This window comes from Thermodesulfovibrio sp. (assembly GCF_049969575.1).
GTDB classification, from domain to species: domain Bacteria; phylum Nitrospirota; class Thermodesulfovibrionia; order Thermodesulfovibrionales; family Thermodesulfovibrionaceae; genus Thermodesulfovibrio; species Thermodesulfovibrio obliviosus.
Genome location: NZ_JBMFOO010000007.1, coordinates 1 through 51,217 on the forward strand (window position 1 = coordinate 1; position 51,217 = coordinate 51,217).

54 protein-coding genes and 1 tRNA gene are annotated in these 51,217 nt (G+C 34.9%); 19 read left to right on the forward strand and 36 right to left on the reverse strand.

The genetic code is table 11. The features are described from left to right. Positions 1-22: 22 nt before the first annotated feature. Complete coding sequence (locus tag ACP5O9_RS02875) at positions 23-214, reverse strand: hypothetical protein (RefSeq protein ID WP_428723400.1); 192 nt, start codon at positions 212-214, stop codon at positions 23-25. Between the two features lie 84 nt (positions 215-298). On the opposite strand from ACP5O9_RS02875, the gene rpmB reads away from it, so the two are divergent. Genes rpmB through ACP5O9_RS02905 form a run of 6 tightly spaced genes read left to right on the forward strand, consistent with a single transcriptional unit; the run spans position 299 to position 2,255 of the window. Further along, the gene (gene rpmB / locus ACP5O9_RS02880) at positions 299-487 is read left to right on the forward strand and encodes a 50S ribosomal protein L28 (protein WP_353686334.1); all 189 of its coding nucleotides are present in this window, start codon (positions 299-301) and stop codon (positions 485-487) included. 2 nt (positions 488-489) lie between these two features. Next, on the forward strand, positions 490-948 hold the full coding sequence (locus ACP5O9_RS02885; protein ID WP_353686333.1) for a DUF721 domain-containing protein: 459 nt from the start codon (positions 490-492) through the stop codon (positions 946-948). A gap of 11 nt (positions 949-959) precedes the next feature. After that, complete coding sequence (locus ACP5O9_RS02890) at positions 960-1,307, forward strand: hypothetical protein (protein WP_353686332.1); 348 nt, start codon at positions 960-962, stop codon at positions 1,305-1,307. Next, the gene (locus ACP5O9_RS02895; RefSeq protein ID WP_353686331.1) at positions 1,300-1,554 is read left to right on the forward strand and encodes a glutaredoxin family protein; all 255 of its coding nucleotides are present in this window, start codon (positions 1,300-1,302) and stop codon (positions 1,552-1,554) included. Before ACP5O9_RS02890 ends, ACP5O9_RS02895 begins: the two co-directional genes overlap by 8 nt. A gap of 1 nt (position 1,555) precedes the next feature. Next, on the forward strand, positions 1,556-1,879 hold the full coding sequence (locus ACP5O9_RS02900; RefSeq protein WP_424905131.1) for a ferredoxin-thioredoxin reductase catalytic domain-containing protein: 324 nt from the start codon (positions 1,556-1,558) through the stop codon (positions 1,877-1,879). 4 nt (positions 1,880-1,883) lie between these two features. Beyond that, positions 1,884-2,255: a DVU0772 family protein gene (locus tag ACP5O9_RS02905; RefSeq protein WP_353686329.1), complete on the forward strand. Its 372-nt coding sequence runs from the start codon at positions 1,884-1,886 to the stop codon at positions 2,253-2,255. Here the strand turns inward: ACP5O9_RS02905 and ACP5O9_RS02910 are convergent. After that, complete coding sequence (locus ACP5O9_RS02910; RefSeq protein WP_424905130.1) at positions 2,250-2,903, reverse strand: HAD-IA family hydrolase; 654 nt, start codon at positions 2,901-2,903, stop codon at positions 2,250-2,252. The genes ACP5O9_RS02905 and ACP5O9_RS02910 overlap by 6 nt on opposite strands. Next, positions 2,890-3,465 carry a hypothetical protein gene (locus ACP5O9_RS02915; RefSeq protein WP_353686327.1) on the reverse strand — a complete coding sequence of 192 codons (576 nt, stop codon included), beginning with the start codon at positions 3,463-3,465 and terminating at the stop codon, positions 2,890-2,892. The genes ACP5O9_RS02910 and ACP5O9_RS02915 overlap by 14 nt, the downstream gene beginning before the upstream one ends. Before the next feature lie 82 nt (positions 3,466-3,547). On the opposite strand from ACP5O9_RS02915, the gene bioD reads away from it, so the two are divergent. Next, entirely contained in the window at positions 3,548-4,270 is a 723-nt protein-coding gene (bioD, locus tag ACP5O9_RS02920) for a dethiobiotin synthase (protein WP_353686326.1), read from the forward strand. On the opposite strand, the gene panD is transcribed toward bioD, so the two are convergent. From panD to ACP5O9_RS03025, 21 genes are all read right to left on the reverse strand, one after another. After that, positions 4,261-4,620: an aspartate 1-decarboxylase gene (gene panD, locus ACP5O9_RS02925; RefSeq protein WP_353686325.1), complete on the reverse strand. Its 360-nt coding sequence runs from the start codon at positions 4,618-4,620 to the stop codon at positions 4,261-4,263. The two genes, bioD and panD, sit on opposite strands and share 10 nt — an antisense overlap. Before the next feature lie 17 nt (positions 4,621-4,637). Continuing rightward, positions 4,638-4,925 carry an Asp-tRNA(Asn)/Glu-tRNA(Gln) amidotransferase subunit GatC gene (gene gatC / locus ACP5O9_RS02930; RefSeq protein ID WP_353686324.1) on the reverse strand — a complete coding sequence of 96 codons (288 nt, stop codon included), beginning with the start codon at positions 4,923-4,925 and terminating at the stop codon, positions 4,638-4,640. Positions 4,926-4,927: 2 nt separating this feature from the next. Then, entirely contained in the window at positions 4,928-7,027 is a 2,100-nt protein-coding gene (locus ACP5O9_RS02935; RefSeq protein WP_353686323.1) for a UvrD-helicase domain-containing protein, read from the reverse strand. 35 nt (positions 7,028-7,062) lie between these two features. Next, positions 7,063-8,904: a glutamine--fructose-6-phosphate transaminase (isomerizing) gene (glmS, locus tag ACP5O9_RS02940; protein WP_428723401.1), complete on the reverse strand. Its 1,842-nt coding sequence runs from the start codon at positions 8,902-8,904 to the stop codon at positions 7,063-7,065. Next, a complete protein-coding gene (gene glmU, locus ACP5O9_RS02945; protein WP_353686321.1) occupies positions 8,904-10,259 on the reverse strand; it encodes a bifunctional UDP-N-acetylglucosamine diphosphorylase/glucosamine-1-phosphate N-acetyltransferase GlmU in 1,356 nt (451 codons plus the stop codon). The genes glmS and glmU overlap by 1 nt, the downstream gene beginning before the upstream one ends. Beyond that, complete coding sequence (locus ACP5O9_RS02950; RefSeq protein WP_353686320.1) at positions 10,259-10,870, reverse strand: DUF502 domain-containing protein; 612 nt, start codon at positions 10,868-10,870, stop codon at positions 10,259-10,261. Before ACP5O9_RS02950 ends, glmU begins: the two co-directional genes overlap by 1 nt. Before the next feature lies 1 nt (position 10,871). Continuing rightward, the gene (locus tag ACP5O9_RS02955) at positions 10,872-11,627 is read right to left on the reverse strand and encodes a YebC/PmpR family DNA-binding transcriptional regulator (protein WP_353686319.1); all 756 of its coding nucleotides are present in this window, start codon (positions 11,625-11,627) and stop codon (positions 10,872-10,874) included. Positions 11,628-11,686: 59 nt separating this feature from the next. After that, positions 11,687-12,436 (reverse strand): hypothetical protein, encoded by a 750-nt coding sequence (locus tag ACP5O9_RS02960; RefSeq protein WP_353686318.1) that lies wholly within the window; start codon positions 12,434-12,436, stop codon positions 11,687-11,689. Next, positions 12,433-13,002, reverse strand: coding sequence for an orotate phosphoribosyltransferase (gene pyrE / locus ACP5O9_RS02965; RefSeq protein ID WP_424905125.1), 570 nt, complete (start codon positions 13,000-13,002; stop codon positions 12,433-12,435). The genes ACP5O9_RS02960 and pyrE overlap by 4 nt, the downstream gene beginning before the upstream one ends. Continuing rightward, a complete protein-coding gene (hepT, locus tag ACP5O9_RS02970) occupies positions 12,983-13,429 on the reverse strand; it encodes a type VII toxin-antitoxin system HepT family RNase toxin (protein ID WP_428723402.1) in 447 nt (148 codons plus the stop codon). The genes pyrE and hepT overlap by 20 nt, the downstream gene beginning before the upstream one ends. Continuing rightward, positions 13,422-13,880, reverse strand: a complete 459-nt coding sequence (gene mntA, locus ACP5O9_RS02975) for a type VII toxin-antitoxin system MntA family adenylyltransferase antitoxin (RefSeq protein WP_428723403.1) — start codon at positions 13,878-13,880, stop codon at positions 13,422-13,424. Before mntA ends, hepT begins: the two co-directional genes overlap by 8 nt. Continuing rightward, positions 13,849-14,280, reverse strand: a complete 432-nt coding sequence (locus ACP5O9_RS02980) for a glycine zipper 2TM domain-containing protein (protein WP_428723404.1) — start codon at positions 14,278-14,280, stop codon at positions 13,849-13,851. Before ACP5O9_RS02980 ends, mntA begins: the two co-directional genes overlap by 32 nt. Before the next feature lie 21 nt (positions 14,281-14,301). Further along, on the reverse strand, positions 14,302-15,150 hold the full coding sequence (locus ACP5O9_RS02985; RefSeq protein ID WP_428723405.1) for a GGDEF domain-containing protein: 849 nt from the start codon (positions 15,148-15,150) through the stop codon (positions 14,302-14,304). 41 nt (positions 15,151-15,191) lie between these two features. Then, positions 15,192-15,899, reverse strand: coding sequence for an orotidine-5'-phosphate decarboxylase (pyrF, locus tag ACP5O9_RS02990; RefSeq protein ID WP_353686315.1), 708 nt, complete (start codon positions 15,897-15,899; stop codon positions 15,192-15,194). Next, positions 15,896-16,444, reverse strand: coding sequence for a dCTP deaminase (gene dcd, locus ACP5O9_RS02995; RefSeq protein ID WP_428723406.1), 549 nt, complete (start codon positions 16,442-16,444; stop codon positions 15,896-15,898). The genes pyrF and dcd overlap by 4 nt, the downstream gene beginning before the upstream one ends. A 5-nt stretch (positions 16,445-16,449) precedes the next feature. Further along, entirely contained in the window at positions 16,450-18,351 is a 1,902-nt protein-coding gene (locus ACP5O9_RS03000; RefSeq protein ID WP_428723407.1) for an ATP-binding protein, read from the reverse strand. A 2-nt stretch (positions 18,352-18,353) separates the two neighbouring features. Further along, the gene (locus ACP5O9_RS03005; protein WP_353686312.1) at positions 18,354-18,575 is read right to left on the reverse strand and encodes a sulfurtransferase TusA family protein; all 222 of its coding nucleotides are present in this window, start codon (positions 18,573-18,575) and stop codon (positions 18,354-18,356) included. Beyond that, a complete protein-coding gene (locus ACP5O9_RS03010; RefSeq protein ID WP_353686311.1) occupies positions 18,557-18,811 on the reverse strand; it encodes a HypC/HybG/HupF family hydrogenase formation chaperone in 255 nt (84 codons plus the stop codon). The genes ACP5O9_RS03005 and ACP5O9_RS03010 overlap by 19 nt, the downstream gene beginning before the upstream one ends. Next, on the reverse strand, positions 18,784-19,272 hold the full coding sequence (locus ACP5O9_RS03015) for a HyaD/HybD family hydrogenase maturation endopeptidase (protein ID WP_353686310.1): 489 nt from the start codon (positions 19,270-19,272) through the stop codon (positions 18,784-18,786). Before ACP5O9_RS03015 ends, ACP5O9_RS03010 begins: the two co-directional genes overlap by 28 nt. Before the next feature lie 68 nt (positions 19,273-19,340). After that, complete coding sequence (locus tag ACP5O9_RS03020; RefSeq protein WP_353686309.1) at positions 19,341-21,011, reverse strand: nickel-dependent hydrogenase large subunit; 1,671 nt, start codon at positions 21,009-21,011, stop codon at positions 19,341-19,343. A gap of 18 nt (positions 21,012-21,029) precedes the next feature. After that, on the reverse strand, positions 21,030-22,037 hold the full coding sequence (locus ACP5O9_RS03025) for a hydrogenase small subunit (RefSeq protein WP_353686308.1): 1,008 nt from the start codon (positions 22,035-22,037) through the stop codon (positions 21,030-21,032). A gap of 337 nt (positions 22,038-22,374) precedes the next feature. Here ACP5O9_RS03025 and ACP5O9_RS03030 point away from each other — a divergent pair, with 337 nt between their 5' ends. Next, positions 22,375-22,560 carry a twin-arginine translocase TatA/TatE family subunit gene (locus tag ACP5O9_RS03030; RefSeq protein ID WP_353686307.1) on the forward strand — a complete coding sequence of 62 codons (186 nt, stop codon included), beginning with the start codon at positions 22,375-22,377 and terminating at the stop codon, positions 22,558-22,560. On the opposite strand, the gene ACP5O9_RS03035 is transcribed toward ACP5O9_RS03030, so the two are convergent. From ACP5O9_RS03035 to ACP5O9_RS03085, 11 genes are all read right to left on the reverse strand, one after another. Further along, complete coding sequence (locus ACP5O9_RS03035; RefSeq protein WP_428723408.1) at positions 22,557-23,162, reverse strand: phosphatase PAP2 family protein; 606 nt, start codon at positions 23,160-23,162, stop codon at positions 22,557-22,559. The two genes, ACP5O9_RS03030 and ACP5O9_RS03035, sit on opposite strands and share 4 nt — an antisense overlap. Continuing rightward, complete coding sequence (locus ACP5O9_RS03040; protein WP_353686305.1) at positions 23,137-24,681, reverse strand: ArnT family glycosyltransferase; 1,545 nt, start codon at positions 24,679-24,681, stop codon at positions 23,137-23,139. Before ACP5O9_RS03040 ends, ACP5O9_RS03035 begins: the two co-directional genes overlap by 26 nt. Further along, positions 24,674-26,578 (reverse strand): 1,4-alpha-glucan-branching protein, encoded by a 1,905-nt coding sequence (glgB, locus tag ACP5O9_RS03045; protein ID WP_428723409.1) that lies wholly within the window; start codon positions 26,576-26,578, stop codon positions 24,674-24,676. Before glgB ends, ACP5O9_RS03040 begins: the two co-directional genes overlap by 8 nt. Then, positions 26,563-27,135, reverse strand: coding sequence for a cation:proton antiporter (locus ACP5O9_RS03050; protein WP_428723410.1), 573 nt, complete (start codon positions 27,133-27,135; stop codon positions 26,563-26,565). Before ACP5O9_RS03050 ends, glgB begins: the two co-directional genes overlap by 16 nt. Further along, complete coding sequence (locus ACP5O9_RS03055) at positions 27,135-28,661, reverse strand: YifB family Mg chelatase-like AAA ATPase (protein ID WP_424905259.1); 1,527 nt, start codon at positions 28,659-28,661, stop codon at positions 27,135-27,137. Before ACP5O9_RS03055 ends, ACP5O9_RS03050 begins: the two co-directional genes overlap by 1 nt. Next, complete coding sequence (locus ACP5O9_RS03060; RefSeq protein WP_428723411.1) at positions 28,606-29,544, reverse strand: TIGR01212 family radical SAM protein; 939 nt, start codon at positions 29,542-29,544, stop codon at positions 28,606-28,608. Before ACP5O9_RS03060 ends, ACP5O9_RS03055 begins: the two co-directional genes overlap by 56 nt. A 70-nt stretch (positions 29,545-29,614) precedes the next feature. Beyond that, positions 29,615-31,453, reverse strand: coding sequence for a putative nucleotidyltransferase substrate binding domain-containing protein (locus ACP5O9_RS03065; RefSeq protein WP_424905257.1), 1,839 nt, complete (start codon positions 31,451-31,453; stop codon positions 29,615-29,617). Between the two features lie 57 nt (positions 31,454-31,510). Beyond that, entirely contained in the window at positions 31,511-32,863 is a 1,353-nt protein-coding gene (locus ACP5O9_RS03070; protein WP_428723412.1) for a sigma-54-dependent transcriptional regulator, read from the reverse strand. Further along, complete coding sequence (locus ACP5O9_RS03075; protein ID WP_353686298.1) at positions 32,860-35,556, reverse strand: bifunctional acetate--CoA ligase family protein/GNAT family N-acetyltransferase; 2,697 nt, start codon at positions 35,554-35,556, stop codon at positions 32,860-32,862. Before ACP5O9_RS03075 ends, ACP5O9_RS03070 begins: the two co-directional genes overlap by 4 nt. Next, positions 35,543-38,017, reverse strand: a complete 2,475-nt coding sequence (gyrA, locus tag ACP5O9_RS03080; RefSeq protein ID WP_353686297.1) for a DNA gyrase subunit A — start codon at positions 38,015-38,017, stop codon at positions 35,543-35,545. The genes ACP5O9_RS03075 and gyrA overlap by 14 nt, the downstream gene beginning before the upstream one ends. A gap of 48 nt (positions 38,018-38,065) precedes the next feature. Then, positions 38,066-38,266 carry an FmdB family zinc ribbon protein gene (locus ACP5O9_RS03085; RefSeq protein WP_353686296.1) on the reverse strand — a complete coding sequence of 67 codons (201 nt, stop codon included), beginning with the start codon at positions 38,264-38,266 and terminating at the stop codon, positions 38,066-38,068. A 110-nt stretch (positions 38,267-38,376) separates the two neighbouring features. Here ACP5O9_RS03085 and ACP5O9_RS03090 point away from each other — a divergent pair, with 110 nt between their 5' ends. The 10 genes from ACP5O9_RS03090 to ispD all read left to right on the forward strand — a co-directional run bounded on the left by ACP5O9_RS03090 (position 38,377) and on the right by ispD (position 50,072). Continuing rightward, positions 38,377-38,967 carry a SurA N-terminal domain-containing protein gene (locus tag ACP5O9_RS03090; RefSeq protein ID WP_428723413.1) on the forward strand — a complete coding sequence of 197 codons (591 nt, stop codon included), beginning with the start codon at positions 38,377-38,379 and terminating at the stop codon, positions 38,965-38,967. A gap of 5 nt (positions 38,968-38,972) precedes the next feature. After that, the gene (gene cdaA, locus ACP5O9_RS03095) at positions 38,973-39,752 is read left to right on the forward strand and encodes a diadenylate cyclase CdaA (protein ID WP_424905253.1); all 780 of its coding nucleotides are present in this window, start codon (positions 38,973-38,975) and stop codon (positions 39,750-39,752) included. Continuing rightward, positions 39,737-40,393 (forward strand): CdaR family protein, encoded by a 657-nt coding sequence (locus ACP5O9_RS03100; protein WP_353686293.1) that lies wholly within the window; start codon positions 39,737-39,739, stop codon positions 40,391-40,393. Before cdaA ends, ACP5O9_RS03100 begins: the two co-directional genes overlap by 16 nt. Continuing rightward, positions 40,390-41,745: a phosphoglucosamine mutase gene (gene glmM / locus ACP5O9_RS03105; protein WP_428723414.1), complete on the forward strand. Its 1,356-nt coding sequence runs from the start codon at positions 40,390-40,392 to the stop codon at positions 41,743-41,745. The genes ACP5O9_RS03100 and glmM overlap by 4 nt, the downstream gene beginning before the upstream one ends. Further along, complete coding sequence (locus tag ACP5O9_RS03110) at positions 41,745-44,000, forward strand: DNA internalization-related competence protein ComEC/Rec2 (RefSeq protein WP_428723415.1); 2,256 nt, start codon at positions 41,745-41,747, stop codon at positions 43,998-44,000. The genes glmM and ACP5O9_RS03110 overlap by 1 nt, the downstream gene beginning before the upstream one ends. A 9-nt stretch (positions 44,001-44,009) precedes the next feature. Continuing rightward, complete coding sequence (gene hisH, locus ACP5O9_RS03115) at positions 44,010-44,621, forward strand: imidazole glycerol phosphate synthase subunit HisH (RefSeq protein WP_353686290.1); 612 nt, start codon at positions 44,010-44,012, stop codon at positions 44,619-44,621. Further along, positions 44,618-46,483 carry a selenocysteine-specific translation elongation factor gene (selB, locus tag ACP5O9_RS03120; RefSeq protein ID WP_424905249.1) on the forward strand — a complete coding sequence of 622 codons (1,866 nt, stop codon included), beginning with the start codon at positions 44,618-44,620 and terminating at the stop codon, positions 46,481-46,483. Before hisH ends, selB begins: the two co-directional genes overlap by 4 nt. Position 46,484: 1 nt before the next feature. Continuing rightward, positions 46,485-47,915 carry a DegQ family serine endoprotease gene (locus tag ACP5O9_RS03125; protein ID WP_353686288.1) on the forward strand — a complete coding sequence of 477 codons (1,431 nt, stop codon included), beginning with the start codon at positions 46,485-46,487 and terminating at the stop codon, positions 47,913-47,915. A gap of 152 nt (positions 47,916-48,067) precedes the next feature. Beyond that, a complete protein-coding gene (locus ACP5O9_RS03130; protein WP_424905247.1) occupies positions 48,068-48,910 on the forward strand; it encodes a PIN/TRAM domain-containing protein in 843 nt (280 codons plus the stop codon). Next, positions 48,900-50,072, forward strand: coding sequence for a 2-C-methyl-D-erythritol 4-phosphate cytidylyltransferase (gene ispD, locus ACP5O9_RS03135; protein ID WP_424905246.1), 1,173 nt, complete (start codon positions 48,900-48,902; stop codon positions 50,070-50,072). The genes ACP5O9_RS03130 and ispD overlap by 11 nt, the downstream gene beginning before the upstream one ends. On the opposite strand, the gene ACP5O9_RS03140 is transcribed toward ispD, so the two are convergent. Beyond that, positions 50,061-51,077, reverse strand: a complete 1,017-nt coding sequence (locus ACP5O9_RS03140) for an alpha-hydroxy-acid oxidizing protein (protein WP_353686285.1) — start codon at positions 51,075-51,077, stop codon at positions 50,061-50,063. The two genes, ispD and ACP5O9_RS03140, sit on opposite strands and share 12 nt — an antisense overlap. A 46-nt stretch (positions 51,078-51,123) precedes the next feature. Here ACP5O9_RS03140 and ACP5O9_RS03145 point away from each other — a divergent pair. Beyond that, positions 51,124-51,196, forward strand: a tRNA-Ala gene (locus ACP5O9_RS03145). The last annotated feature ends 21 nt before the right edge of the window (positions 51,197-51,217 follow it).

Below are 51,217 nucleotides of genomic sequence, written 5' to 3' on the forward strand. Positions count from 1 at the left end.
GCAGGCGTCTGCCATAAAAGCATCAGAGCGGCCGCAACCCACGCGGCGGCCGCCCCTGTTTTATTAAGTCAACTTCCTCTGGTTCTATGTTGATGTTTGTAGTTCTTTTTTTAAACTGGACATTTCTAATTTTTTCAACAAATTTTACAATTTCTGAAGGTTTTACACCAAGCTGTTTAGCTAATTCTATGCTTCTAACTGCTTTATCAGACATAATTTAATTCTTCCCTCCTTGTCTCTAAATCAATAAAATGTTATCATAAATAATTAAGTATATGCAAATTAAGGAGGAGGAAAAATGGCAAGCTGCTATGTATGTGGCAAGAAAAAAGTTGTGGGACACAATGTAAGCCATGCAAATAACAAAACAAAAAGATATTTCTTTCCAAATCTTCAGAGAATGAAAATTGTTACTGAAAAAGGCCCAAGAAGAGTGCATGTATGCACAAGATGTCTTCGTTCAGGTCTAGTCAAAAAAGCGGTTTAGACATGGAGAAAATAGGACAAGTTTTACCTGCTTTACTCAATAATTTTGGTATAGAGGAAGCAGTATCACTAAAATTTTTAAGAAAAAGATGGGACGATCTATTCGGTTGTCCTGTTAAAGAGCATACTTTTCCAAAGGATTTGAAAAATGGTGTTCTTTATGTGGTAGTTAACTCTCATGTATGGCTTTCTCAGCTAATATTGTTAAAAGATGAATTTGTTAAAAAACTTCATATTTATGGAATAAAGGATGTGGAATTCTGTTTTGGAAGAATTTACAGGAATCAAAAAGAAAAGAGTAAGGAGAAAGAAATCACTGGTTTATCTCAAGAACAGCAAGAATGGATGGAAGATATTACGAAAAATATAAAAGATGAGGAGATAAGAACAACTGCTGAAGCTCTTATAAAAAAATATCTTTTTTTTATAAATCAAATTAAATCCAGGCAAAATAAAAATTAAGGAGTTTAATAATGACAGAGTTTAATTTCATTTTTAAGGATTACTCAGAGGAAGAAAGCAAAATTTATGAAGGAGCCATGAAAAAAATAATGCAGAACATAAAGAATGGAATGTCCTTCAGAGATGCTGTTGACAATGTAAAGGTGGATGATAATGAATTAAAAGCTTTGATAGAAGATGATGCATTAAAGATACTTATTGCAGAGCTCTGTTATGTTTCAAAAATTCCCTTTGAAGAGTTGGCGAATATGTTAAAGCTTCCTCTTGAAACAATAAGAAAGGCAAACTTTGAGATGCTTGAAGATGTTCAATTAACTCTCAACAATACTTTTAACAAAAATAGGAGGGGCAATGCATAAAAGGGTTAGATTATATTCATTGAGCACATGCCCTGTATGTAAAAAAGTAAAAGAATTCTTAAAGAATAATTCTGTGGAATATGAGTTAATTGAGGTTGATACTCTTGACAGTGCAGAACAATGGCTTGCAATGAAAGAACTGAAAAAAATCAATCCTCAGGAAACCTTTCCAACAGTTGTTGTTGAGAAAGCTGTAGTAGGCTTTGATGAGGAAATTCTTAGAAAAATTCTGGAACTGAATGCCTGATATGACGCCAGAAAAACTCTATGAAATCTTAGAAAAATATGCCATGTCAAGGGGCTGGGAGCTAAACAGGGATAAAGAGTTTGTATTTGAACTTTTGAAGGGATTGCTTAAAAATGAAGAACGCTATGGTTACAGATCATGCCCGTGTAGACTGGCTTCAGGAGACAGAAAGGCAGATGCTGATATAATCTGTCCTTGCATTTACAGTGCAGAGGATATAAAAGAATATGGAAGATGCTATTGCGGTCTTTATGTAACGAAACAATACAATGAGGGAAAGATAAAACAAAATATTGTCCCTGAAAGAAGAAATAAAGGGAGGTGATTTTATGATTTTTAGTGAATTAATAACACTTAAAGAGTTAAAAGAGGACCCCTATTTTAGAGAAAATATGTTATGGGATGTGGAGCCAGAAGAAGTTATGTCTCCAAGATGTATAAAGGAAGGAGATAAATTAGTTTATAAAGGTCCTATTAAGGGTTATATTCCATATATTGACACTTCAGGTGCAAAGCCTGTTCTGTTCATAATGAGACATACTCAGATGGATTATGGAGAAACCATAGCAAGAATAGATGAAATTCCTGAAGAAATGCTTATTGAAGCTGTGAATGAAAACAGGCACAAAATATGCTTTGGAATGTGTCCCATAAATGAAAAGATAAAACAGTGGCTAAAAAGAGAACTCGGAGCTTTATAAATGAAAAATTTCTTCAAATTTCATTATTGTTAAAAATTGCTTTGATTGTCGTGGAACAGAGCGGGCAGAAGAAACTGCTCTTAAAATAGGTAATTTTATTCCTGCAAGTTTAGCTGTATGGAGAATTTCTTCTGTATCGTCAATAAAGATTGAAGAGTCTGGTTCAAAATAAAGTTTTTCTTTAAGTATTTCCCAGAATTCAATTTTCTCCTTGGGATAGCCAATATCAAAGGCTGTAAACAAATTATGAAAATATTTATCAAAGCCTGTTTTCTTAAGTTTAAGTTCCATTACTTTGTTGTGAGCATTTGTTACAAGATAGATTTTTTTCCCATTGGAGCTTACAACTTTTAAAAATTCTTCAGCATCTGGATGAGGACAAATAAGATGCTCCACTTCCTTTTTAAGCTGGAATATATCAAGACCTGTTTTACCTGACCAGAAATCTATATCTGTCCAGTTAAGAGTTCCTTCTTCTGCTTTGTACATTGAAAAAAGTATTCTTTGAGCTTCCTCAAAGTTTATTCCTTGTTTTTCAGCATATTTTTGAGGCACATAAATCTCCCAAAAGTAATCATCATAATACTTATCCAGTATAGTTCCGTCCATGTCCAGAAGAACTGTTTTTATTTCATTAAAAAGTTTCATCTTCTGCTGAATACCAGGACATATCAATATAAAATCTCATTCTTTCGTAAATGGTGCGTAAGATATTGCTTAATTCAAAAAACATCTCTTCATAAAACTGAAGATCCTTTAATTCTTCTTGAGAAGCTGGATAGGAATAAGCAATTTCATATTTATCTTCCTCCATCAGATCTTTTCCAATGAACTCTTTTTTTACTAAAACCAGATCCAGCTCAGGATGCTCATTAACTATCTCTTCAAAAAGCTCATTTATATTATTATATCCTTCAAGAAATGGAAGGTTTATAACAACTTCAATCTCTACCATGTTTTCAAACTCCTCAGAGTCCTGTTCCTCCTCATCTTCATCATAAAGAAAAGAACTACTTGTCTGAAGGGCATTATAAGAAAATGACACTGCAGCACTTATTGGATAAGGAGGTTTAATTTCCGGCAATGTCATTAAAAGCTTGCTCTCTTTATTTAAGGAATACTGCTCAATGTATGTGGACATATCATACACATCAAGATAATTTTTTGCTGCATCCATTATTCTCATCTGTAATTCTTCAAATCTTATCATAGTTCCTCCATATCGGGTTGCCTTTAGTTTATATAACATTATACCATATAACGATAAAATTCTTTGAAAGGGAGGATTTAGTATGAAGACTGGATACTTTATTACAGGCACAGATACTGGAGTTGGAAAAACTATTGTTGCAGCAGCAATACTGAGGAGTTTTATAAAAAAGGGACTAAAAGTAGGTGCAATGAAAGTTATTGAAACAGGGTGCCTTAACAAAGATGGAATACTGCTACCAAGTGATGGAATGCTTTTAAGAGACATGGCTGAGATGAATGACTCTGTTGATTTAATAACGCCTGTAAAAATGGAGAATCCATTGAGCCCCCTTGTGGCATCAAGGCTTGAAAATAAAGAAGTTGACATTGATAAAATCTTTAAATCCTTTGAGACACTTAAGAAAAAGTATGACTATCTTCTCATTGAAGGTGTAGGTGGATTAATGGTTCCTCTTATCAAAGAAGAAAAAAAGAAAACAAATTTTTATTTTGTCAGGGATTTAATTAAGGATATGGAATTACCTGTGATAATAGTAACGAGACCAACTCTTGGCACAATTAATCATACACTTCTTACACTTGAGGCATTGAAAAATAAAAAAATTTCTGTAAAGGGTTATATTATTAATTTTTCTGAGCCTGCAAAAAATGATATTGCTGAAAAAACAAATCCTCAGGTTTTAAAAGAATTGCTTGATATACCCTGTCTTGGAGTATTTCCATACTTATCTGAACTAAATAAAGACAGAATAGGCGAAACAGCCCTAAAAAGTCTTGATATTGAAGCATTAATTCATGGATAGATTTTTACAGGATTATTATTTTCATCAAGGATTACAATCTTGGGCTTGTGTAAAGGAATTTCATTTTCCGTAAGATAACCATAGGAAAAAATAACAATTCTGTCTCCTACCTGAGCCTTTTTGGCAGCTGGTCCATTAAGTCCTATTATTTTTGAGCCTTTTGGAGCAGGAATAACATAGGTATCGAATCTTTCTCCATTATTCATATTGCTTATCCACACCCTTTCATAAGGCAGTATTCCAGCAATCTCAATCAGCTCAGCATCAATACTTATTGAGCCTTCATAAAATAAATTAGTTTCTGTTACCTTTGCCAAATGCAGTTTTGCTCTTAAAAAACTTCTCAGCATTTGTTTTATTTTATCATTTATTCTATTATTTTGGGGACTTTAAAAAATTTCTCTGTAGCCTGGGGTGCATTTTTTAATGCTTCCTGTCTCGGTAAAGACTCCTTAACAACATCTTCTCTAAATACATTATTAAGCTCAATAACATAGGATGTAGGCTCTATGTTGGTTGTATCAATCTCATTTAATTTTTCAACATACTCAAGAATGCGGCTTAATTGATCCTGATAAAGCTCTATTTCTTTCTCATCAAGTTCAAGCCTGCTTAGCATTGCAATATGCTTTACCTCTTGTTTTGATATTTTCATTTTTACACCCTCTCTAAGTTTACAATTTTTGGAGCTAATTTTTTAACTCCTATACCTGGAAAGTTAACAACCACCTTTAAATCATCTCCCTCTCCATAACAGTCTCTTACAACTCCAACTCCCCATGTGGGATGCTTTACTTTACATCCTATCACAAATGGATGCTTAACCCTGGGTTTGTCTGATTCCTTTTTGTCTGGAGTAAAAGTGGAATAATCCTTTCTGATGCATGTGCAGTATTCAGGCGGAATGTCTTTGATAAAGCTTGAAGGTTCCTGTTTCTGAACTTTTGAATAAAGCTTTCTCTGCCTTACACTTGTAATATATAAAAGATTTTTGGCTCTTGTCATCCCCACATAAAAAAGCCTTCTTTCTTCCTGCAATTCCACCGGATCTTCAAGCGCCTTAAAGTAAGGTAAAACTCCCTCTTCACAGCCTGCGATGAAAACCACTGGAAACTCAAGCCCCTTAGCAGCATGAAGGGTAAGTAGGCTGACTCCGTTTTTCCTGCTTTCCCATGTATCCACGCTTGAAAGAAGAGCAACTTTATCAAGAAACTCTCTTACAGATACTTTTTCAGCAGAGCTGAGAAGTTCTAAAACATTCTGAATTCTATCCTCTTCAATTTCCTCAAGATATCCAGTAAGATTCAATATATCCCTTATCATGGATGCAGCATCCTGATACTCTTTCTCAGAAAGTTTATCTATAATATTGGTAAATGATAAAAGAGTTTCTTTTAAATTATCTGAAACAGTATTGTCTTTTATTATCTTTTTTATCGCTTCATAGTTTGATATCATGTGTTTTTTAGCCTCATTTTCAATTTTTGACAAAGCAGCAGCTCCAATTCCTCTTGGAGGATTATTGATTATTCTCATAAGACTTAAATTGTCTTCTTTGTTTAAAATAAATCGCATATAAGCAAGCACATCTTTTATTTCTTTACGGTGGTAAAAGCTTACTCCACTTATTACCTGATAGGGTATTTCTTCCATTCGCAAAGCTTCTTCCAGTGCTCTTGCCTGAAGAACCAATCTATAAAGAATGGCAAAATCTCTAAATTCGTAATCACCTTTTAAATAAAGCTCTTTTATGTTTTTTGCTATATATTTTGCTTCTTCCTCTTCATTGCTTAATTGACAGTAAAAAATTTTTTCTCCCCAATCTCTTTCTGTCCAGAGAGTTTTTGATTTTCTCATTGGATTTTTTGAAATCATAGCAGTGGAAGCAAGAATTATATGCTTTGTAGAACGATAGTTTTGTTCCAGTTTAACTACTTTTGTCTTTGGAAAGTCTTTTTCAAAGTTAAGGATGTTATAAACATTTGCTCCTCTGAATTTGTAAATACTCTGGTCATCATCTCCAACAGCGCAGATATTTCCATGATACTTGCAAAGAAGTTGTAACAGTTCATATTGAGATTTATTGGTATCCTGAAATTCATCCACAAGTATATATCTGAATTGTTCAGAGTATCGCCTGAGTAAATCTTCATTTTCTCTTAATAACTTTATTACGCAAAGAATTAAATCATCAAAATCCAGAGCATTGCATTTTTGAAGTTCTGTCTGGTATCGCATATATATCCTGCCAAGCCTTTCTTCAAGCTCATAACCTTCAATATTTGAAATGTAATCTTCAGGAGTAACCAGATTTGACTTCAAGTTACTTATTTTGTTTACAACACATTTGCATAAAGCTTCATGCATATTCAGGTCTTTTAAGATTCTCTTTATCAGCCCTGCCTGGTCATCTTCGTCATAAATAATAAAGTCTTTTTTGTAACCAATTCTTTCAATGTGAGCCCGGAGTATCCTTACACACAGAGAATGAAATGTTCCTATCCAGGGATTTTTGAGGGTGCCTTTACAGATTTTAAAGATTCTTTCCTTCATTTCATCAGCTGCCTTGTTAGTAAAAGTTACAGTGAATATGGAAGATGGATGCAGTCCCATAGCTTCTTTAAGATACGCATACTTATAAGTAATCACCCTTGTTTTACCACTTCCTGCTCCTGCAAGAACAAGAAGCGGACCTTCACAGTAAAGAACTGCTTCCTGCTGTGCCGGATTTAATTCCGACAGGGGGAAATCTTTCATGGCTATACCCCTCTTATTTTATTTTTTTTATAAAACTATTCAACGGTAACACTCTTTGCAAGATTTCTCGGTTGATCCACATCACATCCTCTTAAAACTGCCACATGATAAGCAAGTAACTGAAGAGGAATGCTGAAAAGCACTGTGTTGAGATAGGTATGTATTCCCTCCACATAAATAAATCTATCGGACAACTTTTTGAGTTTTTCCTTCTTACTGTCTGAAATAGTAATTATAAAGCCATCTCTTGCCTTTATTTCCTCCATGTTGGACAGGGTCTTGTCAAGATAAAAATCATCTGAAACAATGAAAACTACAGGGAATCCTTCCTCTACAAGGGCAATGGGTCCATGTTTCATCTCGCCAGCAGCATATCCTTCTGCATGAATATAGGATATTTCTTTGAGTTTGAGCGCACCTTCAAGCGCAACAGGATAGCAGAGTCCTCTACCAAGATAGAGAAAATTTGGTTTTCTGTAAACTTCTTTTGCAAGTTGTTGAATCTTATTTTCAAGCTTTAAAGCCTCTTCAGCCATTCGTGGAAGCATGAGAAGATTCCTTAAAAAACTTATGTAACTTTGCTCTACAAGTAATCCCTTTGCCTTTGCCAAAGCAAGAGTAAGAAGATAAAGGGCTACAATCTGAGTGGTAAAAGCCTTTGTTGAGGCAACTCCTATCTCCGGACCTGAGTGGGTATAAAAAACTCCGTCTGCTTCTCTTGATGCTGTGCTTCCTACTACATTGCATATAGCGAGAGTTTTTACTCCTGATTTTTTAGCAAATCTCAAGGCTGCAAGAGTGTCTGCTGTTTCTCCAGACTGGGTTATTGCTATAAATAGAGAGTCTTGCTCAAAGGGAACATTTCTATATCTGAATTCAGAAGCAATATCTGTCTCCACAGGTGTTTTTGCAATATTTTCAATCATATATTTACCAATCAGACAAGCATGGTAGGATGTGCCACAGGCAACAAGATATATTTTTCTTGTAAGAGCAAGCTCTTCAAATCTTATTCCAAGCTCCTTATAAACTACCTCTGAACCATCGGGTAAAACCCTCCCTCTTATTGTATCTGCAATAGCTCTCGGTTGTTCATGTATTTCCTTGAGCATAAAATGCTTGTATCCGCCCTTTTCAGCCATTGAGGCTGTCCATGTAATGGTCTGTATTTTCTTTTTCCTTTCTTTACCATTTATATCAAATACTTCAAAATTATCCTTTCTGAGGACAATCATTTCACCATCATCAAGAAAGATTACTCTGTTACAGTAATTGAGAAATGCCGAGACATCAGAGGCAATGAACTTTTCATTATCCATAATTCCAGCAACAAGAGGGCTTTCCATTCTTACGCCAATTATTTTATCAGGCTCTTTATCTTCAATTATTACAAGAGCATAGGAACCTTTGAGCATTTTAACTGCCTGTTTTACTGCTTCCTCAAGATTAAAATTAGCTCTGTACTTGTTTATGAGATGAGCAATTACTTCTGTATCAGTCTCAGAGATGAATTTATAGCCTTCCCGTTTTAATTCATCTTTCAATGTAGCATAGTTTTCAATAATACCGTTATGAACAAGAGCAATTCCGCCAGAGCAATGGGGATGAGCATTTAAACTTGATGGTTTACCATGAGTTGCCCATCTTGTGTGTCCTATTGCCAGAAAGAGTTGTGAACTCAAAAGTTCAGGATTCTGTGTTTTAATAAGTTGTTCCAGATCTTTAATCTTTCCTTCGCATTTTACAGTTTTAATTCTACTATCAGATAAACAGGCTATTCCAGCTGAGTCATATCCTCTGTATTCAAGCCTTCTTAACCCATCAAGCACTATCTGGACAGCATTTTTATCACCTATATATCCAATAATGCCACACATTATTTTTTCTCCCGCTTTTTCTTTGCCCAGCCTTCAATGTTTCTCTGGGGAGTTCTGCTGATTGCAAGTGAGTCCTCAGGGACATTCTTTGTAATTGTAGAACCTGCACCTATGTATGCACCTTTGCCAACTTTTACAGGAGCTACAAGCTGCGTATCACTTCCTATGAAAACATTGTCTTCAATTATTGTTTTATGCTTCCTTTTACCATCATAATTACATGTTATTGTTCCTGCTCCTATATTTACATTTTCACCAATTTCAGAGTCTCCGAGATAGCTTAAATGTGCTGCTTTTGTTCTATCTCCAATTACTGATTTTTTAACCTCTACAAAGTTGCCAATTCTGCATTCCTTGCCAATAACACTTTCAGGTCTTAGATGGGCAAAAGGACCAATCTTTGAACCTGCTTTTACATGAGAGCTTTCAATCACTGTGCAGTCTTTTATTAGAACATTGTCTTCAATTATGCTGTCACGAATTCTTGTTCCCTGATAAATAACACAGTTTCGTCCAATTGTGGTGTCTCCTTCAAGAAAAACATCTGGGTAAATTATTGTGTCCTGTCCAATTTTTACAGATGGAGAAATCCATACAGAGCCTGGATCATAAAAAGTAACTCCTTCATTCATCCACTCTTTAACAACTCTGTCTCTTAGATATTTCATAGCAAGAGCAAGTTCTTCACGATTGTTTATTCCAATTAATTCATCCTCTTGTGCCAGTGCATAGGCATCAACTTTATATCCTTTAGATATGGCTATTTCCACAATATCTGTTAAATAAAATTCACCTTTGCGAGGATTTATTTTAATCTCTTTAACAAGCTCCAGAACTTCTTTTTTTACCAAATAAACCCCGCTGTTAGCCTCACCTGATTCAGAACCAGTGTAATCTGTAATTTCAACTATTTTTTCAACATCTCCTTTAGAGTTTCTCAAAATTCTTCCATAAGAATGCTCACGGCCTGGATAAAAAGAAAGAATTGCCAAATCCTGAGCTTTCTCGTCAAAAATTTTTAAAAAATTTAAAAGGGTGTCCTTTTTTATCAAAGGGGTATCACCATTAAGAATAAGTATTTTTTCATTTTTTATGTAAGGCAAAGCAGAATATAAAGCATTGGCTGTGCCCTTTGGTTCGTTCTGAAAAACAATTTTAATAGCTTTAGAGTTAAGATATTGTATCACTTCAGTTAAAGATGGATTGACGACGACAAGTATACTTGCAGGTTTTAGACTCTGAGCACATTCTATAACATAATCTATAATTGGTTTATCAAAGATCCTGTGAAGCACTTTTGGCAGCGTGGATTTCATCCTTGTCCCCATTCCTGCTGCCAGAATTACCACATCCATTATTTATCACCTCTTATTATCTGTGGTGCTGCTATTCCACCTGAAAGAATTATCTTTACTCCTTCCTGAACTGGAATATTTGTATGAATTACACTTTCAGGCTCAAAAAGCACAACTTCTCCAAGATAGAGATTATTCGTTGGTATGTAAACTGCGATAAGCTTTTTTTCCATATCCCCTTCTTTTAAAAAACACTCCTTTGTCTGAAATCCGAACATGAAACTGTCCTTTCTTGGATATTCAACAATTACAAACTTCTGAAAAGAAGTTTTATTTTCAGGAGAGAAAGCATCAATTAACTGTTTCAGTGAAGAATAAAGGCTTTTAAAAATGGGAATTTTAAGAAAGAGCAATTTTTCAATCTGGTCTAAAAGCTTTTTCCCAAAAACATTGGTTGATACAACTCCTACAAAAAATACAATTATCAATGCTGTTATAAATCCTAATCCTGCAATGTGTCTGCCAAAAATATAGTCATAGATTGGACCTAAAAGACCATCTATGATTTTAAAAATTTGAATTAAGATAAAGATGCTTATTGCTACAGGAATTGTTACTATTAGACCGGCAATAAATTTTCTTTTAAAAGTAAGTCTAATAGATGGTTCCATGCTATGCTTCTGCCTTGCTCATTGCCTCATCTGGAATATCAAAGTTTGCATAAACATTTTGCACATCGTCATGGTCCTCTAAGGCATCCATGAGTTTCAGCATTTTTTCTGCATCTTCTCCTTCTACAGGAACATAATTTTTAGGTAACATCGTGACCTCTGCCAGAGAGACATTTATACCAGCGTTCTCAAGAGCCTCCTTTACATCTTTTAATTTTTCAGGTGAAACAATAATTTCATAACTGTCCTCTTTTGGATCATTTTTCACATCTTCAACACCTGCCTCCAGTGCAACTGAAAGAAGTGTGTCTTCATCAACTGTGTTTTTATCAACAAGAATGTATCCTTTTTTCTCAAAAATCCATGAGACACATCCTGACTCACCAAGACTTCCACCATGCTTTGAAAGAAGATGTCTTATCTCAGATACAGTCCTGTTTTTATTATCGGTCATTGCTTCAATTAAAAGTGCCACTCCTCCAGGACCATAGCCTTCATATACAACTTCCTCATATGCTGTTCCAGCAAGCTCGCCTGTTCCCTTCATTATTGCTCTTTTGATGTTATCCATAGGCATGTTTACTTCTCTTGCCTTTTCAATGGCTACTCTCAGTCTGGGATTTTTTTCAGGATCTCCACCGCCAAGACGGGCTGCTACTGATATTTCTTTTACAAGCTTTGTAAAAATTTTTCCTTTTCTTGCATCAACCTGAGCTTTTTTATGTTTGATTTGTGCCCATTTGGAATGACCTGCCACAATAACCTCCCCGAGAAGGATGGAATATTTTTAATAATAATAAGATTTTTCCTTTTATGTCAAATTGTTACTTCTTCCAGAACATTCAAAGCATCAATAAATAAAGAATTTTTAATACCTCCAACTGTAAGCTCCTTAATAAATAAACTTCTTTGCGCTTTTATAAATTCAGATTTATCCATTGAAGCAATACGACATATTTCATCAATAAACTCAGGAATAATAGGAACTTCAAAAAAACCATTCTGCGAATGCACGAATTTTTTAAAAAAGAGATTGTCTTCAAATTTCAGGAAAATCCTCTCCATTAGCTCTCTTTGAAAGAGAAAATTTTCAAAATGTTTATAAAAATTTTCTTTCAGTTCCTTATCTACAAATTCACCGTCCCATACTACCATAGCATCTTCATGAAATCCTTTACATGCTTTGAAAGCTCCTCTTCTTCTTTCTGTTATTACAAGATCCTGTAGCTCCTCTGGAAAAGTTACTGAAAATGGAATAACACTGCATTGAAGAGGTTTTGATTTGCCGTGCAGTGAACATAAAGAATTTTTAAGCATTCTACATCTTTTTTTTAGACGATTCCCAGCTATGAAGTCTCCGATTATGTAAGAAGTTTTGTATACAATTGCAAAATTTTTTATATAATTTTCATGAACTGAATTAAAGGGATAGATTTTTCTGAATCCGACTGTAATTGGGAAAAATCTGTAAAACCTGTCAATCTCTCTTAAAGTAACAATGGTTGCTCCTCCACAACAAACAGAGGAGCATTGAATTATGCATTGAAATCTAATCTGTTTTTTCACTTTATGAACTGCATTACATCATCCCTTAATACCACTGCTTCTAAATTTGCAGGAAATCCACATTCTTCAAGAAATTTTAATATATTTTCTCTTCCACCTTCCTGCCTGTCAACAAGAACAACAACCTTTTTTACAAAAATTCCTGCCTCCTTAAGGCGAGTTATTGCCTGAATTGTTGAGCTTCCCGTTGTAATAACATCATCCACAACTACCACGCTATCACCTTCCTTAATATTTCCTTCAATCCATTGCATTGTGCCATGTTCCTTTGCTTTTTTTCTCACAACGAATGCTTCTACTGGGTTACTTCTTAGATAGGATGTATAGGCTACAGCAGTAGCAATTGGGTCAGCTCCAAGAGTAAGGCCTCCGATGCCTTTTACATTCAGATCAGCAATCATGTCATAGATAATGTTGCCTATCAAATACATTCCTTCTGGAGAAAGGGTTACTGCTTTACAGTTAAAGTAATAATTACTCAGTCCTCCAGAGGTAAGCCGAAATATGGGAGTTTTAGAGTATTTAAATGCCTTTTCGTAAATAAGCTTAATGAGTTTTTCTCTCATGATTTTCAGTTTCAGCCTCCAGTAGTTTTATTACGGTTTTTTTAAACTCTCCTATAACTTCCAGATTTTTTGTAAATTCATAAACTTTTTTAAAATCTACCTGTTTATAACGATGTATGAGCAAATTTCTAAAACGAGCCATGCTTGAAAGCGCTTCAGATATGTTTTGGCTGAATATTCCTTTTTCTTTGAGAATTTCAAAACATTCTGCATAGGTTGAAGGAGTAAGTTTAAATTTTTTAACTGCGAAGTGATAACATATATCAATTACAGCTTCTGCAAGAATAATAAAACTTGCATATGCAATGTATCTGTAGTCAGGATTGTTTAAAAATTCTTCTAAATGCATTCTTTTGATTCTTTCAAGCTGTCCTAAAGCTTCATCAATCTCTTTAAAATTCAGCATTATTCTTTCTGGATTAAGCACCTGAAGCTAAGACCTCCTTTAGATGTCTCATCCAGTAAGGATAAAAATCTGCATAGGATTTAAGAGTATAAATTAAAAAATCTTCCCATAATTCTTCATTTTTTACAATTATAAGCTTGCCTTTCACTACATTGTAAGCAAAAATAACATCAGCATCATTTAAAACTTTGCAGTCAACAGGATACTTTATTTTTTTTTCTATCTTATCAGGTAAGGCAATCTCGTAATACTGCCAGTTGCTTTCTTTAAAATTTTCAACATAAACAGCAATATCAATATCTCTGAAAGGAGCATCTTCAACAAAAGAGCCAAATAAATAGGCAAAAGCTATTGTTTCCTCTTTTTCAAGCTCAACTTTTATTAAATCAACTATTTTTACTTTTGCATCCTGACAAAGCGTGTATAATTTTATTTCTTCTCTAATAGGTTCTCTCCTGCTTTTCAGATTCACATATTTCCTTTACTGTATCTTTAACAAGTTTTCCATTTTCCCAGACTTTTTCCGATATTTTTCTGCATTTTGTATAAGGGTCCTTATAGTAGTAATCACTTACTGGCTCTGCTTTGTATAGTCCTCTTCCATCTTCAGTTCTATACTCAACAGGTTTCCCGCTCTGATATGCTTCTTTTGAACCTCTTGTAGAAATATCAGCAATTGTGGCACCAAAAACTGCTCCAAGAGCTGCTCCAATAACACCACCACGCCATGGATTTTTTTTGTCAAGAAGAGCTCCTGCAACTCCACCAACAACAGCACCAGCTCCTGCACCTTCATAGTGCTGTTGCCCGAGTTGCCCGCATGCAACAGTAAAAAGCATCAATGCTGCTAATACCAAAGCCACTGCTTTCATAGTTCAACCTCCTCTTTTCTTTTATTCTACATCAAAATCCTGAAAAATTACTCTATTTCTTCCTTGCTGCTTTGCTTTATAAAGAGCAATATCTGCTTTTTGAATTATTTCATCAATTGAACATCTTTGTTCTGCATAATATGTTGTGAATCCTGTGCTTATTGTTACTTTAATCTTTTCTCCCTTAAATGTATAAAAATCATTTTTTTCAACTGTTTGTCTAAAAGCCTCTAAGATATCCTTTGCAGTCATCTCATCAGTGCTTGGCAGAAGAACGCAGAATTCTTCACCTCCATATCTTCCTATCAATGCCCTTTCAGGCATACTTTGATGAGCAAGATGTATTAGCTCCATTAAAACTTTGTCACCTGTTTGATGCCCGTAGGTATCATTTATTTTTTTAAAAAAGTCTATATCAAACATTGCCACAGTTAAAGGCTCTTTATAAAGATTGCACCAATGAATCTCCTCATTCATTCTTTCTATTAAAAAGCCTCTTTGATAAGCTCCTGTTAATGGATCTCTTGTTAAGAGACTTTTAAACTCTTTTTTAAGTCCCACAATTTCTTCTGCCTTATTTATTTTCATTAAAATCTCGCATTTTAACAATGGCTCTATAACATAATCAAAAATTTCAAAATTGCACAATTTTTCAATAAGTTTTCCTTCTTTTCTCTTAAATATCAAGATTAAAGGAATTTCTCTTAGAGAAGGTGCACGGGTGATTTTTTCTAATAACTTCCAGCATGCTTTTCCGCAAAAATCAATAATAATTATGTCAGGCTCAATTTTGTAAATCCTTTCTACTGTTTCATTGTCAATGGGAGAAATGGAAAGATCTTTAAATTCTTTATTTAAAAAATCAGACAATTTTTTTAATAATTTTTTTCTATTTGAACAAATACACAGCATCATGAGTTTATCATATCAACAATCATTCTCTGAGGAAAATTACTGTGTGTAATGGCTCTTCCAATCACAATGTAGTCTGCACCTTCAGAGAAGGCTTCGTGAGCAGTGGCAACTACTTTTTGATCATGAAAATTAGAATTTTTCAGTCTTATTCCTGGAGTTACAACTATAAAGCCTTGTCCACACACCTGCTTAATTGTTTTTACTGAAGAAACTGCAGAGACAACTCCATCTAATTCTACCTGTTTTGCCTTTAAGGCTAAATTTTTAACTAAGGATTCTCGAGAAATTGGAAAAGATAGAGCTTCAACCAGATCCTTTTCATCAAGACTTGTTAAAACAGTAACTGCCAAAATCTTGGGAGGCGGAATATTTTCTTTGTAAGAGTATTCCTTTACAGCCAGGGCTGCTTTCTTCATCATTTCAGTTCCACCTAAAGCATGAACTGTAAGCATATCAATTTCATATTGAAGCACAGACTGCACAGCTTTGTAAACCGTATTTGGAATGTCATGAAATTTAAGATCAAGAAAAATTTTTTTACCTTTGTTTTTAAGAATTTTTAAAATCTCATGTCCTTCGCTTAGAAAAAGCTCAAGTCCAACTTTATAAAAATTAATGACTCCTTCAAGTTGATCAACTATCCGTAAGGCATCTTCTTTTTTCGAAAAATCAAGAGCAACTATTATACGGGATGGGTCAATCATATCTTTGGTAAAACTATGCCCTGTTGAGCTTGGTACTTACCTTTTCTATCAGAATAGGAGATCTCGCATTCTTCCTCTGCTTTTAAGAATATGAGCTGAGCAATGCCTTCATTTGCATAGATTTTTGCTGGAAGTGGCGTGGTATTTGATATCTCTATTGTTAAGTAACCCTCCCACATCGGCTCAAGAGGAGTCACATTTACGATTATTCCGCATCTTGCATAGGTTGATTTTCCAATGCATATGACGAGCACATCTCTTGGAATCCTAAAATACTCAACAGAACGGGCAAGGGCAAAAGAGTTTGGTGGAATAATGCATACATCACCCTTAAATTCAACAAAACTTTTAGGATCAAAGTTCTTAGGGTCAACCACTGTATTGTTTATGTTGGTAAAAATCTTGAATTCATCAGCAACTCTCATGTCATAACCATAGGAACTCACTCCATAAGATATGACACCTTCTCTTACAAGACCTTCCTCAAAGGGCTCAATCATTCCCTTGCGAGCCATTTCTTTTATCCATTTGTCATTTCTGACCATAGGCTTTACTCCTTTCCATCAAGAATGTTTCTGATTCTAAACAAAATTTCCTCTGGAAAAATTGTTTTTTCCATTGTAATCACATCTTTTAACTGAACAGGATGTCCACTCATTATAATAACCTTTGCATCTGGCTTTATTTTCTTGAGCTGGTTCATAACTTCTATTCCTGAGATTCCTGGCATAACAAGATCTATGAGTGAAAGAGCTATCTGATTTTTATTTTTTTCAAATATTTCCAAAACCTCATCTCCATTTTTAGCTTCATAAACACTGTAACCGTATTCTTTAAGAAAAGAAGAAATAAAACCTCTTGTGTGTTCATCGTCATCAACAACAAGAATTGTCTCTGTTCCTTTTAATGCATTTTTATCAATTAAATGTTTCATTTTTCTTTCTTTTACAGGCAGATATATCTTAAATGTTGTTCCTTTTTTAGGTTCACTGTAAACATGAATGTGTCCATCATACTGCCTTACAAGTCCAAAAACTGTAGAAAGACCTAATCCTGTTCCCTTACCCTTTGGCTTTGTTGTGAAAAATGGTTCAAATATTCTTTGCTTTGTTTGCTCATCCATTCCTATTCCTGTATCTGATACACAAATAACAATATAGTTACCGGGCTTCACAAGAGGATGTGTATATGAATACTCAACATCAACAGAAATCTCTTTTAAACCAATTGAAAGCTCTCCTCCTTCTGGCATAGCATCACGGGCGTTTGTAACAAGATTCATAAGAATTATCTCAAGATGGGAAGGATCTATTTTATAAAAAATTTCTTCTTCTGGAAGATTAAGTTTAAACTCAATGTCTTTTCCAATAATAGTTTTTACAAACTCTGAAAAATCTTTTAGATATTTATTTAAGTTTACTTCCTGAGGCTCTCCGAATTCCTCTTTTCTGCTAAATACAAGCAGTTTCTTTGCCAAATCTCTTGCTCTTTCTCCAGCATCAATAATTTTTTCAACAAAGTTTCTAAGTTGTGGTTCTTCAATTTTTGTATAAAGAAGTCCAGCAAATCCTATTATTCCAGTAAGAATGTTGTTAAACTCATGGGCAACTCTTCCTGAAAGCATTCCTAAAGACTCCATTTTTTGAGAGTGAATAAGTTGTTGCTGTATCTTTTTTCTCTCTGAAATATCAATTATAGAGACTATTGATTTTTTTGTATAAGGAACCATCCCAACATTCACACAAACATCTTTGATCTTTCCATTTCTGTCCTTAAGCTTTGATTCATACTGTCTTGGAGCAAGAGATGGAGAAATTCTTCTTAGTTTGTGATACTCTATCATTTTGTCAAGCATCTCTTCAGAGAAAAATTCTGTCCACTTCATCTTACCTTCAATTTCTTCTTTTTTGTATCCTGTTAAAGCCTCAAACTCAGAATTTGTGTATTCAATTGTCATGTCTTCTTCAACAACTATAATTGCAATCCCAATTGATGAAAGGATAGTTCTTTCCCGTTCATAGAGCTGCAAAATTTCTTCATGTTGCTCTTTAATTTTATTTATGTATTCAACAAATCTGTCTCTCTGTTTATTTATCAGATGTCCGAGCATTCTTAAAATTTCTATTTGATAGTCCTCTGAAGCAGTTGCTGTGAAGTCTCCTTCATATAGTCTTTTTAAAACATCAAAATGCTCACATATTCCAATTGCAAGCTCATGAGTAAGGGAAATCATAGCAGAAACTTCTTCTGAAACTTTATTTATAGAATTAATCAATCTCTGAACAGCATAACGCTCAAACTCTAAATCTATTTTTTGTGATGGATCTCCCTGAGAAATTCTTTCTAAGACATCACTGCAAAGATGAAGAACTTCGCTTAAAGCATATCTATGTTCGCAAAAAGGATTGTCGCATCTGAGATATCCACCATAAGGACAGGGATGCTCTTGCATTATTAAATCCTTATTGTAACCTTTAGTTTGTTTCCGAATTTTTCTATGTTAAGGATTGTTTTACCAAGTTTTAAAGCCCATGCTTTTATATCTTTTTCAAATGTAGGACAGTCTCCTATAACTTCTATAACTTCGCCTTTTTTAAATTCTGGATAAATAGCACTGAGTTTTAGAACAGGAATAGGACATCTTAATCCTGAAAAATCTAAGCTTCTGTCTGCCAATTTTTTTCCTGTTCCTCCATTTCCCTGAATATCTTTTCAAAAATTTTCAATGCTTCTTCTGCCTCTGCTGGCTCCATTTTATTTATTGCAAATCCTGCATGAACAAGAACATATTCACCAATCTTTGGTTCCTCAGGAAGCAACATTAAACTAACTTGCTTTCTTAACCCCATTACATCAACAGTTGCCATATAGCCGTCAATTTCTACTATTTTTGATGGGACTGCAAGACACATTTTATCCCCCAGCTGCCTAAAATTTTTAAAACTTCATCAATTAATTCATTTATTTTACCAGCTAATGTCTCTGAAAGGTCAAGTCCAATATCAATTATCTCAGGCTGGATGCCAACTAACACAACCTCCTCAGGCATAAAATCCATCAATCTTGCAACTTCTAAGAGATCCTGAATACCTACATGATGTAAAGAAAGCTTTGTTTTTAAATAGGGAGGAATTTCTTCTCCCTTTAAAACGCCTATGTATCCAGGTTCTTTATGAAAATCAACTATGTCTATCAGAATAATTTTTTTATATTTTTCAATGTATGGAAGCAGTTCAAGTCCCAGTGTACCACCATCAATGAGCTCAATGTCTGGTTCAAACTTATAATTTTTCCTCAGTATCTCAACAACTTTTGGACCTACTCCCTCATCCATTAAAAGAATATTTCCTACTCCAATTACACCGATATCCATCTTACTGTCCTCAATAAAAAGCCCTCCCCGCAGGGAGGGCTGGTATTTTTTTGGTTAAAAAGCTTTCTCTATTCTTCTTTGATCTCAATCATATGCATACCACATGCCATACATGGATCATAGGAGTGAATTGTTCTTAAAAGTTCAAGTGGAAGCTTTGAATCAGCAACAGGTGTTCCAACAAGGGCTTCTTCCACAGGACCACGCTGGCCTTTGTTATCCCTGGGCGATAAATTCCATGTGGACGGAACAACCATCTGATAATTAGCAATCTTTCCATCTTTTATTACAACAAAGTGAGCAAGAGCTCCACGAGGTGCATCATGGAATCCAACACCTTTGCACTCTTTGGGCCATGTCTTAGGATTCCATTTATCAGTATCAGCAATCTTTGTGTCTCCTTTTTTCATATTAGCAGCAAGCTCCATTATGTAGTCCTTTGTTTTTCTTGCCATTAGAAGTGTCTCAATTCCTCTTGCAGCAGTTCTTCCAAGTGTTGAGAACAATGCTTCAGGCCCTACTCCAAGTTTCTTTAAAACCATATCAACAACTTCTTTTACATCCTTGTGTCCAAGCCCGTAAGCAACGAGCATTCTTGCAAGAGGTCCTACCTCCATTGGAAGATCTTCATATCTGATTGCTTTACCCCAGCTGTATTTTCCTTCAACATTAAGATACTCATAAGGTGGCTTTGGTCCTGTATAGTTTGGAATTGTCTCACCTTCCCATGGATGAAGTCCTGCATTGTCTCCCTTTGAATACTTATACCATGAATGGGTGATGTATTCTTTAAATTTTTTGTGGTCTAATGGTTCAATTTTTGCTAAATTCTTATTTTTTATAACTCCTCCAGGCAGATACATTTTGCCATTTGCATCTGGCCAGTCTCCACAGGCAAGGAAGTTGTTAAATCCTCCGATTGCTGCCCAATCTTTATAGAAAGATGCAATTGCCAGAAGATCGGGGATGTAGACTTGCTCAACAAATTCAAGAGCCATATCAGCATACTTAAGCATAAATGCAATGCTATCAGCATTAAGTGCATTCTGACTTTCTGGATCAACTGGTGTTGACTGTCCACCAACAACAAATGTCTGTGGATGGGGGTTCTTTGAACCAAGAAGTGCGTGAATTTTGATTATCTCTCTTTGTAAATCAAGTGCTTCAAGATAGTGAGCAACTGCCAAAAGATTTGCTTCTGGTGGAAGTTTGTATGCTGGATGTCCCCAGTATCCATTGCTGAAAATTCCAAGCTGACCTGACTCTACAAAAGCCTTGACTTTATCTTGAATTGCCTTAAAATATGTGGCTGAGTTTTTTGGCCATGAAGATATACTCTTTGCAAGCTCTGAAGTTTTTACAGGATCCGCTTTTAATGCTGATACAACATCAACCCAGTCAAGAGCATGAAGATGATAGAAATGAATTATATGGTCATGAACATTTTGGTTTGCCATTATAATATTTCTTAAGATTCTTGCATTTTCCGGAACTTTTGCTCCTATGGCGTCCTCAACTGCTCTTACAGATGCAATTGCATGAACAGTTGTACAAACACCGCATGCTCTCTGTGTATATGCCCATGCATCTCTTGGATCTTTTCCTTTAAGAATGATTTCCATTCCACGCCACATTGTGCATGAAGAATATGCATCTTTTACTTTTCCACCATTCACGGTGGCTTCAACTCTTAAATGTCCCTCAATCCTTGTTACAGGATCAATGACTAACCTTGCCATACATGCCCCCTTTATAATTTATTCTGTTTTTACTTTATTTATTATACCAGCCATTGCAGCAAGACCAACTGCTTTAGCATAGAAGGTATTTTTTTCTGCTTCTGCATAAAGATTATTATCCCAGAACTTTGGCTCTGAACAACCGATACAAGGATGTCCTGCCATAACAGGCCAGCTTACTCCTTCGTTCCACCTTATTGTTGGACAGTTATGATTTGTAAAAGGACCTTTACAGCCCATTTCAAACAAACACCAACCCTGTCTGTGACCTTTGTCTCCCCATGCTTTTACAAACTCACCTGAATCAAAATGTCCTCTTCTTTCACAATTGTCATGAATAAGCTTTCCATAAGCAAAAAGAGGTCTCTTGAGTTTGTCAACAGCTGGCAGTTTTCCGAATGTGAGGAAGTAAACAACAGTGGCTGTAAAGTTTTCCACATTAAGCGGACATCCTGGCAGATTAATAACTGGTTTGTCTTTAATGATATCCATTACTCCTACAGCACCTGTTGGATTTGGCTTTGCTGCTGGAACACCTCCAAAGCATGCACAGTTTCCAACAGCAATTACTGCCATTGCATCTTTGCATACTTCTTTGATAAGATCAATGGCTGATTTTCCACCAATTGTGCAGTAAACTCCACCATCCTTTAATGGAATCGCACCTTCAACTACAACAAGGTATTTACCTTTGTAGTTCTTAATTGCATCATGCAGTGATTTTTCTGCCTGGAATCCTGCTGCAGCCATGATTGTCTCATGATACTCAAGAGAAATCACATCAAGAACAATCTGTCCAATTGTTGGTTTTGAAGCTCTCAAAATGCTTTCAGAACATCCTGCACAGTCCTGATACTCAAGCCATACTACAACGGGTTTTTGTTTCTTCTCGATTGCTTCTGCAATCTTTGGAACAAAGGAAGAGGAAAGACCTAATACTGCTGCAGTAGAAGCACAAAACTTCAGGAAGTCTCTTCTTGAGACCCCTTTACGCACCAATCCTTCATAGATTGTTTCTCTTTCCATACATGCCCCCCGAAAAATTTTTTCTTGTATAAAAGTCTATATATTTTTTTTTAATTTGTCAAGTAGCCGAATTGCCTCATATAAAAATCTATTCAAAAAAGGTAAAAATTCATTTCGAATAGATTTTTATGTGAGGCAATAAGTCTCCTGAAATTATCATCAGGAAATTATTGTGTTGAGCGAAGTTAGAGATTTTTTGGTAATAGTTCTTAACGATGAGTAAGCCAGAGTAAGTTTTTCTATCAGCCATTTCAAGATTTTTATTTTAATTGAAAAATTAAAAATTATAGTTTAAAATTAAAAAAATTCAGGATTAAAAAATTTAGGAGGGCAAAAGATGCTCAGTTATCAAGACATATTTCTATTTTCAATAATTATAATTGTTCTTTTTGGCTCCTCCAAGCTTCCTGAAATAGGTAAAGGACTCGGAGAAGCCATTAGAGGCTTTAAAAAAGCTGTATCCGATGCTGAAGCATCTAAGGAGGAAGAAAAGACAGTTTCAAAGATTGAAAATAAAAGCTAAGTTAAACTATTTTGCCTTGTTTTGGGTGAAAGTTTAAACAAAACAAACTTTCCTACAAAAATACCAAGAAGTGCTCCTGCCAGAACATCAGAGGGAAAATGTGCAAAATCTTCCACTCTTTCAAAGCCAACCCATGTAGCAAATATATAAAAAAGATATCGAACTTTTGGGTAATAATGAGAAAATACTGATGCAAGCATAAAAGCGAAAGTAGTATGCCCTGAAGGGAAAGAAGAGTATAAATAATTTAAAGAAGGACCTGCAAAAAATGGATCAAAACCAAGTTTTGGTCGTGCTCTTCCTATTAAGTGTTTTATTTGGATAACAATTAAAACACCAGCAATACCGTAAGCCAGGGATCTGCCAATTTCTTTCTTTGCCAGTAAACTGTAGATTGTGAAAATGGAAACTACTAAAAAAGCACCTTTATACACAAAATCCATTACAGCATCCAGTTCCTCTAAAAATTGATAAAAGTTGAAATAACTTTGCTGAAAATTTTTTATAAATAACATTATATCCTTATCAAAAAAAAATATAAATAAGGGAATAAGCAAAACAGACAACCAAAGATTTTTAGCCCGACAATGTAAAAATGGCATAATCTCTATCCTCCTTCAACATGTTTAATCCAGTGCTTTTTAAAAATTCTACATCTTTAACTTGAGATATTACAACTATTCTTAGTTTTTGCTGTAAAGTGTCTTTAATTTTTTCAATCAGTTCTTTTTCAGAGTCAATCTTCAGTATTTTTCTGTCTGAATAAAAAGAAATACTTGGCTTGTTTATTTTGTATGTAATTAAAATATCATTTTTCTGTAGAATCTGTTTAGCATAGATACTATATTTATAAAGCGTTCCCTGCATATATTCATTTATGGCAGGCAAAACTTTTATTGAAGTAGCTAAAATTAAACTGAAACTCAAGCCTGCGAATAACATAAATACTTTTTTCCTTGTTAATAATGCATAGATGCTTATTATGGTAAATAAGCTCATTATCAATATCAGTATAGTAAACCAGCTCATATTAAAATAAGGCAAAATGTTCATCACCTTTGTTTTTGCTACGACTAACAAAACAGCAATTAAAATTGAAAAAATTACACAAAAAATATAAGAGATTTTTGAAAAATTTTTATCAATCTCAATCATACCACAGGAAATTAATATTGAGAAAGCAGGAACAGCAGGCAAAATATAATTTGGAAGTTTTGTTGTTGAAAAGGAAAAAAATAAAAAGATAAAACCTGACCAAACTAAAGAAAACTGCACAAGACTGTCTTTTTTTAAATTTTTAAAAGCCTTTATAACAAAAGAAATCCAGGGAAACATTCCGATTATTAAAACAGGTACAAAATAATAAATCGGGCCTCTATGTCCGGATATAACTCCAGTGTACCGCATAAAATGATGCTTTATAAAAAATTGCTCAATAAATTCTTTACCATTTATCAGGATTTGAGCAACGTACCACGGCATTGATATTAAAAGAAAAAGCAAAATCGCACGAAAGTTGTAAAGCTCCTTTAATCCTTTAAAGCTCTTTTTAATGCATAAATAAACTGAAGCGATACCGAGGGGAAAAACTATGCCAATTAATCCTTTTGTAAGAAAAGCAAGGGCAGAAAAAATATAAAATCCGTAAATAAAATTTTTATTCCTGTGAACAGAGAGATAAAAACACATAAGAGTCAGACTGATAAACAAAGTTAAAACCATATCTGTCACTGCTGCATGAGTGTAAACAAAGTAATAAAGAGAAAAAGCAAAAGACACAAGAGCATAAAAAGCCTGTTTGTCATCTTTCAATATACTTAAGAAAAAATAAAGAACAATACACAAAGTAAATCCAGATAAAGCTGAAGGAAATCTTGCAGCAAATTCATTAATTCCGAATATGTTATAAGAAAAAGCCATCAACCAGTAAAAAAGAATTGGTTTGTCATATCTTGGTTCACCATTGTATTTAGGAGTTATCCAGTTTCCGCTCTGAAGCATTTCTTTTGTTGCCTGAGCAAACACTGCTTCATCAACATCAAAAAGTGTTACAGAACCAAGTCTGAACATGGATATAAATAAAATTATTGCAAAAAGAACTTTAAAAACAATTTTATTCATCTTGCCATTTTAAAAATAAAACTCCTAAAGGAGGTAAAGTTAAATTTAAAGAGTAAGGTCTTCCATGTATAGAGAGGTTTTCAGTCATCAATCCTCCCATGTTGCCACAATTGCTTCCTCCATAAAGCTCTGAATCAGTATTTAAAACCTCCTTCCAGTAACCCCTAAAAGGAACTCCTATTCTGTAATTAAATCTCGGAACTGGCGTAAAATTGCATACTACACAGATTAGTTGTTTTGGGTCCCTTCCTTTCCTTAGAAAACTTATTATACTTTGCTCTGCATCAGTAAAATCAATCCATTCAAAACCTGATGGATCAAAGTCAAGCTCATGAAGGGCTGGTTCATTTTTATAAAGATTGTTTAAATCCTTTACCAATCTTTGAATTCCTTGATGCTGAGGATATTCAAGAAGATGCCAATGTAAGCTTTCTTCATGATACCACTCATTGCATTGGGCAAACTCTCCTCCCATAAAAATAAGTTTTTTACCTGGATGGGCATACATGTATCCAAAAAGAAGTCTCAGATTAGCGAATTTTTGCCAGTTGTCTCCAGGCATTTTATTTAAAAGAGAGCCTTTACCATAAACAACTTCATCGTGAGAAAGAGGCAGAACAAAGTTTTCAGAAAAAGCATACCAGATGCTGAAAGCAAGGTTATTGTGATGATATTTTCTGTAAACTGGGTCTTTTGAAAAATAACTCAGTGTGTCATGCATCCATCCCATATTCCACTTCATACCAAAGCCAAGTCCTCCAAGATAGGTGGGGCGGGTCACAAGTGGCCAGGCAGTAGATTCTTCAGCAATTGTCTGAGTATCAGGATATTTTTCATAGACTGTTTCATTAAATCTTCTTATGAATTCTATTGCCTCTAAGTTTTCTTTGCCTCCATATTTGTTTGGAATCCATTCTCCTGGAGCCCTTCCATAATCAAGATAAAGCATTGAAGCCACTGCATCAACTCTTAATCCATCAACATGATATTTTTCAAGCCAGAAAATGGCAGAACTTATAAGAAAGTTTCTAACTTCATTTCTTCCATGATTAAAAATATAGCTGTGCCAATGAGGATGATATCCTTTTTTTGGATCCTGATGTTCATAAAGATAAGTTCCGTCAAAAAAGCTGAGTCCATGACCATCCTGAGGAAAATGAGACGGAACCCAGTCAAGAATTACACCTATCCCATGCTGATGAAGGCTATCAATAAGATACATAAAATCCTGCGGAGTTCCATATCTGCTTGTAGGTGCAAAATATCCAATTGTTTGATATCCCCAGGAACCATAAAAAGGATGCTCCATAACAGGTAAAATTTCAACATGTGTAAATCCCATATCTTTTACATACTTTGGTAACCATTCGGCAAGTTCCCTGTATGTAAGAAATCTATTTCCTTCCTGAGGAACTCTTCTCCATGAGCCAAGATGAACTTCATAAATTGATATTGGCGAGCTAAGGCTATTGTATTTAGCTCTATTTTTCATCCATTCATCATCAGCCCATTTATACTCTAAATCCCAGACTATTGATGCAGTAGCTGGAGGTGTTTCCCAGAAGAAGCTGTAAGGATCTCCTTTTTGAAGATGGTAACCATATTTGGAAATTATATAGTATTTATACTTTGTTCCTTTATCAACGCCAGGGATAAAAGCCTCCCATATACCAGAGCTATCCCAACGTGGAGCAAGAGGATGATTTAGAGACCATCCGTTAAAATCTCCTATAACATAAACTTTTTCAGCATTTGGAGCCCACACAGCAAAATATGTTCCTTTCTGCCCATCAACTTCAATAATATGAGAACCAAGCTTTTCATAAGCATTGAAATGATTTCCTTCTTTAAAAAGATAAATATCAAAATCACTAAAAAGACTTACATTTCTGTCCATTGAAGTTCTCCGTTTTTTTCTTTTTTAGTCCCTTTCACAGATAAACCAGCTAATAACTTGGTTGCGATAGCAACTACTAAAAGGACAGCACTTAAAGCCCAGAGATGTAGTGAGGCAAAATCAATTGCTCTCAAATTAATCTGCAATCCCACATAAACAAAAAATATGGGAGTAAATATCCATATAAGAGGATTAAGCGATTCTTCAATTTTATGGATAATCTCTCTGTCTGTCTGAAAAGCTGCAGCAAAAGCAAAGACAAGAATTATAGCAATAATCACAGGAGGAACAAAATCAAGGGTATTGAGCTTTTTTGTAATAAAGCTTATTAAATAGGCAAAAATTTTGCCTATTATCGGTGCAAAGAGAAAGAATGTTCCAATATAAAGTATTAGAAGCGTAGCAGTGAGAGTTCCTCCAATAAAAAGAGAGCTCATCAATGGGAAATTAAAAATGTAGTAAGATATAACAAATCCAACAATCATAGGAGCTAATGCTCCTGTGATTGCAACAACTGCAGCAGAAAAACCGCCCTGTTTCAAAAGAAGTTTAAACATTAAAAACTTAACCTTTCAAGGCTGCGATATTGAATTGCCTCTGCTACATGTTGAGATTTAATGTTTTCAGAGCCTTCAAGATCAGCTATTGTTCTTGCAACTTTAATTATCTTTGAATGAGCTCTTGCGCTCAATCCTAATTTTTCCATTGCAGACTGTAGCAGACTGTGGCAGTCTTCATTAATCATGCAAAATTTTCTCAAATGTTTTGTTTTCATGTGGGCATTACAGTATATTCCTTCATTTTTAAATCTTTTTAATTGAATCTGTCTTGCTCTTATTACTCTTTCACGCACACTGCTTGAACTTTCTGATGGGGTATCATTTTTCAGCTCCTGATAGTTTACTCTGGGAACTTCAATGTGCATATCAATTCTATCAACAAGAGGACCTGAAACTTTTGAACGATAACGAATTATCATTTGAGGAGTACAACTGCATGGTTTAACACTATCGCCGTAATGTCCGCATGGGCAGGGGTTCATTGCTGCCACTAATAAAAATCTTGAAGGAAACTGCACAGTGGCATAGCTGCGGGCAACAGTTACAAAGCCATCTTCAAGGGGCTGTCTTAAAACTTCTAAAACATTTCTTTTAAACTCTGGAAGCTCATCAAGAAAAAGCACGCCATTATGAGCAAGGGATACTTCTCCAGGTTTTGGAATCTGTCCACCACCAATTAATGCAATATCGCTTGATGAATGATGGGGAGCCCTAAAAGGACGCTTTAAAATTAATCCAGCATTATCTGGAAGAAGCCCTGCAACAGAGTGTATCTTTGTTGTCTCAATGGCTTCTTCAACTGTCATAGGTGGCATTATTCCTGGTAGCCTTCTTGCCAACATGCTTTTGCCGCTTCCAGGTGGACCAATAAATAAAATATTATGCCCGCCTGCAGCTGCAATCTCAAGGACTCTTTTTGCCTGAAACTGACCTTTCACATCTGAAAGATCTTCATAATAATTGGCATCATCATAAAAATTAATTTCTGTTTTAAAGGGTTTAATGAATTTTTCACCTTTTAAAAAATCCACTGCCTCTTGAAGAGTTTCCACTGGATATGCATCTACATCTTTAACAACTCCTGCCTCGGAAGCATTACTCCTGGGAATTATTATTTTTTTAACTTCTCCGTCCTTTAATTTTGATACAATACATAAAGCTCCTTTTATAGCTCTTACCTTACCTTCAAGGGATAACTCTCCAACAATCAAAAAATCTCTGAGCGACTCCTTTGGAATATGCCCTTCTGCAGCTAAGATTCCTATGGCTATAGGAAGGTCAAATGAAGAGCCTTCTTTTCTCAGGTCTGCTGGTGCAAGATTAACAGTAATCTGTTTTATAGGAAAAGGGAATCCTGTATTTTTAAAAGCAGCTTTTATTCTGTCACGGGATTCTTTGACTGCTGTATCAGGAAGTCCTACAATGTTAAAATGAGGCAGTCCTCTCTGAGCTATATCAACTTCTACATCAACAGCATAAGGCTCTATTCCTAATAGATGAGCACTTTGAACCTTGGCGAGCATTTCTTTCCTCAAGCTTTCTTTCTATGTCATTTAAAATCTGCTGCTTTGTGCGATTCCATCTTGGTGCAATTAAAATTTCATCAGGAGATGTAGCAAAAAGTCTTTGAATTACAATATCCGGGCTAAGTCTTTCGAGAAAATCAACGACAAACTGAAGATACTCTTCATATTCAAAAACTTTGAAAGGATGTTTCTCATAAATACGGGCAAGAACAGTGTTTTTTACCACCTGAAGCTGATGAATTTTGAGAAACTTTATTGGATGACGGTTTATCTCATCTGCCATAGAGAGAGACTCTTCATAAGTTTCAGTTGGAAGACCCACAATTATATGAGCTCCAACAAGAACTCCTTTTTCATGTGTATCATACACTGCTTTAAGAAATGTTGCATAGTCATGGCCTCTATGAATAAATTTTAGAGATTTATCATAAATTGACTGCAATCCATACTCAACAATTATCAAATGAGTTTTTGAAAGCTCTCCGAGAAGTTCAAGTTTTTCCTCATCAACACAATCAGGCCTTGTTCCAATGGCAAGTCCTACAACCTCTGGAAAAGAAAGAGCCTCTTTATAAAGTATCTCAAGTTTTTCAACTGGTGCATAGGTGTTTGTATATGGCTGAAAATAAACAAGAAAAGCTTGAGCCTTGTATTTTCTTTTTATATGCTCTATTCCTTTTGAAATCTGTTGAGTTAAAGAAAGTTCTGGAGTGCAGCTTGGAGGTCTAAAAGAGGCATTATTGCAATAAATGCATCCACCGTATCCCAGAGTTCCGTCCCTGTTTGGGCACGTAAATCCAGCATCTACATTTACTTTGTAGACTTTTTTTCCAAATATTTCTTTAAGATACTCACCAAAGGAATAATAACGCTTCATCATAGTTTTTTCTAATATATTTCAAGTAATTTAGTCAAATCTTGGCATTAAAAGCTGCTGACGCATTTTCCAACTATGAAAAATATCTTAAATTGTATTTATTAAAAAGAAGTCTTTGAAATTCTTCAATCTTTTTGAAAGAGTCTTTTAAAATTCCCTTTTCATTTTTAGAAAGAATATGAGGGTCAATGTAGTTATCAGGAATTTTGCCTTCCTTTATCTGTATAGCCTGTGACCTTAATCTTAAATTCATTAAAAATCTATAGGATTCTTCCAGATCCCGTGCAAATTCTTCTGTAAATATTCCTTTACTTTTTAATTCTCTTATTCTTTCAAAAGTATTCGTTTTAGTTATTTCATTATCAAGGGTTAAAACTCTTACGCCCTGAACAACTGGAAAAATCCCATACTTTTTTATATCGAATTTCCCTTTGTGTTCACCTGATTTTTCAACTATGAAAGTTTTAAAAAAACTTAGAGGTGGCTTAAACTTTACTGCTTCAGAGGCGAGAAAAGGAAGAAAAGTTTTGCTTGTTTTTACTTTCTTTTTTACATAATCTCTCAATTCATTCACAAGGGCTTCAGAGCCTGCCACATTTCTGAAATCAAAAAATATACTGATATTTAAAACATTCTCTGGTTTTGGATTTTCAATCCATCGATTTATCTCTTTAAACCAGTCTTGTTTTGTCTTTCTCCAATAAGGATTACTGATCATAACATTTCCAGGACAAGGAGGAAAGCCTATTTTAAGAAGCAGATCAATATAAACTTGAGAGAATTTTTCAAAATATTCCTTCCCACAATCTTCATAAATAAGAGCATTGTCCTGGTCAGTTTTAAGACTTTGCTCTCTTCTTCCTTCTGAACCTATTACCATAATGGTGTATGAACAAGGCGGTGCTCCTACTAAGTTTTCTGTTAGTTGTGAAACTCTTTTCATAAAGTGATCATTTAACTCTGCAATATACTTGCCAATATACTCAGGATCCATTCCAGTTAAAACTCCTTCAACAATGCTGTCCTGTGCAATAGAATATAGATAAGCAAGTTCTTCTGCTGATTTTGCTTTATCAATCTCTTTTATTAGAAAAATTATGTTTTTACTTTCATGGGATATAACTGTTCTGTCATCAAGCACTCCAGTAATAAAATCTCCATCTTTTATTACAAGCTTTCTTATACCATACTTTGCCATTGTAAGAAGAGCATTAAAAAGAGGCTCTGATGAAGACATCTCTATTACTGGAAATGTTGCAATGTCCTTTACCTTAATCTGTTGTGGATTTAAGTTTTTTGCAATAACTTTTTTGATTATGTCCCTTTCTGTAATAATACCAGCTTCGCTGTCCACCTTAACAAGGCAGAAAGTTGAATCTTTCTCTATCATTAATTTTATTGCTTCTTGAAGGATTGTTTCTGAATCAACAATCAAAGGTTCTTTTAATTTTATATCTTTAACTCTTACATTAATAAGTCTTTCCATTTGAAATGAGGTTTTTGTTTGAGGAACTTTGTGAACTCTTTTGGCAAGCTCCTTTGTAAAAAATCTCGCAAATTCATTATATTTTGACAAAAGCTCAAGAAAAATCTTTTTTGGCAACTCTAATAAAGCAGTGCTGTCCTCTACAACTCTTGCTGTAGTAGCAGGAGGAAGTTCGCTCAGCAAAGAAACATAGCCAAAAATGTCTCCTTCTTTTAAATGATAAACCAATTGATTGTCCTTTTCAAGAAAAACTTCTCCTGTAATAACTATGTATAGCCACTCAAGCGGTTTATTGCCTTCTTTAAAGATTACATCTCCTTTTTTATACTCCTTTTTCAGTAAAAATTGAGATAGGTTTTTTATTTCTTCTTCAGGAAGTTTATTAAAAGGATAAGTATTTTTTAGAAATTGAGTTAACTCTTCCATAATTTGAAAAATATTTTACAATCAAAATTCTTAAAATTACCAGTGTTCGCTTAAACTTCATGTCTTGTCTGATGGTCTTGGAAGTCCCCATTTTTTTCTTTTTTCCCATAAAGCCTTTCTTGTTATTCCAAGCATATCTGCAAGCTCCTGCTCAGTGTAGATTGACTGATATTTCAAAATAAATTCCTTTGTAAATTCTTCAATTGAAATAAGAGGAATATCCTTTTTCGTTTCTGAAGTGACTTTCATGTGTCTTACATGCTCTGGAAGATGCTCTGGCTTTATTGTATCTGAGTCAGCAAATACTACTGCCTGCTCTATTACATTTTGAAGCTCTCTTATGTTTCCAGGCCAGGGATATTTAAGTAGAATCTGGATTGTCTGTGGATCAATTTTTCTAATATCTTTTTCCATCTTTATGGCAAATTTTCTCATAAAATGATATGCAAGAATTTCTATATCTTTCCCTCTTTCTCTGAGAGGAGGAATATAAAGTGTTATCACATTCAGCCTAAAAAAAAGGTCTTCTCTAAATTTACCTTCCCTTACCTCTTCTAAAAGGTCTTTATTTGTAGCTGAAATAAATCTAATATCAACCTTTTTAGTTGTAACACTGCCAAGTGGGCGAATTTCCTTGTCTTCAATCACTCTCAAAAGTTTTGCCTGTAGCCCCAGTGGCATATCGCCAATTTCATCAAGAAACACTGTACCTCCGTCTGCTATTTCAAGAAGTCCTTTTTTATCAAAGGTAGCGCCAGTGAATGCTCCTTTTACAAAACCAAATAGTTCACTTTCAAGAAGATTCTCAGGCAGACTGGCACAATTAATTGCTACAAAGGTTTTTTTCTTTCTGTAACTTGCTTCATGAATTACTCTCGCAAAAAGCTCTTTTCCTGTACCTGTCTCTCCAAGGAGTAAAACATTGGTTGGAGTATTTGCTATTTTTTTAATTTTTTCAAGCAAAAGTTTAATTTCCACTGATTCACCGATTATTGAAAAAAATTCTTCCTCAGATGTTGAAGGAGTTTTTTCAATTTCCTTTAAATCAGTTTTTTTTGTTATTTCCTTACAAGATTTCAGCACCTCATCATAAACAAATGGTTTTACAAGATAATCATCAACTTTGAGTTTCAATGCCTTAAGAGCAGAGTTTACTGATGGATAGGATGTAGTAACAATAGTTTTTACTAAAGGATTTAAAGATTTAATCTTACTTACAAATTCTAAACCATCTCCATCAGGAAGTTCTATTTCAACAATTACAAAATCATGAATATAGGATGCATAAGCATCTATTGCTTCCTGAAAAGTTGCTGCAGTATCCACAGTAAATTTATGTTTTCTAAGATAATTGCTTAAGCTCTCCCGTAAACTGCCATCTGCATCTACTATAAGAATTCTCTCATTCATGAAACTGTATCAAGATTTAAAACTACTTTAACACTGTCTTCTTCAACATGATGTTTTTTAAAGCCTAATCTATCTGAAAGTCCGAGCATATAAGTATTTATTTTTAAAATATCCATCCAGATTCTTTTTACGCCTAAATCCCTCGCAACCTCAATAGCATAACTGCAAAGTGCTTTTCCAACTCCTTTGCCCTGCCATGCATCTTCAACCAGTATCGCCATTTCAGCATCTGTGCCATCAGGATCCTTTGAAAGCCTCACATCTGCTACAATCTTTTCCTCCTCACCATCCTTAATAACGCACACAAAGGCAAGTTCTCTATCATAGTCAACATGACAGAATCTAACCAAATTTTCATGTCTCAAATCAATTGCTCTCTGGAAAAATCTTAAACTTATTGTTCTTTCTGAACACCTTCCAAGCAAAGCTGCAATAAGAGATTCATCTTCAGCCTTAATGGGCCTAACAATTGCCTTTGTTCCATCCTTCAATTCCACTTCTTTATAAAGATGCACTGGGTACGGACATATACTCAGGTGGGGCGGGCAAAACTCTCCCTTAATCACTGCCTTTTTCTTTGGTGCTGTTTTATCAAGAATTATGCTACAGTCAAGGGCAAATATATCTGAATCAGTGATAAATATGGGATTAATGTCAAATTCCTTTATCTGGGGAAAGTCTGATATAAGATAAGAAAATTTTACCACAGTCTCTTCAAGCCTGCGTAAAATATCTTCATAATAGAAGTATTTTTTAAGGTAAAGATAAATTTTTGTCTCTTCCATCAATCTCTTTGCAAGAGTCTGGTTAAGAGGGGGAAGACCTATTGAGTAATCTTCAAGTGCTTCAAGAAGATTGCCTCCTGTACCAAATAAAATTACTGAGCCAAAGGTTGGATCCTTTTTGGCTCCGAGAGCAATTTCGTATCCATATGTTATGACCATTGGTTGAACAATAACAGAAGCATCAGGGTCTCCATGCTCTGTAGCCAAATTTTTAAGCCATTTAAATCCTTCAGTAGCTTCTAATTCGTCTCTTATATCAAGAATTACTCCACCTTTTTTGAATTTGTGAATTATCTTAGGTGTATCTATTTTTAAAACAATTGGATATCCTATTTCAGTTATTGCCTTTTTCAGTTCTTCTAAGGTATTAGCTCTCTTTGTTAAAATTACAGGAATTCCGTAAGCAGAAAGAATTTCTGAGGCTTCAAAGAATGTGGGGATAGACCTTCCTTCTGAAATTGCCTTTTCTATTACGCTGTCTGCTTTTTCAGTATCAAATTTAATATCTTTAAGAATTGTCTGAGGAGTCTCAAGAAGCAGCTTCAGGTTAAAATCATAACGATACATGTACATAAATGTTCTTACTGCTTGCTCAGGAGTTACAAAAGTAGGAATCCCATGTGCATTAAGCAATTCCCTTGCTTCATTAACCAGTGCTGCACCCATCCAGTTGGTAAGCACAGGTTTGTATGGATTCTCTTTTACTATTTTTATAACTCTCTGAGCTGTTTCAACAGGCTCTGTTCCCAGGGATGGAGTCAGCATTACTAATACTGCATCTACATTTTTATCTTTTATTACTATTCTCAAAGCCTTTTCATAGTGGTCAGGTGTTGCATCTGAAACTAAGTCTAAAGGATTTCTAATAAAACGAGTAGATACATTGCCTTCAAGTTCTTTTATTGTCTGTTCTGAAAACTCAGCAAGTTGGCCTCCAAGCCTTAAAAGGCTGTCAACAGCACTAACAGCTGGAGCACCAGCATTTGTAATTATTGCAAGTCTGTTGCCTCTTGGCCTCCGTTGCTTTGAAAGAGTCTCTGTAATATAAAACATGTCAAGTGTTTCATCAACCCTTACAGCGCCAGCTCTTTTAAAAGCAGCATCATAAACTTTGTCTTCACCTGCAAGAAGTCCTGAGTGAGTGAGTGCAACTTCAAGTGATTCAACAAATTTTCCTGATTTTACTATAACTATAGGCTTTGAAAAAGCAAAAGATCTAGCAGAAGTCATAAACTTCCTTCCATTTTTAATGGACTGCATATATATGACAATTGCTCTTGTAGAGGGGTCAACACCGAAAAAATCTATAAGATCAGCAAAGTCTATGTCTATGTCAGAACCGAGAGAGACAAAATAACTGAAACCAATATTTTTATCAGCAGCTCTATCTAAAAGGGCAACTGAAAGGGTTGCACTCTGTGCTATCAATGCAATATTGCCCTTATTAAGTCTTCTTCTGAAGAGGCTCACATTTAAATTTATCCCTGGTCTGATAAAACCAAGAGTATTTGGACCTAGAAGTCTGAAACCATATTTTCTGTGAATTTCCTCTATCTTTTCCTCAAGATGCATTGCTTCTTTGATCTTTGTTCTAAAATCAGGACAAAGCAAGATAACTCCTTTAACTCCTTTTTGCCCGCACTCTTCAAGAACATTCAGAATGCCTGTGCCACATTCTTCTGCCAGAACAACAAGGTCAATTTCCTTTGAAATGTCACTCAGGCTCTTGTATGCTTCAACTCCTTGAACAGAATCTGTCTGTGAATTTACAGGATAAACAATCCCTCTGTATCCCTCACCAATAAGGTTTCTAAAAACTGTGTAGCCAATACTTCCAAGTCTGTCATTAGCTCCAATTACTGCAATTCTTTTCGGATTAAAAAAATATTCAAGATTATAGATTGACATTTTCTTCTCCTTCTAAAATTCTGCCAACACTTACTACCCTGTCATCTTGAGAAAGGTCTATCAATCTAACACCTGTTGTAGCTCTTCCCTGTGTTGTAATCTGAGAAACTTTAAGTCTGATTATTTTGCTACTGCTACATATAATAATTTCATCAGAATCTTTTACTTGTAAAGAAGAAACAACATCTCCAGTTTTTGGTGAAAGCTTGATATTTTTTACTCCTGAGCCTCCTCTGTGCTGAAGCCTGTATTCTTCAATTGGTGTTTTCTTGCCAATTCCTTTTTCTGTAATCGTAAGAACATAAGAGCCTTCAGATACCACATCTGCAGATACCACTTCATCGCCCTGCTCTGAGAATCTTATTCCAATTACACCTCGTGCTATTCTTCCAGTTGGTCTTACATCTTTTTCATCAAATCTTATTGACATCCCTTTTTTGGTCGCAATTATTAGATGATTCTGCCCATCTGTCTTTACCACTGAAATTAATTCATCTGCCTCTTCAAGGTCTATTGCAATAACACCTCTACTGCGTATGTTTTTAAATTCTTCAAGAGATGTTTTCTTAACAAATCCCTTTTTTGTAAACATCGCAAGGAAACCCTGTTCAAGGTCTTTGCATATCAGAGCAGTGGTAATTTTTTCTCCTTCACTCAATGGTAATAGATTGATAATTGCTTTTCCGCGAGAAAGTCTTCCTGTCTCTGGAATTTGATAGACTTTAAGACAGTAGACTCTGCCAAAATTACTGAAAAATAGAATATGGTCATGGGTTGAACCAACCAGCACATCATTGAGATAGTCATCTGACACTGTTTCCATTGGAGTAAGTCCTTTACCGCCTCTTTTCTGACTGCGATAATCAGAAAGAGATGTTCTTTTAATATAGCCAAGATGAGTAAGTGTGATTACCATATCTTCCTGCGCAATGAGATCTTCCACATTTATTTGCTTTGTTTCAGCTACTATCTGGGTTCTTCTGTCATCACCATATTTTTGTTTGATTTCAATAAGTTCATCCCTAATAATTTCTCTTACAAGAGTATCATTTTCAAGTATTGCTTTGAGGCGTTCAATTTCTTTCAGCACTGCCTCATAGTCCTGAATTATTTTTTCTCTTTCAAGTCCTGTAAGTCTCTGCAGCCTCATATCAAGTATTGCCTGTGCCTGAGTATCTGTTAAAGGAAATCTGCTCATAAGACGAATTTTAGCTTCTTCTGGATTTTGTGATTTTCTTATAATGGAAATGACTTCATCAAGATTTTCAACAGCAATTTTTAATCCAAGTAAAATATGAGCTTGGTGTTCTGCTTTCTTTAAATCAAAGGCTGTTCTTTTAAGAACAACATCTTTTCTGTGCTTAAGAAATTCCCATAAAGATTCTTTAAGATTTAAAATTCTTGGTTGTCCATCAACAATAGCAAGCATTATGGCACCAAAGGTGGTCTCCATCTGGGTATGTTTGTAAAGATTATTTAAAATTATCTCGGGCATTTCACCTTTTTTGAGCTCAAGAACAACTCTTATACCTTCCCTGTTTGACTCATCTCTTATTTCAGTTATACCTTCAATCTTTTTTTCTCTTACAAGTTCTGCAATCTTTTCAATAAGCTTCGCTTTGTTTACCTGATAAGGAATCTCTGTTATTACAATTCTTTCTTTAACTGCTTTGCCTTCTGGTTCAAAAATGGAGGTTTCCTTAAGTTTTTTACTTTTTGTTTCCCTTTCAATTTTAACCTTTGCCCTTATTTTAATAAGTCCTCTGCCTGTTAAATAAAGGTCTCTAATTCCTTCTACTCCGTAAATTATTCCACCTGTTGGGAAATCAGGACCTTTTACAAAATTCATGAGTTCTTCTAATGAAATCTGAGGATTCTCAAGAAGTTTGATCAATGCATCTATAATCTCATTGAGATTATGAGGTGGTATATTTGTTGCCATTCCTACTGCTATTCCTGAAGAGCCGTTTATAAGAAGATTTGGAATACGGGCAGGAAGAACAAGAGGTTCTTCAGTGGTTGCATCAAAATTTGGAATAAATGGAACTGTTTCCTTATCAATGTCCTGGAGAAGTTCTTCAGCTATTTTTGTAAGTCTTGCTTCTGTATAACGATATGCTGCTGGAGGGTCTCCATCAATAGAACCAAAATTACCCTGCCCATCAATTAAAGGATACCGCATGTTAAAGTCCTGTGCAAGCCTGACTAAAGCATCATAAACAGCCTGATCTCCATGGGGGTGATATTTTTTTAAAACCTCGCCAACAACACCAGCACACTTTGAATACTTTTTTCCGGCAAGAAGCCCTTCTCTAAACATGGCATAAAGAATTCTACGCTGCACAGGTTTAAGCCCGTCTCTCACATCAGGTAAGGCTCTACCAATAATTACGCTCATGGCGTAATCAAGGTAGCTTGTTTTCATTTCATCTTCAATATTAACTTTTAAAACATTTGGCATACTTGCTCCTTTTTGTAATCTTCTGATATATGAATAAAGACTGATAAGTTATTTACAGGAACTGCACGAAGAGGCTCCGCAGGAAGAACATTTGGAATTTCCTTTTTGTACTCCTTTCATGGCAAAAGGAGAAAACTTCTTAATCAATTGCTCTGATCCACATTTTGGGCATGAAACAGTTTTATTTCCAAAAACAAGTAATTCAAAAACCTCTCCGCATTTTTTACATTCATACTCATAAATAGGCATCAATCCACCTCATAAAATTTTGATTTGAGCTTTTTTATTATATCATAGCTTGCCTTATGTTAAAAAATTCTTTTAAAGTAAAAGAGTTAATTTATTCAAGGAGGTTCACTGTGATAAAAACTCTCAGAAAAAATGCAAAATATTTCTATTTTCTGTTTTTTCTTGTAATTATTACCTTTGTATTCTGGGGTGTGGGAAGTGTTGATAAACAGCACTCTGCTGTAGTAGCAGAGGTGGCAGGACAGAAAATTACAGCAGAAAGATTCTGGCGAGAATATGAAGCAACAAAAAGACTTTACAGAGAAATATTTAAAGACAAAGCCGCAGAAATGGAACAGAACTTGAAAGAGAAAGTTCTTGAAGATTTAATTAACGAAGAACTGCTACTTTATTTAGCAAAAAAATATGGGATAGAGGCAACAGAAAGAGAAATTCAGGATGCAATTATTAATGATCCGAGATTTCAACGAAATGGAATTTTCCAGAAAGACATATATTTTCAAATTTTAAGACTTAACAGAATTACTCCTCAGCAGTATGAATCCTCTTTGCAAAGGCAAATCACTATTGGGAAGACTTTCCAAATTATTATGTTAGCAAAGGATCAAGCTGATATATCTGATGAAACTTTTTTAAAATCATTTTTAAAAGCGGTGAAAGCAAATATTTCAATTAAAATTAATAAAGATGCTTTATCCTGAAAAATATGGAAAAGTTTTTTGAACAATTAAGATGGCAGGATTTAATTGATATAGCCATTGTTTCTTTTATAATTTACAAGATATTTATTCTCGTTAAAGGAACTCGTGCTGCAAGAATGCTCATTGGAATTGGGGTTCTTCTTGCGATTTCTTTAATTTCAAGATTTTTTGAACTGTATACTCTTGACTGGCTTATCCAGAGTTTCTGGACTCAGATAGTGATAATTTTGATAATTCTCTTTCAGCCAGAAATAAGAAAAGCTCTCGCTCAGATGGGAGAGACTCCACTACTGCACAGATTTAGTTCTGCAGAAGAAATGAAAACAATTGAAGAAATAGTTAAGGCATCTCAGGGGCTTGCTAATAAAAAAATAGGTGCCTTAATTGTTTTTGAAAGAAATGTGAGTCTCAATGAGTATGTTGAGATAGGTGTTCCTCTTGAAGCAAGAGTTACAAAAGAACTTTTAATGAGTATATTTCATCCTACAAGCCCCATTCATGATGGTGCTGTAATCATAAAAAAGAACAGAATAGTAGCTGCTGGATGTTTTCTTCCCATAAAGCTCGGAGCAGACTTAAAGAAAACATATGGGACGAGACATAGAGCTGCTCTTGGTATTACAGAAGAAACAGATGCTGTTGCTGTTATAGTTTCAGAGGAAACAGGAGCCATCTCTTTAGCAGTAAACGGAGAGCTTTTTAGCAACCTTGATATGGAAACTCTGAGAGGGAAATTAACAAATCTATTTACAACAGAAAGAGAGAGAAAATGGGCAGAATTTTAAAAAAACTTTTAGCGGAAAATCTTACATTTAAACTAATATCTATTGCTTTAGCAATATTTCTATGGTTTTTCGTCACATTTAGAGGGCAAACAGAGACATCTATTGAAGTACCTATTGAGTTTAAAAATACTCCATCACAAATGGAGATTTTAAAACAGAATGTAAAAAAGGTAACAATAACAATCTCTACGAGAGAAAGAATTCTACGAGAATTAACGCAAAATAATATCAGAGTAGTAATTGATCTCACCAATGTTAAACTCGGTGAAAATTCAATCCCTATAACAAAGTCTTCAGTAAAACTGCCAAGAGGAGTTGAAATTCTGAAGATTGAGCCTTCACAGGTAAAAATATATATGGATGAAAAATCGCAGAAAACAGTTCCTGTAAGAGTGGTTCTAACAGGGAATCCAGCAAAAGAATTTACTGTTGTATCAGTAACTGCTGAGCCTTCTACGATAAAAATAGAAGGAGCAAAAAAAGAACTTAGCAAAATCCATTCAATTAAAACTGAGCCAGTGGACATAGAAGGTATCGCTGAAGACCTGAAAATTCAGGCAAAAATAGATCCCGAAGGAAAAATCTTCAGAACAGACCAGGATACAGTTTATATAAATGTCAAATTGGGGAGGAAGAGATGAAACTTTTTGGCACAGATGGAATTAGAGGAACAATAAATCAGTATCCAATGATACCTGAATTATGCATGAAAGTAGGGATGTCTCTATGTTTTATTTTAAAACAGAGGATTTCTCATAAACCAAAAATCCTTATTGGAAAGGACACAAGAATCTCAGGCTATATGATTGAATCAGCTTTAACAGCAGGAATAACTTCAATGGGAGGAGATGTTTATCTTGTTGGGCCAATTCCCACTCCAGCGATTGCTTTCCTTGTAAAAAGCATGCGTCAAGATGCTGGCATGGTAATTTCAGCCTCTCACAATCCATTTCCTGATAATGGAATAAAGATATTTTCAAATGATGGCTTTAAGGTGTCTGAGGATATTGAGAACACTATTGAAAAATTTTTAAATGAACCTGATTTTCCTCAAAGCAGGCCTCAAGCAAAGGCTCTTGGAAAAGCTTTTAGAATTGAAGATGCAGTAGGAAGATACATAGAGTTTGTTAAATCAACTCTACCAAAAAATTTTACCTTTGAAGGACTTAAAGTAGTAATTGATCCTGCCAATGGAGCTGCCTACAAGATCACTCCAACACTTTTCCGTGAACTTGGAGCAGAAGTGATAACAATCAATGATAAACCTGATGGACTGAATATAAACAGAGAATGCGGAGCATTGTATCCTCAGGAATTAATAAAAAAAGTCATAGAAACTCAGGCAAATCTTGGAATTGCTCATGATGGAGATGCAGACAGAACAATTCTTATTGATGAAAAGGGAAACATTATTGATGGAGATATTATTCTCAGTATATGGGCAACAGAGTTAAAAAAGCAAAAAAAGCTTAAGAAAAACACTGTTGTTGCAACAGTAATGACAAACAGCGGAGTTGAAAACTATCTAAAAACACAGGGAATAAAACTTATAAGAACACAGGTAGGTGACAGATATGTTGTGGAAGAAATGCTTAAAGGTGGATATAATCTCGGTGGAGAACAGTCAGGACACATCGTATGTCTTGATTATTCATGCACAGGAGATGGAGCAATAACAGCGGTTCAGGTGGCTTATATTATGATGAAAAATGGTAAATTTCTCAGTGAATTAACAAAGGAAATATCAAGGTATCCACAACTTTTAAAGAACATTAGAATTCCTGAGAGAATTTCAAAAGAGGAGGCTATAAAAAAACTTGAAGATTTAAATTTCAAAATCTCAAAGCTTCAACAGGAAATAAAAGGAAGAATACTTATAAGACCATCAGGAACAGAACCAAAAATAAGAATTATGGTGGAGGAAGAAGATCCAGGAAGGGCCAATAAGATTTTAGAGGAACTGGAAGAGTTAGTAAAACAAAAACTCTACTAATGCCCGTTGTTCCATGTTTAGTATCAGGAATTCTTCTGGGATATTTCTTTACTTATTTCCCTGTAATAACAATAATTTTTTCAATTCTCTTAATTTTTGCCTTTAAAAATAACAAGCTCATAGCGATACTCCTTTTCATATCAATGCTTTTTGGAATTTTGTACATAAGTATTACTTATTGTAAAGATACTGTAGAACCAGAAAATATAAGCTTCACAGGCTATTTAAAAAATAAAAGCGGCAATATCTATGAGTTTAAAGTTAGCTGTAGTTCTGATACTAAAAAAACAATACTGAAACTTTACTCTAATGAGCCTCTTCAGGAAGGGCAAACCTATAAAATCCAATGCATCATTGGTCAAAAACATTTAAATCCCTACCAATACGGAGAGCCCCTTTGTTTTTTAAAAACAGCACAACTGGAAGAAAACTTTCAAAAGACAGCAGTTGACAAAATAAGAGAAAAAATAAACAAAAAAATTGCAGAAACCATTAATAAAGAACTTTCTGGAACACTCATTGCAATGACAACAGGTGAAAGAACTTCAATTCCAATAGAGATTCAAGAAGACTTCAGAAAAACAGGACTTATTCATTTGCTAAGTATATCAGGAGCCCATTTCAGTCTTTTATTTACAGTCTGTTTTTTGATATTTAAATTTCTCATTAAAAGGCTTCCATACACTGTTCTGTTAAAAATTACCCTTTACTGGAAACCCTCCCAATTAGCCACTTTTTTTACATTCCCTGTTATTTTATGCTACTTTCTTATTGTTGAACCAAATTATCCAACCAGTCGCTCTTTTATTATGGCAACACTTTTCATGATAGGAGCCTTATCAGAGAGGAAATCCCTATGGATTTTTACTGTAAGCTTTGCATGCCTTATAATTTTAATTTTTCAACCTCAAGCAATAAAAGATATTTCCTTTCAACTCAGCTTTCTTGCCACTGCAGGAATTGGTTTTGCATCAGATATTTATAAAAAGTTCAAAGACAAAATTCCAAAAAAAATCTCTTATCTTCTTTTAAGTCTTTTTATCAGCATTTCAGCAACAGTTATCACAGCACCCTTAATAGTTTACAGATTTCACTATTTATCCCTGATATCTCCTTTGGCAAACCTTACAGTAGGAGTTTTAATTGGAATGGTTCTTTTCCCTTTACATTTATTTTTTGTGGTAGTCTTTTTGATTACAGGATATTATCCTTTGCCTGAAGTAATTGATTTCATTGGAACGTTCTCTTTTAAAATAATGCATACTCTTGCCTCTTTTAAATATTCATCTATATGGATTCCTCCAATTCCTCCTATGGCACTGGCTATCTTCTATATGGCAGTTTTTATTACTCTATTCGGCTTTTATTGTTTAAAGAAAAAGAAAACACTAATTCTTGGTTTCTCTATGATTTTGGTTTTAACGTCTATTTTAATCCCGTTTTTTATGCATATTAAAGACAAAGAAAGCTTAAAAATTACATTTCTTGATGTTGGTCAGGCAGAATCAGTGGTTTTAAAAACTCCATCTGGATTCTTTCTTATAGACACAGGGAAAACAGGATGGGAGGCAACACAGTTTCTTAAAGCCTATGACGTTAAAGAGCTGATATTGATTATTACTCATGAACAAAAGGATCATGCAGGAGGATTTGAAAGAATTTTAGAAAACTTCCAGATAAAAGAAATATGGGACACAGGATATATTAATTACAGCAAAGAGCCTGCCAATGATATTTTAATCAGACATCTTGAAAGAGGCGATGTTTTAAAAGTAGGCAGTTGCTCTTTTACAGTACTTCATCCCTATAAGGGATTCTGGAGCCCCTCTTTATCAAGGGATAGCAATGAAGTAAGCCTGATATTTAAATTTCAATGTTTTAAAAAAACTTTTCTTTTCACATCAGATGCTGGGATTGATGCTTTACAGACAATTCCTGTGAATTACTTAAAATCAGAGGTAGTAAAAATTCCCCATCATGGAAGTAAACGCTCTTTTTATCCAGAATTTTATAAAGCAACAGAGCCTGAAATTTGCATAATAAGTGCAGGAAAACAAAATCCTTATGGACATCCTCATAAAGAAGTTGTTGAAAATATAAATAAAATATGCAAGATTTATAGAACTGATGAAGATGGAGCAATTCAGATTAAAGAATTACCAGATGGAAGCCTCAGAGTGCAAACCTTTAAAAATGCCGTGTTTAAACCATATGAAGACTGGGAAAATTTAAAAAAACTTTTTATTTTATGGTAAACTTTAAAAATGATAGCAGTTGTTGACTATGGAATGGGAAATATAAGAAGCGTTTCAAGGGCATTAGAGGCAGTGGAAGCTCAGGTAAAAATAACTCAGAATGCAGAGGATATTAAAAATGCCCGAGCTATTGTGCTTCCCGGAGTTGGAGCTTTCCGTGACTGCATGGAAAACCTTTCAGAATTGGGACTATTACAAACAATAAAAGAAGAAATTGTTAATGGCAAACCTTATCTTGGAATATGTCTGGGAATGCAGATACTTTTTAGTGAATCTGAAGAGTTCGGATTTTGCAAAGGGCTTGATATATTTAAAGGAAGGGTTGTAAGATTCAATCTTCCAAGACAATACAAAATCCCTCATATGGGATGGAATGTAGTTAAATTCAAAAGAAAAAACAAAATACTGGAAGGCATTCCTGATAATTCCTATTTTTATTTTGTTCACTCTTACTATGTTGTCCCAGAAGACGAAAGGATTATTGCTGGAGTTACAGATTATGGCACAGATTTTACATCAATGATAATTTATGAGAATATTTTTGCCACCCAGTTTCATCCTGAAAAATCACAGAAAACAGGACTTACACTTCTTAAAAACTTCGTTCAGTTCAGCAGATGAAAAAAGTAATTCTTGGCACAGCAGGACATATTGATCACGGTAAAAGTGCTATAGTAAAAGCATTAACTGGAATTGATCCTGACAGACTAAAAGAGGAAAAAGAAAGAGGTATAACAATTGATCTTGGTTTTGCAAACATAAGATATCCAGACCTGATTGTTGGCATAGTTGATGTACCAGGACATGAAAGACTCATCAAAAACATGCTTGCAGGAGTTGGTGGAATTGATATAGTAATGCTGGTAGTTGCTGCAGATGAAGGAGTTATGCCTCAGACAAAAGAACACCTGGCAATATGCGATTTGTTAAAAATAAAATCAGGATTGATTGCTCTGAATAAAGTAGATCTTGTTGATGAAGAAACAATAGAACTTGCAAAAGAAGATGTAAAGGAAGCTGTTAAAGGAACATTTCTTGAAAATGCTCAAATAATACCAGTTTCAGCTAAAACTGGATACAATATTGAGCTTTTAAAGGAAAAAATCAGACAACTCGCTTTATCAGTTGAAGAAAAATCAACTGGTGGAATATTCAGAATGCCCATTGACAGGGTTTTCACATTAAAGGGTTTTGGAACTGTTGTTACAGGAACAGTTCTTTCAGGAAAAATCTCTGTTGACTCCCCTGTAGAAATTCTTCCAGCAGGAATTAGTTCAAGGATAAGAGGACTTCAGAGTCATGGAGAAAAACTTGATGAAGCGTATGCCGGACAAAGAGTTGGAATAAATCTTCAGGGAGTATCAAAAGAAGACCTTAAAAGAGGAGATGTTGTCAGTATTCCTCAAAAACTTAAACTAACTACATTTCTGGAAGTAAAGATAAAGCTTTTAAAAGATGTAAGTCCCCTCAAAAACGGAGCCCCCATTCATTTTTATCTTACTACATCTGAAACTGTAGGCAGGATAAAGCTTTTCAACAAAGCTGAAATTTTACCTGAAGAAGAAAGCTTTGCTTATGTGAAGTTGCAGGAACCCATAGTGGCAATGGCTCAGGATAAATTTATTTTTCGAAGATTTTCTCCACTTGAAACTCTTGGTGGAGGAATTGTTCTTGATCCTGATCCACCAAGAAAAAAGAGAGAAATACAATCTGAGCATCTTGAATTGCTTTCCAGTGGCAGCCTTTCACAAAAGATAGAAATCAAGATTAAAAGGAAGGCATTTAAGGGGGTCTCAATATCTGAGCTTGAAGGCTGGATAAATGCAGATTTAAAAGAGATTAAAAAAGCCATAGATGAACTTCTTGAAAAACGAAAGATTATAAAGGCGGAAAATCAGCTTTTCCATATAGATGTTTTCAATAATTTCAAATCATCTCTATTAAATTTACTTAAAGAATTCCATCAAACCAATCCATTTAAGGAAGGTTTACCCAAGGAAGAGCTGAAAACAAAACTCTCTGTTGATTCTGAGCTTTTAATGCTTTTGCCCTATATTGAAGAAATTTCAGTGGAAGGCAACACAGTAAAGCTTAAATCAGCCCAGAGGGAAGAGATTGATCCCGTGCTTGAGGAAAGAATAATAAGAGAACTTCAAAGAGAATTTCAACCTCCACTTAAAGAAGAGATTGCTCAAAAACTCTCAATCTCTGAATCAAAGTTATCAGACATATTAAAAATAATTGTTAGAAAAGGAAAGATAGTTCGAATAAATGACTCTTTGTATCTTCCAGTGGAAAGTTATAACAAAATGCTTGAACTGCTTAAAGATTTCTTTTCAAAAAAGAATGAGATGACAGTTTCTGAATTCAGAAATCTTCTTAATACAACAAGAAGATATGCTATAGCATATCTTGAGCATCTTGATTCCCATAAAATAACTCTAAGGATTGGAGAGATCAGGAAAATGGTTAAAAGAGGATAAAATGACAAGAAAAAAACTTGCTTTAATCATTTTAACTTTCATCATTGGATGTTTAAGTGGGATAACATTATTTTATCTCATAACCACAACAAGACAGTCTATCCCTATTTATAGAGATATTGCTGAGCCTGTTAAAAGCTTTGCTGAGATAGTAAAAGCAGTTTCTCCTTCAGTTGTAAACATCTCTACAACAAGGACTGTCCAGAATCCGCCAACACTTGAAGATCTTTTTGAATTCTTACCACCTTTTGGAAATTCTCAAGGTAAAAAATGGAAAGAAATGAGCATGGGCTCAGGAGTAGTTGTTTCAACTGATGGATACATCCTTACAAATTATCATGTTATTGAACAGGCAGAAGACATAAAAGTAACTCTCTATGATAGAAGAACATTTAAAGCCACTTTAGTTGGTGCTGATCCTAAAACCGATCTTGCAGTAATTAAAATAAATGCAAAGGATTTACCAGTTGCTCCATGGGGAGATAGTGACAAACTTCAGGTAGGAGATTTTGTCCTTGCCATTGGCAATCCCTATGGATTAACTCACACTGTTACAATGGGAATAATAAGCGCTACAGGAAGAGCAGATGTGGGAATAGCAGACTATGAAGACTTTATCCAAACAGACGCAGCAATTAATCCAGGCAATTCAGGAGGCCCGCTTGTAAACATAAAAGGAGAAATTATAGGGATAAATACAGCAATATTTTCAAAAACTGGAGGATATCAGGGAATAGGATTTGCTGTTCCAAGTAATATGGCTCGTATAATAAAAGACAGTTTAATAAAGGAAGGCAGGGTAATAAGAGGCTGGATAGGAATAATGGTTCAGGACTTAACAGCTGAGCTTGCTGAGAGATTTAATTTAAAAGAAGCATATGGAGTTATCATTACAGATGTAACAAAAAATTCACCTGCTTACAAAGCAGGACTCCGCAGAGGTGACATAATTCTGGAATATGATGGCAAACAAATAACAGAAAGTGCTATACTTAGAAATCTTGTAGCTCAAAGTAAAATTGGCTCAATTGTGAATCTAAAAATTTTCAGAGATAGTCAGATTTATACACTACCAGTTACAATTGCTCAAATTCCTTCAGAACAGATTCAGGATACAAAAATTTTAAAAAAATCAACAGGAAAGCCTGAAAATCCCTTTAAAGGACTATCAGTAATTGACCTTGACCCATCAATGGCGAAACAGATTGGAGTAGATTTAGAAGACCGAGGAGTTGTTGTTTATAAAATTGAACCTGGCTCACCAGCTGAAACCACAGGACTTAGAAAGGGAGACTTAATAATGGAGATTGAAAGACAAAGAATAGTTTCTGCATCTGATTTTCAAAAGGCAATACGGAGAATCTCAAGACCTGATGTTCTTGTGCTGATAAACAGAGGCGGTAAAAAATTTTATATGATTCTGGGATCATGAGCCTGTTAGTTCTTCTTTTTGTGATAACTATTGGTATTGTTAGTTTTTTCACCTTAAGTGAGTCATTTTTCATCAATCCCATTATAAAAAGCCTGATTGTCTTATCAGGAAGCATTTTTTTACTGCTTTTCATATACTCAAATTTCAAAAAAATGAATAGTTCGCAAATACTGTTTGGATTTTTAGGGCTTTTTTTCGGAATTTTAACAGGACTTCTTTTAAGCATTCCTCTGTTAATTTTCTATGATCTGAAATTTATTGTTTTCAGCATTATTACAGGTTTTGGATATGCTGGTGCAATTTTTGGTTTAAAAAAAGCTCAGACAATAAAAATTGCAGATATTCTATGGATAATTAAAAAAGAAGCTATCTGGGAAGAGCCTAAAATCCTTGATACTAATGTTCTCATAGATGGCAGAATTGCAGATCTTGTAGAGTTAGGTTTCATAAAAGGCACATTATTGATTCCAAGATTTGTTTTAAAAGAAATCCAGTACATTGCAGACTCCCCAGATCCTCTGAGAAGAGCAAAAGGCAGAAGAGCACTTGATGTGCTTCAGAAAATTAAGAGTGCTGAAAAAATAAGATTTGAGATTGTGGAAAAAGACATTCCTGAAATAAAGGAAGTTGATATAAAACTCGTTGAAATTACAAGAATTCTTAAAGGCACACTGATTACAAATGATTTAAATCTCATAAAAATTGCTCAATTAAGAGGAGTGCCTGTACTGAATATGAATGAACTTGCTCAGGCAATGAGACCTCCTGTGCTTCCAGGTGAGGTTCTAAAACTCTTTATAGTTAAAGAAGGTAAAGAGCCTGAGCAGGGAGTTGCTTATCTTGATGACGGAACAATGGTGGTTGTTGAGGAAGGGAAACAATATATTGGTAAGACTATTGATGTGGTAATTCACAGTGTTTTACAAACAGGAACTGGAAGAATGATATTTGGCAAACCAAAGGCTGAGGCATCTGAACCGCATCATGAAGTGTAGCGCTATAATTGTTTCAGCTGGCTTAGGGAAAAGATTTGGCTCGCCAGATAAAGTATTTTTTGAAGTAAATGACAAACCAATTTTTATATGGGCTGTTCAAGCTTTTGACAATCTTGAGTTTATCAATGATATATGGATCGTAACAAGAAAAGATGCAGTCCAAAAAGTACGCTCTTATCTAAAAATTTTTAACATTAAAAAAGTTAAAGAAATTGTTGAAGGTGGAAAGGAAAGACAGGACTCTGTTTACAATGCCTTGAAAGTAATGCCAGAGGATACAGAAGTTGTTTTAATTCATGATGCAGCCCGTCCATTGGTCAGTAAAGAATTGGTAGAAAGGGTGTTTTATGCCATGAGTCCACAGATTGACGGTGTAATCCCGGTAACAAGAATAACCGATACAGTTAAATGGATTAAAAGTAAAAACATTGTTGGCGGAACGCTTAATAGAGAAATTCTAAGAACAGTGCAAACGCCTCAGGCATTTTGGTTTAAAAAGATTCTTAAGGTTTACGAAAAAGCTTACAGAGAAGGAGTTTATGGAACGGATGATGCCTTTTTAATAGAAAGATATGGTGGCACAATTTATACTGTAGAAGGTGATGAAAAAAACATTAAAATAACAACAAGGCAGGACCTGGAAAAAATGAAATCACTTTATTTAAACAATCTTCAGTCTTCAATCTTAAATATAAGAGTTGGTATAGGACATGACAGTCACAGGCTTGTCTCAGGAAGAAAACTTATTATCGGAGGAATTGAAATACCTTATGAAAAAGGACTTGAAGGGCATTCAGATGCCGATGTTTTAGTTCATGCAATAATTGATGCAATACTTGGCTCAGCAGGAGCAGGTGACATAGGAACACATTTTCCTGATACAGATCCTCAATATAGGGATATTTCAAGCTTTGTTTTACTTGAGAAAACTTTAAAACTTGTGCATGAGCAAAAAATTGAACCATTATGGATTGACTGCATAATATTTGCTGAAAAACCAAAACTCAGCCCTTATATACCGAGAATGGTACAAAACTTTCAAAAACTTGGATTAAAAGTAAACATCAAAGCAAAAACAGCTGAAGGCATGGGATTTATTGGAAGAGGTGAAGGAATAGCCGCCCAGGCAATATGCCTGAGCAGCATAAAATTAGAACCTTAAAATAGCTCTTGGAACATCCTTTACTGAGGCAACACCTGTAAGAAGCATTGCCTGTTTAAGCTCATTCTTTATATTGTCAAAATAAAGCTTAAGAGCTTCTCTTCCACCACCAAAAACCGCTACAACAACTGGTCTTCCAATAAGCACAGCATCTGCTCCAAGAGCAAGAAGCTTAAGCACATCAACTCCTGAACGAACTCCTCCATCTGCAATAATTTTAATTTTACCTTTAAATTTTTCAGCAATTTCTGGCAGAACCTCTGCAACACCTGGAGTGTGGTCAAGAATTCTTCCACCATGATTTGATACAACAATTGCTGAAGCACCCACGTTGTAAGCAATTTCAGCTTCTCTCAAAGTCATTATTCCTTTGAGAATAAATGGAAGAGAGGTTGCCTTAACGAGTTCTTCAATCTCCTTTGGAGATTTTGGACTGACAGGCTGTCCCTTCAGTGCCATTGTAATAAGTCCTGCTCCGTCAATATCAACTCCCACTGCTCTTGCTCCCGCATCTTCAGCCTGCTTTATTCTTTTGATTATCTCATCCTGTGCTCTTGGCTTAATTATAGGAATTCCTTTGCCATTATTTTTCTTAATTGCATTAATTCCACTTCCATACATTAATGGATCTGCTCCATCACCTGTCCAGCCAATTGTTCCTGCCATAATAGAGCCTGCAATTACCTCTTCACAATAAACCTCTTCTGTAATTGCACCTCCCATGTTGTATGTTGTTCCTGTGATTGGTGCAGCCATTACAGGAAGGGAAAGACTTTGACCAAAAATTTCAATAGCTGTATCAGGTTCTCTTACATTATGGATAGTGGAAAGATTGAGTTTGATCTTGTGTAAAGCTTCAATATTGGCTTTGAAAGAAGAGCCTGTTCCAACGCCACCCATACCCGGGACTTCTCCTGCACAGGCAATGCCATTGCAAATAGGACATACACGGCAGTAAGGTTTTAACTTTTCTTTTGCATTTTTTTTCACATCCTGCCAGTTCATCTGTTCCTCCTTAGAAATTTTTTGATAAAATATTATAAAACAAAGCGGGCGGTTAGCTCAGTTGGGAGAGCGCCAGAATCGCACTCTGGAGGTCGGGGGTTCAAGTCCCCTACCGTCCATCAAGAATTATCAAGGGTTTG

Excerpts from the sequence above, each read along its gene's own strand:
- rpmB (WP_353686334.1), top strand. The coding sequence starts at position 299 with ATGGCAAGCTGCTATGTATGTGGCAAGAAAAAAGTTGTGGGACACAAT.
- selB (WP_424905249.1), top strand. The coding sequence starts at position 44,618 with ATGAAAAAAGTAATTCTTGGCACAGCAGGACATATTGATCACGGTAAA.
- ACP5O9_RS03060 (WP_428723411.1), bottom strand. The coding sequence starts at position 29,544 with ATGATGAAGCGTTATTATTCCTTTGGTGAGTATCTTAAAGAAATATTT.
- ACP5O9_RS03050 (WP_428723410.1), bottom strand. The coding sequence starts at position 27,135 with ATGTTTAAACTTCTTTTGAAACAGGGCGGTTTTTCTGCTGCAGTTGTT.
- pyrF (WP_353686315.1), bottom strand. The coding sequence starts at position 15,899 with ATGATTGACCCATCCCGTATAATAGTTGCTCTTGATTTTTCGAAAAAA.
- gatC (WP_353686324.1), bottom strand. The coding sequence starts at position 4,925 with ATGAAAATATCAAAACAAGAGGTAAAGCATATTGCAATGCTAAGCAGG.
- ACP5O9_RS02900 (WP_424905131.1), top strand. The coding sequence starts at position 1,556 with ATGACGCCAGAAAAACTCTATGAAATCTTAGAAAAATATGCCATGTCA.
- glmS (WP_428723401.1), bottom strand. The coding sequence starts at position 8,904 with ATGTGTGGCATTATTGGATATATAGGTGATAAAAATGCTGTCCAGATA.
- ACP5O9_RS03040 (WP_353686305.1), bottom strand. The coding sequence starts at position 24,681 with ATGAATAAAATTGTTTTTAAAGTTCTTTTTGCAATAATTTTATTTATA.
- ACP5O9_RS03100 (WP_353686293.1), top strand. The coding sequence starts at position 39,737 with ATGGGCAGAATTTTAAAAAAACTTTTAGCGGAAAATCTTACATTTAAA.
- ACP5O9_RS02935 (WP_353686323.1), bottom strand. The coding sequence starts at position 7,027 with ATGAAAGATTTCCCCCTGTCGGAATTAAATCCGGCACAGCAGGAAGCA.
- ACP5O9_RS03055 (WP_424905259.1), bottom strand. The coding sequence starts at position 28,661 with ATGCTCGCCAAGGTTCAAAGTGCTCATCTATTAGGAATAGAGCCTTAT.
- pyrE (WP_424905125.1), bottom strand. The coding sequence starts at position 13,002 with ATGAGAGAAAAACTCATTAAGCTTATTTACGAAAAGGCATTTAAATAC.
- bioD (WP_353686326.1), top strand. The coding sequence starts at position 3,548 with ATGAAGACTGGATACTTTATTACAGGCACAGATACTGGAGTTGGAAAA.
- ACP5O9_RS03015 (WP_353686310.1), bottom strand. The coding sequence starts at position 19,272 with ATGGATATCGGTGTAATTGGAGTAGGAAATATTCTTTTAATGGATGAG.
- ACP5O9_RS03010 (WP_353686311.1), bottom strand. The coding sequence starts at position 18,811 with ATGTGTCTTGCAGTCCCATCAAAAATAGTAGAAATTGACGGCTATATG.
- hisH (WP_353686290.1), top strand. The coding sequence starts at position 44,010 with ATGATAGCAGTTGTTGACTATGGAATGGGAAATATAAGAAGCGTTTCA.
- glmU (WP_353686321.1), bottom strand. The coding sequence starts at position 10,259 with ATGGATGTGGTAATTCTGGCAGCAGGAATGGGGACAAGGATGAAATCC.
- ACP5O9_RS03025 (WP_353686308.1), bottom strand. The coding sequence starts at position 22,037 with ATGGAAAGAGAAACAATCTATGAAGGATTGGTGCGTAAAGGGGTCTCA.
- glgB (WP_428723409.1), bottom strand. The coding sequence starts at position 26,578 with ATGGACAGAAATGTAAGTCTTTTTAGTGATTTTGATATTTATCTTTTT.
- ACP5O9_RS02950 (WP_353686320.1), bottom strand. The coding sequence starts at position 10,870 with ATGGAACCATCTATTAGACTTACTTTTAAAAGAAAATTTATTGCCGGT.
- ACP5O9_RS02895 (WP_353686331.1), top strand. The coding sequence starts at position 1,300 with ATGCATAAAAGGGTTAGATTATATTCATTGAGCACATGCCCTGTATGT.
- ACP5O9_RS02980 (WP_428723404.1), bottom strand. The coding sequence starts at position 14,280 with ATGAAAGCAGTGGCTTTGGTATTAGCAGCATTGATGCTTTTTACTGTT.
- ACP5O9_RS03075 (WP_353686298.1), bottom strand. The coding sequence starts at position 35,556 with ATGTCAATCTATAATCTTGAATATTTTTTTAATCCGAAAAGAATTGCA.
- ACP5O9_RS03125 (WP_353686288.1), top strand. The coding sequence starts at position 46,485 with ATGACAAGAAAAAAACTTGCTTTAATCATTTTAACTTTCATCATTGGA.
- ACP5O9_RS03065 (WP_424905257.1), bottom strand. The coding sequence starts at position 31,453 with ATGGAAGAGTTAACTCAATTTCTAAAAAATACTTATCCTTTTAATAAA.
- glmM (WP_428723414.1), top strand. The coding sequence starts at position 40,390 with ATGAAACTTTTTGGCACAGATGGAATTAGAGGAACAATAAATCAGTAT.
- panD (WP_353686325.1), bottom strand. The coding sequence starts at position 4,620 with ATGCTGAGAAGTTTTTTAAGAGCAAAACTGCATTTGGCAAAGGTAACA.
- ACP5O9_RS02905 (WP_353686329.1), top strand. The coding sequence starts at position 1,884 with ATGATTTTTAGTGAATTAATAACACTTAAAGAGTTAAAAGAGGACCCC.
- ACP5O9_RS02915 (WP_353686327.1), bottom strand. The coding sequence starts at position 3,465 with ATGATAAGATTTGAAGAATTACAGATGAGAATAATGGATGCAGCAAAA.
- dcd (WP_428723406.1), bottom strand. The coding sequence starts at position 16,444 with ATGGTCAGAAATGACAAATGGATAAAAGAAATGGCTCGCAAGGGAATG.
- ACP5O9_RS03020 (WP_353686309.1), bottom strand. The coding sequence starts at position 21,011 with ATGGCAAGGTTAGTCATTGATCCTGTAACAAGGATTGAGGGACATTTA.
- ispD (WP_424905246.1), top strand. The coding sequence starts at position 48,900 with ATGAAGTGTAGCGCTATAATTGTTTCAGCTGGCTTAGGGAAAAGATTT.
- ACP5O9_RS02910 (WP_424905130.1), bottom strand. The coding sequence starts at position 2,903 with ATGAAACTTTTTAATGAAATAAAAACAGTTCTTCTGGACATGGACGGA.
- ACP5O9_RS03070 (WP_428723412.1), bottom strand. The coding sequence starts at position 32,863 with ATGAATGAGAGAATTCTTATAGTAGATGCAGATGGCAGTTTACGGGAG.
- ACP5O9_RS02885 (WP_353686333.1), top strand. The coding sequence starts at position 490 with ATGGAGAAAATAGGACAAGTTTTACCTGCTTTACTCAATAATTTTGGT.
- ACP5O9_RS03030 (WP_353686307.1), top strand. The coding sequence starts at position 22,375 with ATGCTCAGTTATCAAGACATATTTCTATTTTCAATAATTATAATTGTT.
- cdaA (WP_424905253.1), top strand. The coding sequence starts at position 38,973 with ATGGAAAAGTTTTTTGAACAATTAAGATGGCAGGATTTAATTGATATA.
- ACP5O9_RS02890 (WP_353686332.1), top strand. The coding sequence starts at position 960 with ATGACAGAGTTTAATTTCATTTTTAAGGATTACTCAGAGGAAGAAAGC.
- ACP5O9_RS02875 (WP_428723400.1), bottom strand. The coding sequence starts at position 214 with ATGTCTGATAAAGCAGTTAGAAGCATAGAATTAGCTAAACAGCTTGGT.
- ACP5O9_RS03140 (WP_353686285.1), bottom strand. The coding sequence starts at position 51,077 with ATGAACTGGCAGGATGTGAAAAAAAATGCAAAAGAAAAGTTAAAACCT.
- ACP5O9_RS03110 (WP_428723415.1), top strand. The coding sequence starts at position 41,745 with ATGCCCGTTGTTCCATGTTTAGTATCAGGAATTCTTCTGGGATATTTC.
- ACP5O9_RS03085 (WP_353686296.1), bottom strand. The coding sequence starts at position 38,266 with ATGCCTATTTATGAGTATGAATGTAAAAAATGCGGAGAGGTTTTTGAA.
- ACP5O9_RS03035 (WP_428723408.1), bottom strand. The coding sequence starts at position 23,162 with ATGCCATTTTTACATTGTCGGGCTAAAAATCTTTGGTTGTCTGTTTTG.
- ACP5O9_RS03000 (WP_428723407.1), bottom strand. The coding sequence starts at position 18,351 with ATGCAAGAGCATCCCTGTCCTTATGGTGGATATCTCAGATGCGACAAT.
- ACP5O9_RS03130 (WP_424905247.1), top strand. The coding sequence starts at position 48,068 with ATGAATAGTTCGCAAATACTGTTTGGATTTTTAGGGCTTTTTTTCGGA.
- gyrA (WP_353686297.1), bottom strand. The coding sequence starts at position 38,017 with ATGCCAAATGTTTTAAAAGTTAATATTGAAGATGAAATGAAAACAAGC.